Origin of the sequence: Microcoleus sp. S28C3 (assembly GCF_036700785.1) — a bacterium.
Classification (GTDB): domain Bacteria; phylum Cyanobacteriota; class Cyanobacteriia; order Cyanobacteriales; family Microcoleaceae; genus Microcoleus; species Microcoleus asticus.
In genome coordinates, this window is record NZ_JAUBPO010000046.1 from 1 (window position 1) to 57671 (window position 57671).

Annotated in this window: 52 protein-coding genes and 2 tRNA genes (1 of these 54 running past the window's edge); 20 read left to right on the top strand and 34 right to left on the bottom strand. The window is 45.6% G+C overall.

Annotated features, from left to right (window positions below):
* Positions 1 to 235 precede the first annotated feature (235 nt).
* From QUA13_RS15265 to QUA13_RS15285, 5 genes are all read right to left on the bottom strand, one after another.
* Positions 236 to 481, bottom strand: coding sequence for a hypothetical protein (locus QUA13_RS15265; protein WP_333199758.1), 246 nt, complete (start codon positions 479 to 481; stop codon positions 236 to 238).
* A 271-nt stretch (positions 482 to 752) separates the two neighbouring features.
* Positions 753 to 875, bottom strand: a complete 123-nt coding sequence (locus QUA13_RS15270) for a hypothetical protein (protein WP_333199760.1) — start codon at positions 873 to 875, stop codon at positions 753 to 755.
* A 280-nt stretch (positions 876 to 1155) separates the two neighbouring features.
* Positions 1156 to 1242: transfer RNA gene (locus QUA13_RS15275), tRNA-Ser, on the bottom strand.
* Between the two features lie 60 nt (positions 1243 to 1302).
* Complete coding sequence (locus tag QUA13_RS15280) at positions 1303 to 3915, bottom strand: ComEC/Rec2 family competence protein (protein ID WP_333199762.1); 2613 nt, start codon at positions 3913 to 3915, stop codon at positions 1303 to 1305.
* 331 nt (positions 3916 to 4246) lie between these two features.
* Positions 4247 to 4726: a DUF4079 domain-containing protein gene (locus QUA13_RS15285; RefSeq protein ID WP_333199764.1), complete on the bottom strand. Its 480-nt coding sequence runs from the start codon at positions 4724 to 4726 to the stop codon at positions 4247 to 4249.
* Positions 4727 to 4963: 237 nt separating this feature from the next.
* On the opposite strand from QUA13_RS15285, the gene QUA13_RS15290 reads away from it, so the two are divergent.
* A complete protein-coding gene (locus tag QUA13_RS15290; RefSeq protein WP_333199766.1) occupies positions 4964 to 6025 on the top strand; it encodes an endonuclease/exonuclease/phosphatase family protein in 1062 nt (353 codons plus the stop codon).
* Between the two features lie 833 nt (positions 6026 to 6858).
* Here the strand turns inward: QUA13_RS15290 and QUA13_RS15295 are convergent.
* The 4 genes from QUA13_RS15295 to QUA13_RS15310 form a co-directional block, all read right to left on the bottom strand.
* On the bottom strand, positions 6859 to 7197 hold the full coding sequence (locus tag QUA13_RS15295) for a DUF1815 family protein (RefSeq protein ID WP_015176985.1): 339 nt from the start codon (positions 7195 to 7197) through the stop codon (positions 6859 to 6861).
* A gap of 315 nt (positions 7198 to 7512) precedes the next feature.
* The gene (gene radC / locus QUA13_RS15300) at positions 7513 to 8244 is read right to left on the bottom strand and encodes a RadC family protein (protein WP_333199768.1); all 732 of its coding nucleotides are present in this window, start codon (positions 8242 to 8244) and stop codon (positions 7513 to 7515) included.
* Between the two features lie 233 nt (positions 8245 to 8477).
* A complete protein-coding gene (locus QUA13_RS15305; protein WP_333199770.1) occupies positions 8478 to 9104 on the bottom strand; it encodes an excalibur calcium-binding domain-containing protein in 627 nt (208 codons plus the stop codon).
* A gap of 447 nt (positions 9105 to 9551) precedes the next feature.
* Positions 9552 to 9794, bottom strand: a complete 243-nt coding sequence (locus tag QUA13_RS15310) for a hypothetical protein (protein ID WP_333187204.1) — start codon at positions 9792 to 9794, stop codon at positions 9552 to 9554.
* A 240-nt stretch (positions 9795 to 10034) separates the two neighbouring features.
* Here QUA13_RS15310 and QUA13_RS15315 point away from each other — a divergent pair, with 240 nt between their 5' ends.
* The gene (locus tag QUA13_RS15315) at positions 10035 to 11051 is read left to right on the top strand and encodes a succinate dehydrogenase/fumarate reductase iron-sulfur subunit (protein WP_333199772.1); all 1017 of its coding nucleotides are present in this window, start codon (positions 10035 to 10037) and stop codon (positions 11049 to 11051) included.
* 94 nt (positions 11052 to 11145) lie between these two features.
* Positions 11146 to 11337 carry a chlorophyll a/b-binding protein gene (locus QUA13_RS15320; RefSeq protein WP_172191677.1) on the top strand — a complete coding sequence of 64 codons (192 nt, stop codon included), beginning with the start codon at positions 11146 to 11148 and terminating at the stop codon, positions 11335 to 11337.
* Between the two features lie 409 nt (positions 11338 to 11746).
* Here the strand turns inward: QUA13_RS15320 and QUA13_RS15325 are convergent, their stop codons facing one another.
* The 4 genes from QUA13_RS15325 to QUA13_RS15340 all read right to left on the bottom strand — a co-directional run bounded on the left by QUA13_RS15325 (position 11747) and on the right by QUA13_RS15340 (position 16322).
* On the bottom strand, positions 11747 to 12367 hold the full coding sequence (locus QUA13_RS15325) for a pre-peptidase C-terminal domain-containing protein (RefSeq protein ID WP_333199774.1): 621 nt from the start codon (positions 12365 to 12367) through the stop codon (positions 11747 to 11749).
* A gap of 169 nt (positions 12368 to 12536) precedes the next feature.
* Entirely contained in the window at positions 12537 to 13985 is a 1449-nt protein-coding gene (locus QUA13_RS15330) for a trypsin-like peptidase domain-containing protein (protein WP_333199776.1), read from the bottom strand.
* 111 nt (positions 13986 to 14096) lie between these two features.
* On the bottom strand, positions 14097 to 15221 hold the full coding sequence (locus QUA13_RS15335; RefSeq protein ID WP_333199778.1) for a redoxin domain-containing protein: 1125 nt from the start codon (positions 15219 to 15221) through the stop codon (positions 14097 to 14099).
* 282 nt (positions 15222 to 15503) lie between these two features.
* Positions 15504 to 16322, bottom strand: coding sequence for a Ycf66 family protein (locus QUA13_RS15340; protein ID WP_333187224.1), 819 nt, complete (start codon positions 16320 to 16322; stop codon positions 15504 to 15506).
* A gap of 74 nt (positions 16323 to 16396) precedes the next feature.
* Between QUA13_RS15340 and QUA13_RS15345 the strand changes: the two genes are divergently transcribed.
* Positions 16397 to 16582, top strand: coding sequence for a hypothetical protein (locus QUA13_RS15345; RefSeq protein ID WP_333199780.1), 186 nt, complete (start codon positions 16397 to 16399; stop codon positions 16580 to 16582).
* A 20-nt stretch (positions 16583 to 16602) separates the two neighbouring features.
* Here the strand turns inward: QUA13_RS15345 and psbX are convergent, their stop codons facing one another.
* Positions 16603 to 16722 carry a photosystem II reaction center X protein gene (psbX, locus tag QUA13_RS15350; RefSeq protein WP_332985557.1) on the bottom strand — a complete coding sequence of 40 codons (120 nt, stop codon included), beginning with the start codon at positions 16720 to 16722 and terminating at the stop codon, positions 16603 to 16605.
* A gap of 124 nt (positions 16723 to 16846) precedes the next feature.
* Between psbX and QUA13_RS15355 the strand changes: the two genes are divergently transcribed.
* On the top strand, positions 16847 to 17131 hold the full coding sequence (locus tag QUA13_RS15355) for a YggT family protein (protein ID WP_006634856.1): 285 nt from the start codon (positions 16847 to 16849) through the stop codon (positions 17129 to 17131).
* Positions 17132 to 17265: 134 nt separating this feature from the next.
* On the opposite strand, the gene accC is transcribed toward QUA13_RS15355, so the two are convergent.
* Positions 17266 to 18621 carry an acetyl-CoA carboxylase biotin carboxylase subunit gene (gene accC, locus QUA13_RS15360; protein ID WP_333199782.1) on the bottom strand — a complete coding sequence of 452 codons (1356 nt, stop codon included), beginning with the start codon at positions 18619 to 18621 and terminating at the stop codon, positions 17266 to 17268.
* Between the two features lie 228 nt (positions 18622 to 18849).
* Between accC and QUA13_RS15365 the strand changes: the two genes are divergently transcribed.
* Positions 18850 to 18933, top strand: a tRNA-Leu gene (locus QUA13_RS15365).
* A gap of 127 nt (positions 18934 to 19060) precedes the next feature.
* Here QUA13_RS15365 and QUA13_RS15370 read toward each other — a convergent pair.
* The gene (locus QUA13_RS15370) at positions 19061 to 19300 is read right to left on the bottom strand and encodes a hypothetical protein (RefSeq protein ID WP_333199784.1); all 240 of its coding nucleotides are present in this window, start codon (positions 19298 to 19300) and stop codon (positions 19061 to 19063) included.
* Between the two features lie 126 nt (positions 19301 to 19426).
* Here QUA13_RS15370 and QUA13_RS15375 point away from each other — a divergent pair, with 126 nt between their 5' ends.
* From QUA13_RS15375 to QUA13_RS15385, 3 genes are read left to right on the top strand one after another with little or no spacing between them, the layout of a single operon-like run.
* Positions 19427 to 19639, top strand: a complete 213-nt coding sequence (locus QUA13_RS15375) for a helix-turn-helix domain-containing protein (protein WP_006634859.1) — start codon at positions 19427 to 19429, stop codon at positions 19637 to 19639.
* Between the two features lie 37 nt (positions 19640 to 19676).
* The gene (locus QUA13_RS15380; protein ID WP_333199786.1) at positions 19677 to 20075 is read left to right on the top strand and encodes a DUF433 domain-containing protein; all 399 of its coding nucleotides are present in this window, start codon (positions 19677 to 19679) and stop codon (positions 20073 to 20075) included.
* Positions 20068 to 20424 (top strand): DUF5615 family PIN-like protein, encoded by a 357-nt coding sequence (locus QUA13_RS15385; protein WP_333199788.1) that lies wholly within the window; start codon positions 20068 to 20070, stop codon positions 20422 to 20424. The genes QUA13_RS15380 and QUA13_RS15385 overlap by 8 nt, the downstream gene beginning before the upstream one ends.
* A gap of 20 nt (positions 20425 to 20444) precedes the next feature.
* On the opposite strand, the gene QUA13_RS15390 is transcribed toward QUA13_RS15385, so the two are convergent.
* Positions 20445 to 23279, bottom strand: a complete 2835-nt coding sequence (locus tag QUA13_RS15390) for an ATP-binding protein (protein ID WP_333199790.1) — start codon at positions 23277 to 23279, stop codon at positions 20445 to 20447.
* On the bottom strand, positions 23276 to 24361 hold the full coding sequence (locus QUA13_RS15395) for an ATP-binding protein (RefSeq protein ID WP_333199792.1): 1086 nt from the start codon (positions 24359 to 24361) through the stop codon (positions 23276 to 23278). The genes QUA13_RS15390 and QUA13_RS15395 overlap by 4 nt, the downstream gene beginning before the upstream one ends.
* Before the next feature lie 231 nt (positions 24362 to 24592).
* On the opposite strand from QUA13_RS15395, the gene QUA13_RS15400 reads away from it, so the two are divergent.
* Complete coding sequence (locus QUA13_RS15400) at positions 24593 to 24940, top strand: hypothetical protein (protein WP_333199794.1); 348 nt, start codon at positions 24593 to 24595, stop codon at positions 24938 to 24940.
* Positions 24941 to 25103: 163 nt separating this feature from the next.
* Here QUA13_RS15400 and QUA13_RS15405 read toward each other — a convergent pair whose 3' ends face one another.
* The 4 genes from QUA13_RS15405 to QUA13_RS15420 all read right to left on the bottom strand — a co-directional run bounded on the left by QUA13_RS15405 (position 25104) and on the right by QUA13_RS15420 (position 33246).
* Positions 25104 to 26375, bottom strand: coding sequence for an FAD-dependent hydroxylase (locus tag QUA13_RS15405; RefSeq protein WP_333199796.1), 1272 nt, complete (start codon positions 26373 to 26375; stop codon positions 25104 to 25106).
* 407 nt (positions 26376 to 26782) lie between these two features.
* Positions 26783 to 30292 (bottom strand): PAS domain S-box protein, encoded by a 3510-nt coding sequence (locus QUA13_RS15410; RefSeq protein ID WP_333199798.1) that lies wholly within the window; start codon positions 30290 to 30292, stop codon positions 26783 to 26785.
* A gap of 682 nt (positions 30293 to 30974) precedes the next feature.
* Positions 30975 to 32105: a serine/threonine-protein kinase gene (locus QUA13_RS15415; protein WP_333199800.1), complete on the bottom strand. Its 1131-nt coding sequence runs from the start codon at positions 32103 to 32105 to the stop codon at positions 30975 to 30977.
* Positions 32106 to 32577: 472 nt separating this feature from the next.
* Positions 32578 to 33246, bottom strand: coding sequence for a glycosyl hydrolase 108 family protein (locus QUA13_RS15420; RefSeq protein ID WP_333199836.1), 669 nt, complete (start codon positions 33244 to 33246; stop codon positions 32578 to 32580).
* A gap of 99 nt (positions 33247 to 33345) precedes the next feature.
* On the opposite strand from QUA13_RS15420, the gene QUA13_RS15425 reads away from it, so the two are divergent.
* The 3 genes from QUA13_RS15425 (at position 33346) to QUA13_RS15435 (ending at position 36926) form a co-directional block, all read left to right on the top strand.
* Entirely contained in the window at positions 33346 to 35535 is a 2190-nt protein-coding gene (locus QUA13_RS15425) for a tetratricopeptide repeat protein (RefSeq protein ID WP_333199802.1), read from the top strand.
* Between the two features lie 208 nt (positions 35536 to 35743).
* Positions 35744 to 36340, top strand: a complete 597-nt coding sequence (locus QUA13_RS15430; RefSeq protein WP_333199804.1) for a tRNA isopentenyl-2-thiomethyl-A-37 hydroxylase MiaE — start codon at positions 35744 to 35746, stop codon at positions 36338 to 36340.
* 91 nt (positions 36341 to 36431) lie between these two features.
* Complete coding sequence (locus QUA13_RS15435; protein ID WP_333199806.1) at positions 36432 to 36926, top strand: GNAT family N-acetyltransferase; 495 nt, start codon at positions 36432 to 36434, stop codon at positions 36924 to 36926.
* Between the two features lie 10 nt (positions 36927 to 36936).
* Here QUA13_RS15435 and QUA13_RS15440 read toward each other — a convergent pair whose 3' ends face one another.
* From QUA13_RS15440 to QUA13_RS15460, 5 genes are all read right to left on the bottom strand, one after another.
* Positions 36937 to 40791, bottom strand: a complete 3855-nt coding sequence (locus tag QUA13_RS15440) for a PAS domain S-box protein (protein WP_333199808.1) — start codon at positions 40789 to 40791, stop codon at positions 36937 to 36939.
* Positions 40792 to 41148: 357 nt separating this feature from the next.
* Positions 41149 to 41310 carry a hypothetical protein gene (locus QUA13_RS15445; protein ID WP_333199810.1) on the bottom strand — a complete coding sequence of 54 codons (162 nt, stop codon included), beginning with the start codon at positions 41308 to 41310 and terminating at the stop codon, positions 41149 to 41151.
* Positions 41311 to 42702: a malic enzyme-like NAD(P)-binding protein gene (locus tag QUA13_RS15450; protein WP_333199811.1), complete on the bottom strand. Its 1392-nt coding sequence runs from the start codon at positions 42700 to 42702 to the stop codon at positions 41311 to 41313. It lies immediately after the preceding gene.
* Between the two features lie 305 nt (positions 42703 to 43007).
* On the bottom strand, positions 43008 to 43259 hold the full coding sequence (locus tag QUA13_RS15455; protein WP_333199813.1) for a hypothetical protein: 252 nt from the start codon (positions 43257 to 43259) through the stop codon (positions 43008 to 43010).
* Between the two features lie 159 nt (positions 43260 to 43418).
* Positions 43419 to 43814, bottom strand: a complete 396-nt coding sequence (locus QUA13_RS15460) for a hypothetical protein (RefSeq protein ID WP_333184672.1) — start codon at positions 43812 to 43814, stop codon at positions 43419 to 43421.
* A 351-nt stretch (positions 43815 to 44165) separates the two neighbouring features.
* On the opposite strand from QUA13_RS15460, the gene argS reads away from it, so the two are divergent.
* Positions 44166 to 45923, top strand: coding sequence for an arginine--tRNA ligase (argS, locus tag QUA13_RS15465; protein WP_333199815.1), 1758 nt, complete (start codon positions 44166 to 44168; stop codon positions 45921 to 45923).
* 199 nt (positions 45924 to 46122) lie between these two features.
* On the opposite strand, the gene QUA13_RS15470 is transcribed toward argS, so the two are convergent.
* From QUA13_RS15470 to QUA13_RS15495, 6 genes are all read right to left on the bottom strand, one after another.
* On the bottom strand, positions 46123 to 46956 hold the full coding sequence (locus QUA13_RS15470; protein WP_333199817.1) for an RNA methyltransferase: 834 nt from the start codon (positions 46954 to 46956) through the stop codon (positions 46123 to 46125).
* Positions 46957 to 47357: 401 nt separating this feature from the next.
* Complete coding sequence (locus QUA13_RS15475) at positions 47358 to 48200, bottom strand: YheC/YheD family protein (RefSeq protein WP_333199819.1); 843 nt, start codon at positions 48198 to 48200, stop codon at positions 47358 to 47360.
* 43 nt (positions 48201 to 48243) lie between these two features.
* Positions 48244 to 48693: a nucleic acid-binding protein gene (locus tag QUA13_RS15480; RefSeq protein ID WP_333199821.1), complete on the bottom strand. Its 450-nt coding sequence runs from the start codon at positions 48691 to 48693 to the stop codon at positions 48244 to 48246.
* 41 nt (positions 48694 to 48734) lie between these two features.
* A complete protein-coding gene (locus tag QUA13_RS15485; RefSeq protein WP_333199823.1) occupies positions 48735 to 49205 on the bottom strand; it encodes a hypothetical protein in 471 nt (156 codons plus the stop codon).
* Positions 49206 to 49290: 85 nt separating this feature from the next.
* The gene (locus tag QUA13_RS15490) at positions 49291 to 49980 is read right to left on the bottom strand and encodes an ImmA/IrrE family metallo-endopeptidase (RefSeq protein ID WP_333199825.1); all 690 of its coding nucleotides are present in this window, start codon (positions 49978 to 49980) and stop codon (positions 49291 to 49293) included.
* Between the two features lie 15 nt (positions 49981 to 49995).
* Complete coding sequence (locus QUA13_RS15495) at positions 49996 to 50319, bottom strand: helix-turn-helix domain-containing protein (protein ID WP_172189318.1); 324 nt, start codon at positions 50317 to 50319, stop codon at positions 49996 to 49998.
* Positions 50320 to 50572: 253 nt separating this feature from the next.
* On the opposite strand from QUA13_RS15495, the gene QUA13_RS15500 reads away from it, so the two are divergent.
* The 5 genes from QUA13_RS15500 to QUA13_RS15520 all read left to right on the top strand — a co-directional run bounded on the left by QUA13_RS15500 (position 50573) and on the right by QUA13_RS15520 (position 54253).
* The gene (locus QUA13_RS15500; protein WP_006634886.1) at positions 50573 to 50839 is read left to right on the top strand and encodes a hypothetical protein; all 267 of its coding nucleotides are present in this window, start codon (positions 50573 to 50575) and stop codon (positions 50837 to 50839) included.
* Positions 50840 to 50934: 95 nt separating this feature from the next.
* A complete protein-coding gene (locus tag QUA13_RS15505) occupies positions 50935 to 51636 on the top strand; it encodes a hypothetical protein (RefSeq protein WP_333199827.1) in 702 nt (233 codons plus the stop codon).
* Positions 51637 to 51695: 59 nt separating this feature from the next.
* Positions 51696 to 52064 carry a hypothetical protein gene (locus QUA13_RS15510; RefSeq protein WP_172189322.1) on the top strand — a complete coding sequence of 123 codons (369 nt, stop codon included), beginning with the start codon at positions 51696 to 51698 and terminating at the stop codon, positions 52062 to 52064.
* Between the two features lie 55 nt (positions 52065 to 52119).
* Positions 52120 to 53097, top strand: a complete 978-nt coding sequence (locus QUA13_RS15515) for a hypothetical protein (protein ID WP_333199829.1) — start codon at positions 52120 to 52122, stop codon at positions 53095 to 53097.
* Between the two features lie 76 nt (positions 53098 to 53173).
* A complete protein-coding gene (locus tag QUA13_RS15520) occupies positions 53174 to 54253 on the top strand; it encodes a hypothetical protein (protein WP_333199831.1) in 1080 nt (359 codons plus the stop codon).
* A 189-nt stretch (positions 54254 to 54442) separates the two neighbouring features.
* Here QUA13_RS15520 and QUA13_RS15525 read toward each other — a convergent pair whose 3' ends face one another.
* Positions 54443 to 54799 carry a CU044_2847 family protein gene (locus QUA13_RS15525; protein WP_333199832.1) on the bottom strand — a complete coding sequence of 119 codons (357 nt, stop codon included), beginning with the start codon at positions 54797 to 54799 and terminating at the stop codon, positions 54443 to 54445.
* Between the two features lie 147 nt (positions 54800 to 54946).
* Between QUA13_RS15525 and QUA13_RS15530 the strand changes: the two genes are divergently transcribed.
* Positions 54947 to 57671, top strand: the 5' portion of a protein-coding gene (locus QUA13_RS15530) for an nSTAND1 domain-containing NTPase (protein ID WP_333199834.1). 293 nt of this gene lie beyond the right edge of the window; the window shows 2725 of its 3018 coding nt (coding positions 1-2725); its start codon is at positions 54947 to 54949; its stop codon lies beyond the right edge, outside the window.

Below are 57671 nucleotides of genomic sequence, written 5' to 3' on the forward strand. Positions count from 1 at the left end.
TTTATGTATGACTGTACTTTAAGCCTTGGATAGCTTTCCTCGCCACTCACCCCAAAAAACTGTCCGGACTGTTGTTTCTGCGATCGCCATAATCAGTTGGCGTGCGATAACTAATCACATTTAAACAGTATTTTTATTCTATGCAACTTCATAATATAAAATTGGTAGAGTGTGAATAATTGGGAGCGAAATATCAAATCTATTAGCCCATAAAATTGTTAATTTTGGCTCGCTTTCAAGCGGTTTCAAAATCCCTTTTGCTGATGTGATGATGATATTTGTCGCAGTGAACTTGTAGTGAGTGAACCATCCATCGAGCTAGGATCGCCGGGTCAATTCCTAGAACTGACCCGCGAACAGCAGAGGCATCACACAAATGGTAAGGCGTTAGGTTAACGCCTTGGTTGCGGATGCCGGGAGTAATTTTCTCGCCAAGTTCCTGATTGTTCTTGCCATCAGTTTTGATGTTTGGCAACTTCACGTCCTACACCTTCGACTCAGATCTGCAGATAGGTCGCAACGGCAAAATAAGGCGATCGGCAGTTTTGCTATTAGGTAGCACTAGCAGCCAGCCCGGTTAAGATTCAAGCTCATAGCAGTCGAGTTTAAAGATTTGATGCGGGCGCAGACCACAGGCAGCCAACATCCCGAAGACCGATTGCCAACCAAGATTGGCGATCGCGCATTGCGCATCGCTTCAATTTCTTAATCCGATGGCAAATCCCTGGGCATTTTAGATCTGCACCCAGCGACTAATTCAGTAAATTTAACTTCGAGGCGCGCAAATTTGGCAAGTGTTCCATTGGTTGTTGCTTGCCGTTGACCCACGGTGTCCAATCAAATATTCCACCCAATAGCTGAGCTTCAATTTTCATAGAGCCTTAGCTTTAGCAAATCTCAGCCCCTCTGAATGCGCTGCATATCCATTGCTAATCTCATACCGTTTCGGTTTATCACCATCACCGGGCTGAGGTGGGAAAGTGGCTCGCAAGTAAAACCTCTTCCCCTTGGATCTGATCTGGACTCGATCTAGGGAATCATTAATCTTCCCCAAATCTTCGGCAAAATCTCCCATAAAATATACCAAGTTATCTTATTTTGCTGGTTGTATCTTAAGCAGGGAGATGCCAGAAATATTGATTTTTAAAGGAAAAACGGAGAGGGTGGGATTTGAACCCACGTTAGAGTCACCCCTAAAGTAGATTTCGAGTCTACCGCATTCAACCGCTCTGCCACCTCTCCAATTGATTTGAGATGTGAGCTAAAAGTATTTTACCGCACAGTGCGCCACATTGTAAATCTTTACAGAAAAGAAGTTTGATTTTCTTCAGATTCCAGAGTGGTCTTAAATCCGGCTGCTGGCGTCCACTGGAGGGCTCCGTCGCGCCCTGTCCAGAATATTTGGGTTTTGTTTTGGCGCAGTTGGGCGACGGTTTCTGGGTCGATTTCGTTAGCAGATGCGATCGCCACTTGTGGTCCAACCGCGCTTAATAACTCAGCCGTCAGGGTTTTTCCCGACCACCACAGCACTTGAGCGGGCTTCAAGGTTCCCGTTGCTGCCAATTTTTTTTGCGCTTCCGGTGTCATTTCACCGACGAGCAACCAAGTTCGATTTCCCACCAGGAATTCTACCACCGGAATCTCCGCATTCACCAACTGCAACCGCGTCGAACCCAGATCAACTGTACTGTTAGTTTCTAAAGGAAAGTAAACACCTTGGTGAGATTGCACAGCAGTCATAAATTCCTGATTGTTGCCACGGTGAATTTGTTTCGGAGCAGTATTATCATAAAAAGTTTTAATTGGCAAGCGTTCTAGTAATTTTCCCCAACCGCCGCTCAAACCTAAATGACCGTGAGTGGCGATCGCAAAATTGACAGAATTAACTCCTTGCTGCTGCAAAAAAGGCAACACTGTAAACCTGACGGTATTTTCATCACCGCTATTAATTAGCGCCACTTTTCCCCTATCTTGAATTACTAAAACTGGCTCACCAGATGTCGCCAGCAAAGTAACTTGAAATAAAGATGCTTGAACGTGCCAAGCTGGCAAAACTATGATAGCAATTCCCGCCACAACGGCCAGCGGTAAAATCCAAGCAGATGAAAAACTCGGCAGCGAAATAACTCTACTTTTCCCCTTCTTTCCTCTTCCCTCTTCCTTCTTCCCTCTTCCTTCTTCCTTCTTCCTTCTTCCTTCTTCCTTCTTCCTTCTTTCTTCTTCCTTCTTCCTTCTTCCTTCTTCCTTCTTCCTTCTTCCCCCAATCCAAACCCAGCAAATTAAACTGTAAAGCGCGATTAGCTGAAACACCGATACTTGACGGACAGCTACCGAATTACCAGGCAATTGCGAGAAATATTGAGCGATGGCAATTAACCCTTTTGCCGGATAGTCCAGCAGTTGCGCTAAAACACTGCCAGCCGGCGGAAAAATCAATCCAGCTAAAGCGCTAACCATCCCCCCAATACTCAAAATCCACAGCAAAGGAGCCGCAATAATATTGACTAAAATACTGTAAGGTGATACCACGCTAAAAACGTAAAGTAGCAGCGGTAGCACCCAAATTGAAGCCGCCATCGGAACCACAATAATCGAAGCGATCGCGGGCGGCATCCAATCTAACTTTGCCATCAGCGGCGGCGTCGTCACTATTAACCCCAAAGTTGCCAAAAAACTCAGTTGAAAACCTAAATCCCAAATCCACAAAGGATTAACTAGCAGTAAAATAGTAGCAGCGATTAACAGCAATCCCAGCGGCTTAACTTGGCGGCTCAGCACCAAAGCAAATAGTGTTCCAAATCCCATCAAAGCGGCGCGGCATACTGAAGGTTCAAAGCCAGTTAATCCCACGAGCAAAAATAAAGCACCGACGCCAAAACAAAATTGTAATTGTTTGGAAAAACGCCTGGTTAAAGCTAGAACTAAGGCTAAAACCATCGAAACTTGAGTGCCGGAAGCTGCGATCGCGTGGGCCAATCCAGCCTGCACAAAATAGTCGCGGATGTTGTAAGGTAAATCTACTGCTTGTTTGCCGAGGGCGATCGCACCGATCAAGGGCCCTTCGGGAACATTTAACTGCGATAGTTGCGATCGCACGATCCGCTGCCGCATCGCTTGAATTTTCGATGGCCGCATTCCGCTTGGCTCCCAGAAAGCATCCGCTTGGCCGTTAACTCGATTTACATCCGCGATCGCATTTTCTCTCGTCCAGTCAATTTGACGCCCTTTGAGGCCTGCAAAAGCTCCTTCTCTGGCTAAATATGCTTGAAAATTAAAAGCCCCCGGATTCGACGGCGCCTGCGGTTTGTACAAAGAGCCCACAACTGCGATCGTATTGTCGGCGTACAAACCCGTTGCTTGCAGCAGGGGCACTGTAACGTAGAGTTGGCCGGATACTGGGCGGTTTACGACTGCTCCTCCCTCGCCGCCGTTGATTTCGCTAACTAAATCTGTTTCTAGCCAAAATTGCGATCGACCCGATCTAGTCAATCGGGGCGTACTGACAACTCTACCGCGAACTGTCACCGCCACTTCTTGAGTGTTGCCGCCAGCCGGAATCAGTTTGCTGATGTCATCTATTGCCGGTTGGGGCGATCGAACTCCAAAATAAACGCTAGCTAGAAATGCCACCAAACCCGCAACTGCCCACACCCATTTCGCTCTTGGCAGCATCTCCAACAAACTCAACTCTTCCCTCGCGTCTAAGGGTTCTTCAAGAGCATTTTCTTTTTGTCTGCTGCGTCTTTTCTTGGTGACTTTGACAGAATTTTTAGTAAATTTTCGCAACAATTTTGGCAGGGCGATGGCCACCGCTATTCCCAAAGCAAGTAGCCCGTATCTACCCCAAGGAACCGCTGTAGAAATCAATCCCAAAATGTAGGCAAGACAGAAAATGACACCCGTTGCTTGATTCATTAATTAGCAAGTAATTAGCAATTTTTACTGTCACAAATAGAGTTAGTTTAAGGACTTACGCAGAACCTCTATAAGTATGGTTTCATGCACACCGCACTTTACAGATATCTGTAGGGCTATGTACACCGGACTTTAGGGCTATATGTAGCGGGTAAAACCACTTTTTGGGTAAGTTTTGTGTTTAATTTCCCAAGCGGAACAACTTAAGCTTAAAACCCAGACAAATTTCGCTTTGATAGTTGGTCTATATCCCCCTAACCGAGCTTTTTAATGGGTTAGGGGGGATCGAGGAGCTAATCTGAACGATAAAAGACAAAAGACCGGTACTGCGTTAAATAGACAACCCCAATTTTAAACCGAAAGCCGCGTGTAGCACCATAAGTGCAAGAGCCGTCGTGCCTAAATAAGCGTGAACCGCGCGCAGTGCTGGCTTATTGCCCCCAAAACCCGTCAGCGAAATCAAGCTGCCAACAGCCAGCAAAACCAACACTGCCGAACCCGTCCAAAAATGCGGGCTTTCCATTACTGGCTGGTGCTGCATCACCAGCGACAGCAAGCCGCCTGTATAGCCCAAAGCTAGAAATAGAAACATCCACGGTGCCAGCTTGCGGTGATCCGAGCGACTTTTGAGTGCGACATCTTTATCGGTGGCCAAACGTCCTTGCCATCCCGTATACCCGACAAAACTGCCCATCGCCACTACCACGATCCCCATCATTACAGGGTGACCCCAATGGGTAATTGGTTCGGGAATTCCCAGACTGCGAAATTGACTGGCGATGGGTTCTAGTAGTTCGCTGAGATCGATCATTTGCTTGAGATTCCTAACTTTGCGATCGCTAATTTTGGTTTAACCAACAACTTACTATAAATAGCAATATACCTATCGTGATTTTCAATCACTGTTTCCAGCCAGAAGTCTGTATAAAATAAAAGAACCGGACACAGGAGAAGTGTATTGCCTAGCCTCAGCAGAGGATCTGCCATTTTAGTTAATTTGAGCTGAGCAGTATCCAGGTTTTTGTCCCCACACCAGTAAGAGGATGCTATGGCAGACGGCGCTATGATTAAGCCTTACCGATTTTTGCAGCGAATTGCTCAACTGTTCGCCTACGCCTACTCAGCACTGATTTTCGGCTATTTGATTCTGAGACTGATCTTTTGGGACAGGCTGTGGCCGGTTGCCTTGATGGGGGATTTTGTTCCTTGGATTTTCTTGCCAATCTTCCTGCTGCCAATTCTAGGGTTTTTTCTCATAAAGAAACGCTGGTTCGCGATTGTTTCATCTGTGGCTAGCCTCTGCCTGCTGGGTTGGCTACACGTCACCTACTTTTCTCCCCAGCCGGCGAACATCAGTGACTCCCAGCCAACCCTCAAGGTTTTTTCTCTTAACCTCGGCTGGCATCACAAATCCCCACAAACTTTGGTTAGCCTAATTCAGGAAGAAAAACCAGACCTCATTTGTTTGCAAGAAATTAAGGAGGATTACGCCAAAGAAGTATTCTCTAAATTGGCCGCATTATACCCGCACCACCTGGGGCGCGGATACCATGTGATTCTCAGCAGATATCCCATTCGCTCTTTCCAAAAGTTACGGCTAGCCGGTGGGAACGAACCACAGCAACGAGCTATTATCGAGATGAACCAGCAAGATGTAGTTCTTTATAACATTTCAACAACCCCACCGTGGTTTCGCCAGCATAAAATTTTGCCTTTCCTCAAGATCCCTGTTTACGAGTACGGCGACCGACCCGCACAAATTCAAGATTTAGTGCGACGACTCCAGAAAGAAACGCTGCCGACTATTGCCACCGGGGACTTTAATCTGACTGACCAGTCTCAAGACTACTATTATTTGAAAGCAGTTATGCAAGATGCTTTCCGAACAGCAGGAGTGGGTTTTGGCTTTACTTTTCCTCACGGGTGGGATATGAGTTTACTGGTTAAACAGTTAAACTGGAAATTAACTTTTCCCCTGGTGAGGCTTGACTATGTTTGGTATTCTCACCACTGGGGGGCAAAATCAGCCAAGGTTTTACCGGCCATCGGTTCAGAGCATCTGCCGGTGTCGGCCCAACTGCGGATGCAACCGGAAATTGGACGAGTGTAGGGGGTTGGCAACACTTTGGTGGGGCGATCGCAAGGGCATCGGTCAATTTAAGCTCCGGGCAAAGGTCATGATGCTGTTGGCGAATCCGTGAAGGGTGACACCTCACATTTGCTCCCGTCGTACCCCTCTTAGATCGTGTCCGGATAATTGCCCGCAATTAATTTTTCTATCCTTCTTCCACTTTCTTCTTCATTTTTGGCGTACTTGGCGTCTAGGCGGTTCATTATTAAACCCCCCAAAGAAACAAAGTATTGATTCGCCAACAGTCTCATGGAATTCGCGACTATACAAACAGGGAATTTTAGACAAATGAAGATGTTTTCAACCAAGCACAGACTAATGGCTCGAATTAAGGCTTACTGACTTTGCAGTTGACTGCTGAATCGCCCGTATGCCATAGCCCTCGGTCTGCGCTTCACCCAATCTTCACAGCCTCATCCTCACTCTGGATGTTAAATCCTACCTGCCTGCTCAAAGTTAATTTCAATTCCTTGACTTTTGAATGGCAAAGTGAGAAATTAACATCGCAGCCGACGAGCAGTCGCACTTCTACATTTTGCTAATCGCTCTCAAGGGAGAATCAACTGCTGAAAAAAAAACTAGAGGTTCCAAGTTTGAGACTTCTTGCATAAAGTATGCCGTCTGCCCGATGAGAGTTCGATCGACTGAGCGCTAAACAGTCTCAAGGCACCCTGAAAGCACCCTTGTCTGTTGAGCAGCCATCGCTGTGCACCTAAATGAACCCTATCAACTAACTCGCTGGGGATTCGGTTTTAGCAGACAAGCACCCACTTTCTTGCGTCGCCTTCCTCGGAACCGTGCAATCGCTACACTCACTGCGCCGTCGCTAAAGTAGCTTCCGAAGGTTGGATTTGATACTTTACGAGATTTGCCAGTTCTTGTAACTGATTAATCGCTTCTGCACCTTCTAGTTTCATGAGTTCGCGGTCGTCCCGCATCTCAGTCCAAGTGATACCGTAATCTGACACTAAAAATCGAATCAGATGGTTGTCCGTCAAACTGACCATAAATGAGGCACTGTTCATCTGACCCCCGCAAGTGTAGCAGGATGCCAGATAACCCCGATGCTCTAGCACGATCGCTAAAGCTTGCAGGTTCATTACCAAATCTTGAACGAATTTACGGTGTTGTTCTGCAAGTCTCAGAAACACGTTCTCCTCCTATCACCACACCGTGTATTTTACATCCCATTTAAGAATTTCTTAATAACTGGGTATTTAGGTGCTGGTTCAGTATACGTTTAGTATGCTAAAAAAAAATCGGATTAGCGACCTCTTCAGCCTACCTATAATAGATTAACCGAGTTGCGATCGAAACTAAGTATCAGCAGCGACATTCAGCCAAAACACGCTCTCGCCCGGGACTCCAGCCTCAAAATTTGCCTCCTGTAACAGGTGATTCAGCCGTCGGCAGCCCAAAGATACAAATAACTAATGACAGCAATCAAATTAGTTAAGTATAAGAGTTCAATCCCCCTGGGGATACTCGTCCCAAAGCGTCGTCGTCTGTCGCAAGCTCCGAAAATCGCCATTCCCCAAAATCAAGTGATCCAGTAGCGGAATAGACAAAAACTGCGCTCCCGCCAGCAACTGCCGCGTCAAAGCAATATCCTCCGGGCTTGGCTCCACTATTCCCGAGGGGTGATTGTGCGAGATAATCGCCCGCGTAGCCCCTTGGCGGATCACCTCCCGAAAAATATCCCGTGGGTGAGCCAAAGTTTCCGTAGCCGTGCCGATCGTAATTACCTGAGTACCCAGCAGCCGATTTTTCACATCCAGCAGCACCACAGCAAAACGTTCCTGAGACTGCCACATCAAATCGTGACTCAGAGCATCCGCCGCCGCTTGCGGAGAGTCAACCACAGCCATTTCCGGCGGCCGCGACTGAAACACCCGCTTTCCCAACTCCACTGCAGCCAAAATCGAAGTCGCCTTAGCAGGGCCAATCCCGTGAATCTGCGTCAACTCCTGAACGCTAATACTGCGCAGCACAGCCAGAGGATCGCGAGAATGCAAACTCAATTGATTTAAAATATACTGTCCGAGCCCGACGGCGGAAAGTTTGCCTTGTCCCTGACCGGTACCCAGCAGAATCGCAATTAATTCCGCAGTAGCCAAACTTTTCGGGCCACCCGCCATCAGCCGCTCCCGCGGCCGTTCACTCGTTGGCAAATCGACAATTCTCAAGCTGTAAGTCATAGACGCACCAGCACCGCAAGCTCAACAATCAAATCATGTTAGCCGATCGATTTCCATCTTCAAATCAGTACAAGCACCGAAAAAAGCCTTCATCATTAACCGAGGATTTTGGCAGATTCAGTTCGCGATCGCACGCTACCCAAAAAAACCCGGTTTCTTGTGTCGCGATCGAGCGTATATGACCAAATTACATGAAGAAACTGGGTTTTTGCGATCGCGAACTGAGATCGAATCTAACGCAGCGTTTCGCAAGCGATCGAGTCTTTATCTCGATCGAGCTTAAACGGATCGCCCGGATATGCCTCTAACACTTGTTGCGCTTCGGCTTGAGTCGCAAAGTCAGAACAATTGCAATCCGAGTTAACGCAACTGGGAAAATCGGCACTTTTAACATTCGGTTTAGAAGACTCGTAAATAACTTTCTTGGTATCTTCCTTTGGCTGCTGTGGTGCATCAAGAGCAATTTCTGCGGTTCGTTCAACAGATTTGACTGAAGATGGCAATTTGCGATCGGGATCTGGTTTGGCAAGTGCAGGTACCTCCGCAGAAATTGCAGGTTTCGGTGTTGGTGTCGGCGTTTTCACAGTCTCCGGCTTCTGTTTCGGGGCTGCCGAAAGCGGTGACGGCTTAGCGGTTTGAGATGATACTAGCGGATCGCTTGGGGCCGGAAGCGCCACTGAAACTTCCTGAGACGGAGGGGGTGCGGTGACGCCAAAAAGTACAAACGAAGCCGCCATCAACCCGCCATACATCGCGACCGATCGCTTGCGGGTTGGTGCGGCCACCCATTTCGGATTAATAATACCCAGAAAGAAGGCAGGTATCGACAATAAAAAGCTTAAGAGGAAAAAATTAGACATAGCGATCTTTACCAGTAAAAAATAGAAGTAGTCCAGGACGCAGAAACCGGGTTGGTTTTACCAAAATACGAGGTGAATCACGAAGGATATTTGTTTAAAAAACCCGATTTCTTTAATCCCTGTGTGTAAGTCCTGAGAAGTGAACTTCCTTCTTTATCGGTAGACCCAATCCCAAATCCCTATGATTTACAAAGTAAATAGAACGCTGGATATCCTACGCGGGTGAAACCCGGTTTATGAGTGTATTTCTTCTTACTAAATCCAAGATTTTTTCCTACAGTTCGCGATCGCACTCCGACACCGAGAAACCGGAGTTTTTAATTGCAGTAAATGAGTAGAACCAAGTATTGTTCTTAAAAAACTAGGTTTGTAGCCCCAACCGGGCGTAAGTCCTGGTAAAATTTCTGGTAACGCTGCCATAAAAGTGATATGCATACCCAGCTACGTTCAGCGCAAAGGTGCGCTGACTCTAAATTCTGGCGATTCAGTTGAGGCCAGCAGCCCCGAGGAAACTGGTTGCGGCGGCTTAGGTGCTGTAATCCCAAGTACAAGGAACGAAACTGCCATCAACCCGCCGTACAAGGCAGTCGATCGCTTGCGAGTTCCCAGTCCCACCCATTGAGGATTTAGCAGACCCAGACAAAAAGCCGGCGTTGAAAACATGAAAGTTAAGACAAACAAGCTGGACATCAGGCACCTCCGACTCGCGAACTGCAGCGCTCAATTACTTGTCTCTCCTATTAACATCTCAAAAAATCCGCTTAAAAAAGTTACAATTTAGGATTTACCACTTTGGACTTATTCCCTTTTATCAAACAATAATAAAACTGGTTAAATCTCTTACTTTAGGTAGTTGTAAAAAACAACAATAGGTTTTTAGAAAACCAGAAAATTCAGTTTAAAATAAACACTAAATTCCTCCCTCAAAATATGAAAGTCCGCTTTAACGTAGTCCGCCAAAATCAAAACGAGGCTCCCCGGGTTCACACTTACACCCTAGACGTGGAAGAGAGCAATACCATCCTCGACTGCCTCAACAGCATCAAGTGGGAACAGGACGGCACATTAGCTTTTCGCAAAAATTGTCGCAATACAATTTGCGGCAGTTGTTCTATGCGAATTAACGGTCGATCGGCATTAGCTTGCAAAGAAAATGTGGCCAGCGAACTCGCAAGACTTGACAAAATAGCCCATTCCAGTTCAGCAGAAAAGCCTGTCGATTTCATCCCAGAAATCACCGTCGCCCCAATGGGAAATATGCCGGTCATTAAAGATTTGGTTGTTGACATGACCAGTTTTTGGGACAACCTGGAAGCAGTGGAACCCTATGTCAGCACCGCCTCGCGAGCAATTCCAGAACGCGAATTTCTGCAAACTCCAGAAGAGCGATCGAAACTCGACCAAACCGGCAACTGCATCCTCTGCGGCGCGTGCTATTCTGAGTGCAACGCCCGCGAAGTCAACCCGGAATTTGTCGGCCCCCACGCCCTCGCCAAAGCTTACCGCACGATCGCCGACTCCCGCGACAGCGAAACCGAAAATCGGCTCGAAAAATACAACGAGGGTACCGCAGGCGTCTGGGGATGCACCCGCTGTTACTACTGCAACTCGGTTTGTCCGATGGAAGTCGCGCCGATGGATCAAATTGGTAAGATTAAACAAGAGATTCTCGATCGCAAAGACGACCAAGCCAGTCGATCGATCCGCCACCGCAAAGTTTTAATCGATCTGGTCAAAGAAGGCGGGTGGATAGACGAGCGCAAATTTGGCATTGAAGTAGTAGGAAACTACTTCCGCGACGTTAAAGGTTTGCTGAGTCTGGGCCCGTTGGGTTTGAGAATGATCGCTCGGGGCAAGTTCCCGCTGTTTTTTGAGCCTTCTGAAGGTACTGAAACCGTGCGAAATCTGATCGAATCGGTTCAAAGTTTAGAAAAGTCAGCAGATTAGCGATCGGTTGTCATTTTCCTGGTAAATTACAAGTTGTGCGATCGCAAACCTTCCCAAAAATCATCACTCAAAACACGAAACTCAAAACTTTTAAATGACTGCTAAAACTCCTCCATCCCCAAAACCGACAACCCCAAATACCCCAAAACAACCAGAACCAGCCTTTGGCTGGAATGCCTACGCCGAACAAATCAACGGACGATTTGCGATGGTGGGATTCGTGGGACTTTTGCTGCTAGAATTCTTCACCCGCCAGGATTTTTTCACCTGGCTGGGTCTGCGTTAAATAGAGCTATATATCAGGCACTAAAAATGCTCTAAAACCGGGTTTTTTACCGATTATATAACTGCCATAAAGTATTTTGGTAAAAAACTCGATTTCAGGACACCGATGCGTAAATTCTATTCATTTAGCAACCGCTAACACGGTTAGGACGTTCTTAATTCCTGAAACTAATGCGGTCGATTTCTTCTTCCTTCTCTCCTAAATAACTAAAACCTTCTTCATTCTTACTTTTCCTATAAAAAAGCAGGTAAAAAAATAGATTATTATCCATTTTTTTCCTGCATTCCTGCTTATAAAAAGCGGAAATCAAGTTAAGTTAGTGCAAATTTAACCTGTACTTTTAAGCTTGGTTTCCAGTCGCCTATCGAGAAATTATTCACATAGATAATGGATAGGGATTTCGTTCAAACTAATTTCCAGTTGTTTCGCGGACGGTCAAACTGTACTTGCCTCTACCTTTTGGAGGCGGCTCGTAAGCATTGACAATGACGCGGTAGCGACCGCTCGCAGACAAGGTAACACTAAGCTCAGAATTGGAATTTTGCTGCGTCACATCATCATTTTCTGCAAGTAGCTCGCCCTGGGAGTTGAAAATAGCGAGATAAGTATCAAACTCGGTACTTTCTACGGTAACAACCACTTTCTGACCCTGAGTGCCTTCAAAGGTATACTCATCGTACAAACTGCTGTCCGAGGGCAGTACAGATGACTTAGCAGGGGTGAGTTCTCCGTTTTGCTCTAAAATGACCTTAGATGAACCCGGATCGGGACTTGGCAAAGGTTGTACAGTTGGACTCTGAGTTGGCGAACTCTGCGGTGATGGCGACGGGTTGGGGCTTGCTTGAGCTAAAACAGCCTTGCCAGCAGGGTTCGCATCAGGTGAATTTTGAGGAAATTCTGCTGAAATGAGGGTAGAACTGCTGTTAGCAACTCTACCTGAATTTGAAACTGGCGAAGAGAGAGTCGGCTTGCCAGAAAAAGTAGCTACCAGAGCAATTGGCGCGATCGCCCAAAATCTAACTTGACGCATGAATTACCTCGATTTGCAAAGAAGAAAGGAGGAAGAAGGAAAAAGGAAGTAAGCAACAAGGAAGGAAGAAGAAGAAGGAAGAAGGAAGAAAAATAATTCCCCATTACTAATTCCCCATTACTAATTCCCCATTACCAATTCCCCATTACCAATTCCCCATTACCCATTTTCAACGGACAGTTAGAGTGTAACGACCCCGGCCCGAAGCATCATAAGCATTGACAATTACGCGATAGCGACCCGTAGCGGGCAAAGTAACGCTCAGAAACGCATTTTTAGTCGAATCGCTCGCATCGTCATTTTCTGCCACTAATCGGCCGTTAGGGCCAAAGATAGCCACATAGGGATCGAAATCTGTACTTTCTAGGGAAATGGCTACAGACTGACCCGATCGACCTTCAAAAGTATACTCGCGATACAGACTGTTGTCAGACGGCAATACCGGACCGCCTGCGACTAAAGCAGCTTCTTCTTGCAAAATTGCCCGAGAAGTGCCGGTAGAAGCACTCGCTTTCAGTTCTAACGTATAAGCCCCCGACTGCCTAGCTTCGTAGGAATTGGCCACTAACGTGTAAGTGCCGTCTGCTGGCAGCCTAACTGTAATTCTGGCGTCTTTACTGCCTGCTCCGTCATCGTCTTGAGCGATTTCGCGCTGGTTGGGTCCGAGCAATATTAAATAAGGGTCAATCTCTTGACTTTTCATTTCTATTGTGATTTGCTGACCCGCTTTTCCCTCAAACGAGTAGAGGTCAAAAAAGCTGTTGTCGGTGGGCAGAACGCTAGACTGGTTGGTGAGTTTGCCACTGACGGCGGGCCCGTTTAAGGCGAGTTTTTCAGGTGATTTGTTGCCAAAGGGCGATCGGGTTTGAGCGACGCGGGGAGCTCGCCCTTCTCGTACCGCTGTCAGGAAAGCAGGTACTTTGTCTGCTGAAATTGCAAAACCGATACCGATACTGCCACCGCCCCGACCGCGAGTAAAAATAGAAGTATTGACGCCTATTAATTCTCCTGAACTGTTGAGCAGCGGCCCTCCAGAATTGCCGGGATTGATGGCGGCGTCGGTTTGAATTAAGCCCCGCTCGAGGTCGATGCGGCTGACAATTCCGACTGTAAAAGTACCTTGAAATTGACCGAATGGGTTGCCGATCGCAAATGCTTGTTGCCCGACTTTCACCGAACCGGGACGGGCTAAAGGAATGGTGGGCAAATTGTTTTGACCGCGAATCTTAACCACGGCTAAGTCTAGACCTTCTTCGCCGAATCCGACGACATCGGCCACAAGCTTTCTGCCGTCTGACAGAATTATATTCACGGTACCGCCAGCCGAAACAACGTGGGCGTTCGTTAACACCATGCCGTCAGGGCTGATAATTGTACCGCTACCGTTAGATTTACCGGTATCGACGCTAACAACCGCAGGGCTGGCTTTTTCGTAGACGCGAATATTGGTTTGTTCATCGACATTTTGGGCGATCGCACCCTGGGAATGCACCGAGTTAAATTCCGTTAAATCTGTTGATTGCCGTACAGGGGATGTCGTAACAACCGCACTGGCGCTGGCTGTTACCCCAACCGTTAAAATTCCCGATACTGCTAAACTTAGAAGTGTGAAATTCATGGCGATCGATTTTAGTATTTAGCGATCGGTAGCTAGGAATTAGGTTTTGTTGCTAACTGCTAACTACCCTCTGTAATTATTTTAGGACTTGCACAACGGTAGTGACCTTCCTCACGCCGGTTCTCCAATTCGGGAATCTGAATCAGCAGCAAGATACTTGAAATTAGCTTTCCGCACCTCAGCCTCCTCATCACCGTAAAAAAATGACAGCAAAGCAAAACGCTGACCGCTAATCACGGAAGTCGCTTCATGCAGCAAAGAACACGAAAAAATAATCGCCGTGCCAGAATCGCCTTTATAACCGTGCGGCGCGTACTCTGGAAACCGTAAAAATCCCCCCGTGTACTCTCCCACATTCAAGTTTAGCGTCATCGCAAACTTGCGGTGCAGCGTAGCTTTGCTAGTGTTGTCGCGGTGCGGCAGAAAATAACCGCCACTCTGGGCATCGTAACAACCTATCAAATACCGTTCAAACCTGGTAATTGTAAACTGAAAAGCTTTCTCTATTTCCGGCCGAACCCGGCGCAAAATAATCGCATTCAATTCTCGCCGGAAATCCTCGTCTTTAATAAAGAAATCTCGGCGCTTTTTGAAAGTGTCGTCGTGCAGACCAACGGTTTTCCCCTCTATTTGCCTCATAAAGCCCGAGGGACTGCCACCATTAGCTTTATACATATCGATCAAAGTACGGCAAAACTTTTTGTCCAAAACGTTAGGAATTACTAACACCGGGGCGTGGCGAGTGGCGGCTCGGGCTTCCTCAATTGGGGGCAAAGTTTTGAAAAAATCTAATACTTGCTGGGCGTGTTGGTGCGGTCCGCCCATCGGCAATATATTAATTATCTGAAGGTTTTCGTTGATAACAAAAGTTTGGGGTGCATAGTGAACTCCGCCAACTCCATTTTGTTCAACATCTTGGGAAACACCGTACTGCTGGCTGACTGTTTTATCCAAGTCCCAGAAAAAGAGGAATGACGGAGCAATTGTTGTCGGTCTGTTTTGTTCTTGGTCTGCTGGGTCAACGCTCACTCCGAACCGCGCTACTTGCAAGCTTTGGAATTCCTCCGATCGCTCTTGAAAGCTTTTGAGGATAACTTGAATTTGTTCAAAAGCTGCGCTGCCAAAGAAAAACAGCACGACTCGCCGGCCGCCAACTGTCGAGAAATTAAATAAGGGGTTATTTGTAGAAGGAATGGAAAACCAGGGAGCCGGATCTCCTATTTCGAGTAAAGGCATCTTGCTGATTTTAGATTGAGGATTTTATATTTAGATTATTATGCTGTCGATTAGTTCCACTGGTTCGGTATGTTAAAAGGTTTTTTTAGAAAAAAATTAGCTTTTATCTGTGTATATCTGCGTTTGTCTGCGGTTTCACACTCCCTATTTACAGTTTTTTTAATAAGTCTAATATCTGATAATAAGTAGATGGGTATCAATAAACGCAACTTAGAGTTCTGCGGTGTCCCAAGCCGGAGCTGGGGGATAAATGTTTAGTTTCACCCACCTACTTATGTTTGCCTATTTGTCGAAATTGGGGGAATTATCCGGTTGGTCTTCCGGGTATTCTACAGGTCGATACTCCACGTAGTCTGACGGCGGTGCTTCCACGTCGCGGTTGCTGGGGCGAGACCTGGATGCTTCCGCAGGACGGGGTTTTTTGGTTCTCGGCGGCGTATCGGAACTGCGGTTTTCCGAAGCAGGGGGGCGACTGCTGCGGCTGCGGGTCGGTCTTTCTTCAGGGTTGTCTGAAACGTCCCAGTTGTCAGACTCTTGGGCAGGCGAGGCTTCTGCTTCTGGGCGAGAGGGACGTTTGCGCGATGCTCGTCGATCGGACGACTCGGGCTTGGAGGTGTTAACGCTGCCGTTGCGATTCGAGGGACGGCGGCGGGGTTCGTCGTCGTAGGCTTCCCGGGAGGAACGGTAGTCTTGGCTGCCTCTGATCCGGGGACGCTGCGGATAGTCTTCCTCTGGTTCTAGCTGCTCGATGTCGGAATCGTAGCTTTCGTAACCGTAGGCGTTGCTGACAGGTCGCTCTTCATCTACGTATTGAGCGCGACTTTTGGCTTGGGCGGTGGTTGCTCCCCGTAGCTTAATGCTTTCTGCTGCAAAAAATATGGCCGAACCGGTGAGCAGAAATTGACCGAAGGCCAGAATTGGGTCAAGCCGCCATCCTTGAAATAACAGAATACCGCCGCACAGCAGGCCGACTGCTGCAAAAAAAATATCGTGGTCTCGGGCTAGTTTGGGACGCCACGATCGCAGAAAGTACAGTCCTGCCCCTGCTACTGCTAGGATGATCCCTAACAGGCTGCTCCAGTTCAATCCTAAATTGACCATTAGCCTATCTCCTATGTCTTTCCTATGTTAGCGAGTTAGATTTTACATCTATCATTAAGTCTGTTATCCCGACTGTGCTTTCTGGGGCAGCGTCCGGTCAGGGTTTCAGCTTAGGAACTGAGTATAATAATGAGTTTAACGGGAAAAAACCTCAGCTTGGCAGTCAACCGAAGGTTTTGCCTTCACAGTTGCTGGTAGCCGAGGTTTCTCGGATCGGGGAAATGCCCGACGTGCAGGCGAAAATTGACTTTCACGCCTGACAGGAAGCCCCCCAGACTTTTTAGGTGCGCTTGATTTTGTCTTTTTGGCTGATGAAGATCAGGCCGATCGTTGCTGGAATCACTACCACAGCCACGCCCACCAGCAGGCTGTACAAAAAGTTCGCGAGAGAAGGAGTCATAGATTCAAAGCCTTTGTTACAACAATTTGATTTTTATTAATTTTATACTTTCGATCGCACCTGTGAAACGGTTAAAATTATGAATAGCAGACTTAACAAAACTTAAAATTTCGAGATAAGACCCATGACTGGTATTACCGTTGCAAGTTGGATTCTGGGCTCAGTCCTAGTCGTGATGACCTTGCTGTTTATTTTTCGGATCGTCCTGACTTGGTATCCCGAAGTGAACCTGAGCAAGTTGCCGTTGAGTCTGATTGCTTGGCCGACGGAACCTTTTTTAGCCGTAACTAGAAAGATTGTACCGCCGATCGGCGGGGTGGACATTACGCCGATTATTTGGGTGGGTATCTGTAGCTTGCTGCGAGAAATGATTCTCGGTCAGCAAGGGCTACTGACGATGATGATGTAGGAGTTGACTGTTGACTGTTGACTGTTGACTGAAAGCAGTCTGGGTAAAAACCCCCGGATCGATCCGTGGGGTTGCTTTCTTCAATCCAAAATCCAAAATCCAAAATCCAAAATCTAAAATCCAAAACCGATTGACTAATGACTGTTTTGGTTCATGAACTGTTCGACGAAATTGGTATAAACCTCGCCGTTGAGAAATTCAGGGCTATCGAGGATTTTTTGGTGGAAGCCCAGAGTTGTGGGGACGCCGGTGATGGCACATTCCCGCAGGGCGCGTTTCATGCGCCGGATCGCTGAAGGTCGATCGCGCCCCCAGACTATCAATTTACCGATTAAAGAATCGTAGTAAGCGGGTATTTCGTAATCGGTGTAAACGTGAGAGTCCATCCGCACACCCGGGCCGCCGGGAGGCAAATAACCGCTGATTCTGCCGGGGTGAGGTCGGAAATTGCGATCGGGATCTTCGGCATTGATGCGGCACTCGATGGCGTGGCCGTTGAGAATTACTTGGTTTTGCTTGATTTGCAGTTTTTCGCCTTGGGCGATCCGAATTTGTTCGGCTATTAAGTCGAGGCCTGTAATCATCTCCGTGACGGGATGTTCTACTTGGATGCGGGTGTTCATTTCCATGAAGTAGAACTTGCCCGATTTGTCAAGCAAAAATTCGACTGTGCCGGCACCGGTGTAGTTGATGGATTTGGCGGCGGCGACGGCTGCGTGACCCATCTGATCTCGGAGTTTCTGGGTGAGGGCTGGGCTGGGGGCTTCTTCGAGGAGTTTCTGATGTCGGCGCTGAATGGAACAATCTCTCTCGCCGAGGTGGATGACGTTACCGTAGTTGTCGGCGAGGATTTGGATTTCGATGTGCCGGGGTTTTTCGATGAATTTTTCGAGGTAGACTCCGGGATTGCCGAAGGCTGCATCGGCTTCGCCTTGGGCTGCGGAGAATAGTTTGGGGAGTTCGGATGCTTCTCTCACTAACCTCATCCCCCGGCCACCACCGCCGGCTGTGGCTTTGATCATCACAGGATAGCCGATGTCGCGGGCGATCGACAAAGCTTCGTGTTCGTCCGCCAGCAATCCGTCGCTACCGGGAACTGTGGGGACTTTCACCCGCTGCATAGTTTCTTTGGCGGTGGATTTGTCACCCATCGCCCGCATCGCGGCAGGAGAAGGGCCGATGAAGGTAATTTGATGGTCGGCGCAGATTTCGGCAAATCGGGCATTTTCCGAGAGGAAGCCGTAGCCCGGGTGAATGGCTGCGGCGTTGCGCGTCAGGGCGGCCGCGATGATGTTGGGGATGTTTAAATAGCTTTTGCTGCTGGTGGGGGGGCCGATGCAAACGGCTTCGTCTGCCAACTGGACGTGCAGGGCGTGTTTATCTACGGTGGAGTGAACGGCGACCGTGGCAATCCCCATTTCCTCGCAGGTGCGCAGTATGCGGAGAGCTATTTCTCCCCGATTAGCGATTAAAATTTTCGAGAACCCCATCTTCGCTGCTTAATTCACTCAATATTCTGTACAATAATGCCTTTCGGTATGTTCTGGATAATGGTTTTGCAGAAATTGTTCATAAAAGTTTATTTTACATTTTGCTGGTAGTGGTGCTATGATTGTAAATCGGCGGTGCAAAAGGGCAAGTCACAAGTTAAATGTCAGGAACCTCAACCTGTGAATCTTTAACTCGTAACGCAAAAATCCCGGAGATTGCCAGAAAGAGCGGATGTGGCGGAATTGGTATACGCGCACGCTTGAGGTGCGTGTGGCAATATGTCCTTGCGAGTTCGAGTCTCGCCATCCGCATTGAATATATAGAACAACTGTTGACAGTTTTTGGCTGTTGGCAGTTGTTTTATATTGAGTGGTTTTTCTAGAAACTCGATCGAGTTTTAGATCTGATTCTCGAAAACTCGATCGAACTAAGCATTCTTTAACTGTCGATCGACAATTGTGTTTGTATGGGCACGCTGAGTTCATTTACGCACAGCGCATTTACGAAAACAATTGTATGTGTGACTGCGGGCATTAAGCGACGCAGTGCATTCAAGTAAGACTCGGCATCGGGGCGACGACTAAAACGGGCGACTGTTAACCGCTGACAGTTTGGGAGTTGGCGAATTATACACCAAGGTTTAAGTCGATCGCGATAAGTGAGTTCTTTTGGTATCATAGGAAAATCCTTTCCACGAAAGTGGATGGTTAGAGAGGCGATTGCCCTTGATTTATCAGGTCTGAGGGCGATCGTCTTTGTGATTACAAATATTAAACGATAGATACTTATCGTTTGTCAAGTAGAATGGGGTTAGTTAGGTTCCGAATCCGAGAGTTGGCTGACGAAAAAGGATGGACGCTAAAGGATGTTGCCGATCGATCCGAGGTTCCGTACAGCACAGTCAGGCACTATGCTCGATCGGAAGGACTAGCAACGGTTGATATCACATCCATTCAAAAGATAGCTCGCACCCTCGATGTTTTGATTGAGGAGTTGATGGAAGTTGTTAAAGAATGAACCGATGAAATTATATTAGCAAACGGAAGTTAGATCGATGACATCCTACGCCTTAAACTTACCCGTTCAGTTACAGCAAGAAGCTGAAAAATTGGCAACACTCCAAGGCATTTCGTTCGATCAGTTTATCCTCTGGGCTGTAGCCGAAAAAGTCGCTACCCTCAACCAGCGGAATGACGATCCGGCTTTTCCTGAAATCACCTATGTGCGCGGCGCTAGCGGCGAACTCGTTCCCGTTTTGCGCGGCACTCGGTTGCGGGTGCAAACAGTAGTCATCGCAGCGCAGAAATGGGGTTTTTCTCCAAACCAAATTGCCACTGAGTATGACTTAAGTGAAGATCAAGTGAACGATGTTCTCGCTTTTTATGCGGCTCACTATCAAGAAATAGACGCATCTATTGCCGCTGAGCAAATTATCGAAGCTGCTAATGTCTAAACCGCTATTGCATCTAGATGCCGATACGTCTATTAAAGCTTTGCAAGCCGCCCTTTTATCTCGCAGTCACGATGTCACTCGGACACCGAGTGAGTGGATGGCTTTAGATGCTAGCGATGAGGCTCAATTGCTAGAAGCAACAGCGCGAGGGCGGTGTATTTTTACGTTTAATATCCGGGATTTTCAGGTTTTAGCTCAGCGTTATCCCGAACATGGTGGCATCATTTTGGCTGCTCAAAACAGTTGGACATTATCTAGTCTAATTGCTTCGCTCGATCGCCTGCTTTCAGAAACACAAGCTGCTGACTGGAAAGGGCAAGTCCGCTGGCTTAATCAGTGGCGAACCTAATCAGGACTTACGCAAGCACACTATATACATTTATCCACCCAAACGCGAAATAGTTCGACAATAATGCACCACTTGCCATGAATTTCCCAAACTACATCGTGACGTATCAAAGAGTTAAGTGCTGGCTGTAAATTTGTCTCGTTTATGCCAGTAATTTCAGCTAGCGTGTTGATATCGAGTCCTTCTCGGTGAGGTGCGATCGCTCTTAATACCTCTTGCTGTCCGGGAGCACCCCGCGCCGCCTGACCCCAAACGCCATCGAAGTAGTAACTTCCCCGCTGAAAGAATTCAGGGTCATTAATGACTGCCCTCACATCTTCTACTGTAAAGACCGGATCGCGAGAATTTCCCATGTCAAAAACTTGCTCATTGTAGCGGCGAACTAGCTGAAATCCCACTAGCTGAACTAAATAAGGCTGTCCAGTAGTCCAAGCATAGATTGCAGATAACGCTTCTGGCGCGTAGTCAAGAGGGAAATCTTCATGAGGATTAGCAAGAATCTGGCGGGTAGCTGCACTTTCCATGAAGCTAACCTTGATATTAATAAAACTAGCAAAGAAAGGGTGAGAGTAATCCCCAGTCATCTCGTCTAAAGTATGCAAACCAGCCAAGGCAAAAGCTATTTTAGGACTCATTTGTACCATCCCCCGCAGAACCTCCATAAAGTCACTGTCAATCTTTCCCTTCTCAATCAGTTTTTCAATCTTCTCAAACTCATCTAAAGCAATAATCAAACCCGTTTCACTCAGATTGGCCTCTACTTGTTTCAAATAGCGCTCAAAAGTACGGTAGGGAAGATTCAGAAAATCCGCATTGGCAGGAGGTGGAATGTTGACAGCATCAGAAATTTCATCGCTAATTGCCATCAGCACCTCTGCAACTCCTTGACGAATGTTTCCCAATCGGAATAGATTGACATAGGCTACTTTTACCTGTGACCCTAGGGACTGGGCCGCATTAAGCAGAATAGAAGTTTTGCCCATGCGTCGATGACCGTAGATAACCACAGACTGAAGTTGCTTACTCGATATCCACAGTTCTTTGAGCTGTTTGAGTACATCCTCTCGTCCAACAAACAGGTTGCCCTCAACAGGGTCGCCAACCACGTAGGGATTACGCACTCGTTCAGTAATAGAAACGTTCCCAACCTCACTAGCTACATCTAATATCGCTTGCGACCAATTCCAGGCAATTTTTCTAACTATTTCTCGCTCTGGTTGAGGTACAGCATCAGGTTGATCCCGCAACTTTTTTAGTTCTCCTAAAGCATGGCTAAGAGCGAAGGCTCTGGCAGAACGAGACGAACTATTCTGAATAATTTCAATATCCGTTATAATCTTATACAAGCTAGCTAGCGCTCTCCAAGTATCCAAACGCAGCCAAGGTTTTTTAGGGAAAGTATATAGCGATAGCGTAGCAAGATCATTCAATTTTATAGCCTTCTGATACTCATACATAATTAGACTTATCCTCCACATTTCGTCTCCATAGGGTAGAGACCGCACCTCATAAAATGCTTTCCTTGCATAGTATAGCGACTGCTCATGCAAACACAAGAAACCACGAGCAACAGCGCGAGCATGAGGCTCAAATTCAATAAAATTTGTATACATAGAACCTGAAATCAAACGTACCAATTCCCATTTGTAAGGGGGAGCTGTTAAATGTGCTATACGATAGACAAGTTGTTCTGGTTCTTCAGCAAGAACTTGGTTTAAAGCTTGAATTACAGGAATGAACTGGAGAGTATAAGTATAAATTTCATAAGCATTATGTATTCCTGTCTCCCAATCTTGTCGCAGCCATTCTTTTAATTGCTCGGTGAGATAGAGATTAGGCAGGACAGTTACACGAGGAAACACCAAGTCTAGATTGTTTCTAGAGAATTTACGCATTTCAAAGACATAATCAGAGGGCAACTCTTCAGATAGGGGAAGATGGGGAGATGAAGAAATTAGAAAATCAGAATATCGGGAACCAAACTCATTACTCAAAACCCTTGGGCTGCGGTTTTCTTTAACTCTGTGCGTCAGTCCTCTTTTAAATAATGTTTGGCTTATAGGTAATGTAACAAACCAGTTATCTGGGCGCAGCAATCCTATAAATGAACCAATTACACAACTCACAAAAAAAACTCCGCGAACTAACACGCTTTTTAGAAATACAAGAAAATCGGTGACTTTGAACTCAATTGGTAGACTTAAGCAAAGCATTAATGACATTAATAACACTCCACTAATAACTAATATAATAGCTGAGTCGTCCACCTCTAAAATGGCTAGTGTCGCAATACCTCCTACACCCAACCACATACCTGCTAATAGCCCTAACATTAAGATAACTCTCAGGTTAGTATATCCTTCTGTTAGAGCACTAACTGTGAAAATTGCCAGATTAAAATTTAAGCTTAAAAAAATGATTATAGTTAGATACTTGGCTGTTTGCGACTGAAATTTGGATGAAAATATATCATTTTCAAAGAATACCAATCCCAAGGTCATGGCACACAAAATAATAGTAAAAAAAATGCTGGATGATATATATTCCGCATCTACTACACAATTAATCGAGTTAAGAATTACTATCCAAGTCAATAGTGTAATGAATATGACTACCATTACTTGTATAAGTAACCTAGCTATTATGGGATTAAGCAATAACCCTGAATCTTTTTTAGAATTTTTGTAGCGCTCTGAAATAGATACTCTATTGTAGACATACCAGCGCAAGGCTTGGGGAAAGAAAAACACCCAGTATAATAACCGCAAGTAATCGATGGGCTTTGATAATGAAAGAGGTCGCTTTAATTTAGGAGCTAAGTTTAAACGGGGAACGTCGGTGTTGCGATCGCTCATTTTACATCCTCCACATATCGCGCATAATTTTGATAGCACAACTTCATCAGTCGTCGTGGATGACCGCCACTTTCTTTTACTAGCTGACTTGTTTCCTCTTCAGTAAAACACACCGAAGTCATCGCAAGACGAGCTTGAATAAAAGCACGGGCAGTTGCTTCATTCCAAGGTTTAATATAAAGGTCTTGAAAAATATTCTCAGGCGGAGAATTTGTTATGTCATCCTGACAGTCATTAAAGAGTCGCTTGAGGGGCTCGCTAGCAGCTACTATCATTTTAACAGACGCGTTTGACCCCTCAGCTAAAAATCGCAAGTGTTCTCTCAATTCAAGGCTAAAACCTTCCCTAGCCATCTTTCCGAAATTATCTATAGCCAGCAGCACTCTATGGTTTTTCAAAGCACGATTCAGCATAGTTGGAGAGCTTTCAAAGATGTCAACTTCTTCGCACAAAGCTGTATAGAATTCATCTTCATCTCGAATTCCATTGAGGTCTAAGTAAATTGGCTGCCGTGGCGATAATAGGAAATTTTCAGCCTGTTGACAAATAGCCCATAGCAGAGAAGACTTCCCGATGCCTTCTTCTCCTATTAAAGCTACACTGACTTTGTTGTTAAGAACCTCGAAAACATCCCTAATTTCCCCTTTTCTGCCGAAAAACAGTTGCGGGTCGTCAACTTTACCAGTCTGAGGAATAAAAGGGTTAGAGGAAATAGCAGGGGTGCGATCGCCTGTACTGAATGTACTCCTTCGACTTGACAGCCAGTCTAAATACTTCAATTTCAGCCAAGCTAGAAATGTAGCATCTTTCTCTTCACTCCTCATGTATTTATTGCCCAAAAAACCTTCCAAGTTGTCTTTTGGATAGTAATGCTTGTTGTAGATATTCCGCATTTGCCTTTCAACAGTTTCAGGGTTGATCGGAATGTCAGAATTTTTTTCTGCGCTCGCTACCTCTGCAACCTCTTTGTTACTCTTGAACGTATTTTCATCAGGAAATTTAGCCAGAAAAATAGCTCTCTCTTTGCGACTCAAGTCATAAACTTCAAATCTCTCCAATAAAAAGCTTTGCCATAGGTTCACAGTCCCAGCCACTCCAACTTATTTAATAATTTGGTATTTCTATTGTTGAGTTTAACATAACTAGCGCGAACCTAGAAATTTTTTCCGCTTTTTTGAACAACCGGAAAAATTTTTCCGGTTATTTTTGTGAGCTCGGAAAAAGTTTTCCGATTTTTTTGTGAAAGTAGCTTATAAGCTGTTATTTAGTGGTAAGCCTTCCACCGCAAACTTGGAAAAAGTCAGGAGATAAACATGACACAACTAATTGAGTACATCCAGACAGCTAAAGAATTTGCTGATGCTTATGGCATAGCACATCTAGATCGCCTGCTGGCATTAGCTGAAACTGTCCCCAATTCTCCGAAAACTCGATCATCGACTTTTACAGTTATGTCTAATACAATTTTGGAGGAAGTGGAAATGGCTGGATTTCATCTTAATCCTTGGCTAAAGACTTTGATTCTAAGTAACAATGTTGAAGTAGTTCGAGATGCGATGGCTGTAGTTGAGGAAAATCGCTGCCGGGGAATAGTGCGGAACGGCGAAGGGCTGTTAGTACAAGCTATCCGCAACCAATGGAAACCCCATATTTCAGCTTAAATAGTTGAATATTAGTCTCAATTACTGCTCAAGGAAAGAAGCAAGCTTGAAACTTAGGGGCGATCGCTATAAAGATTTATGCGAAAAAACAACGGCTATTGATTTTGAACCGCAGATGTCGGCGGATGTACGCGGATGGACGCAGATGAAAATCCGGTTTCTTCTAATTTTTGGCTAATTCTGGCGGCCGCCCCATCAAGCCTGTCATAAGCCGCAAGGCTAAAAACCTCACTGGGGGAATAGTCCGCAAACACCACAATCCGAAGCGGCGAAATGCTACAATTGGCAGCCAAGTATTAGAAAATAATCTGTCTAGAAAATCGGTAAATCCTAACACGATTAAATTCTCTTTTTTGCGCCAGTTGTGATACCGTTTCAATACTCGCAAATCGCCGATGTCTTCGCCTTTTTGGTGCGCTTGCTGCAAGATTTGGGCGATCGCCCCAGCGTCTCGAATGCCCATATTTAATCCCTGGCCGCCGACGGGATGGCAGCAGTGGGCGGCGTCGCCAATTAGTGCTAATCTGGGCAAAACGTAGCGATCGCTCTGCATTAACTGCACCGGAAACAAAAAGCGATCGCTCTCCAATTCCAAACGCCCCAAAAGCCCGCCCGTGCGCTGTTCCAACAAAGTCAAAAACTCTTTTTCATCCATTTGTTGCAAAGCTTTAGCTTCCGCGTGGGGTGCTGTCCAAACTACTTGACAGCGGTTGCCAGGTAATGGTAAAACTCCCATCGGGCCGCTCGGCCAAAAGCGCTCAAAAGCGATATCATTGTGCGGTTTTTCTGCTTTAATAGTGATAGCAACGCAGGATTGCCAGTATTTCCAGCCGCGAGTGCTGATGTTGGCTTCGGTGCGGATGCGCGATCGCGAACCGTCAGCGGCGACTAATAATTTGGTGCGAATTGTTCGAGTTTCGCCGTTTTGTTTGACTTCTATTTCGGCGCAATCGGTTAAATATTTTACCTCGACTACTTCCGCCGGGCAAACCCAACTAAAATTCGGGTTTTTTGCCAAACATTCGTGCAAAGCTGACAGCATGACTCGGTGCTCGCCGACATAACCTAAAGCTGTTTTTGGTACGGGCAATTTGCCAGTATTTCCCAAATCTGGGCGGTGGAATTCGACGACGCCGGGATAGTCGCCGTCGCAGAGGCTAATTTGCTCGAAGGTGGTAATTTGCGGCAAGATTTGCTGCCACACGCCGATACCTTCTAAAATCATTCCTGATAGTAAGGTAATTGCATAAGCTTGTTTTTTGGCTGCTGCGACTGCGGGGAGTTGGGTTTCGATTATGGCGATTTTTAAGCCGGAATCTTTTAAGGCGCTGCCTAAGGTTGCCCCAACTATGCCGCCTCCGACGATGGCTATGTCAAAGTCGAGTGTCTGTGTTTCGGTGGAGGCTGTTGTGGGAGAAAGTTCGTTTACAGGCATTTTCAAGGGAATTTGTCAAAGTTAATTGGAATGTTACTTTTTTATTGTAAAGAATTATTTCGATTTAGGGCGATCGAGAAGCGGAGAGTAACAGGATTCGTGAAAATCCAGGTTTTCAGACTACGATCTCCAAATGCAAGCCCTGGATGCACTCGCTACCTCAGAAACCCGGTTTCTCCCTATATTTCTCGTCACTAAACGCAAAACTCCTAGAAACCGGGTTTCTAGCCCCCCCGATGGGTGAACCCTGAAACTAATGACTGCTGACTCATGACTACTGACTACTGACTAATGACTGGAAGCCTCCGGCTTCATCCGTGGAGAAATAAAAAACGTGTATCCTATAAACAATCCCCCGAATTTATCCGTGGGGTCAATGCTTCAATCTAAAATCTAAAATCTAAAATCTAAAATCGATTGACCATTTCCTTTGTGTTTTCCGCAGCCAGCGCTGATACTTTTTGGGAAATGGGAATTTCTATGACAAACTCTGCACCTTCCCCGAGCGCGGAAATACACTGCAAATTGCCTCGGTGTTTTTCAACTATAATCTGATAGCTGATTGACAGTCCCAAGCCTGTGCCTTTGCCGACGGGTTTAGTAGTAAAAAATGGGTCGAATAACTTGTGAATAACTTCTTGATTGATTCCCATTCCGTTGTCGGCAATCCGAATTGTTACTGTGTCTGAATTCGCACTCGTGCTAATCCGAATTGTCTTGGGGCGAAAAGAGATTTCGATTTCGTTTGAAGCATGATTGTTGTACTCTTCGAGGGCGTCGATCGCATTTCCTAAAAGATTCATAAATACTTGATTGAGCTGACCTACATAGCACTCGACTTTTGGGAAATTGCCGTATTTTTTGATAATTTCAATAGCCGGACGAACTATATTAGCTTTGATCCGGTGCTGCAAAATTAGCAAAGTGCTTTCGATTCCTTCGTGAATGTCAACGAGCTTCATCTGCGATTCGTCGAGTCTGGAAAAGTTGCGTAAGGATACAACTAAGTCGCGGATGCGATCGGCTCCTACTTTCATTGATTCCAAAATCTTTGTAAAGTCTTCCATTAAAAAATCGATTTCAATATCTTCGGCTGCTTCTACAATTTCCGGGACGGGATTGGGGTAATTTTCCTGGTAAAGGTGGAGCAAACCGAGCAAGTCTGTGGCGTATTCGCTGGCGTGGGTGATGTTGCCGTAGATGAAGTTAATCGGATTGTTAATTTCGTGGGCGACGCCGGCGACTAGCTGCCCGAGAGAAGAGATTTTTTCGGTTTGGATTAGTTGAGTTTGAGCTTGGTGCAACTCGCGGACAGCTTTTTCGAGCTCGGCTGCTTGCGATCGATACAGTCCCTCGGACTGCTTGAGTGCTTCCAAAACTTGGACTCGATCGCTAATGTCGGTGTGAGTTCCCACCCATTCGCGAATGCTGCCGTCTTCTGCTAAAACTGGAACTCCGCGCACCCAGAAGTGTCTGTAGCTGCCGTCTGCAGCCCGCAAGCGGTGCTCGACTTCGTAGAGACTTTTGGTTTCTGCTGCGCGCTTCCAAGCTTGGGCCGTGATCGGGCGATCGTCTGGGTGAATTGCCGAAACCCAATTGTCTGTAGCTTCCTCCCAACTTTGACCTGTATATGCCATCCAGTCGATCGGTGAGATCGGCTTTCCCTGGCCGTTTGTCGTCCATACCAGTTGCGCGGTGGCCATTGCCAGCGATCGGTATCTTTCCTCGCTCAGACGCACAAATTCTTCGGCTTGCCGGCTGGCTGTCACGTCGCGCAAAATTGCTGTGAATATGATTTCCCCTGCCACTTCGAGTTTGGAAATAGAAGCTTCGGCGGGAAATTCAGTACCGTCTCGGCGGCGGGCGAAAATTTCTTTGCGGCTGCCCATTTTTCGGGCTTGTTTAACGCCTCCGCCGAAATTGCTGACGAGTTGGCTGTGAGGGGCGGCAAAAGCTTCGGGCAACAGCAGGCTCAGGGATTGCCCGATCGCCTCAGCAGCCGTCCACCCAAAAATCCGTTCTGCACCTTGGTTGAACAGGATAATTTTTTGGTCAGCATCTACGGAAATAATCGCGTCGTCGGCAATTTCTAAAATGCCGGCGAAACGAGCTTGAGACAGTTGCAGCGCTTGTTCAGCTTGGAAGCGATCGCTGATGTCGCGGGCGATCGTCGAAATGTATGCGAGTTGGCCGCCTGGTGCGGAGTGGGAGATGATAACTTGGCTGACGGGAATTTCGAGTCCCGATCCTGACACGAAGGCTGTTTCTCCGCTCCAAAAGCCCTCGGAAACAGCGGTGGCGATCGCTTGTTTCAAAGTGCTGCGGGCTGAGGCTGCCGTGAATTCTGCAACTTGTCGCTTGGATATATCTTCGTTTTCGTTTATACCCACCATTTTTCTGCCTGCTTTGTTGATGTAAACGGCGCGTCCTTCGAGGTCCCAGATACCTACAAAATCCGGTGTTGCTTCCAGAATTGCTGCCAGACTGCTGTTGGCGATTTCGGCTTGTTTGCTCTCAGTAATATCGCGCGCGATGCTAACTATACCGCTGATATTTCCTAGTCCATCCCGGTAAGCGCTTTTTGTAGAAAGAAATGTCCTCAAATTGCCTTTAACTGGCAGCTCTTCTTCGATCGCTTGCGTTTTTCCCGCTGCCATAATGGGGCGATCTGTTTTCCTAATATTGCCCGCAATTTCCGGCGGAAATAACTCGCTGTCATCTTTGCCGATAATTTCGTCTACAGACTTGCCAATTATACTGGCTCCGGCAGCGTTTAGCATCATGTAACGGCCCTGAATATCTTTGACAAATAGGGCTGTTGGTGTACTGTTGATGACTGTCAGCAATAGGTTGTAGTTATTTTGGAGTGCCTGCTTTGTTGTTTGAGATTCGATAATTTGCTGCTGCAATTGCTCGTTGGCGATTTGCAGTTGGAGAGTCCGTTTCTCAACTTTATTTTCTAAGTCTGATTTAGCTTTCCTCAGTTCCAGTTCCGCTCGATAGCGCTTCCGGTCAGCGGTGCAGAGAGTTTTTGCATTCTGCCAAATTAGAACTGTAAAAATAATCACGTTCAATACGCTTAACAGCGATATTCCTACATCAGACCTGTAGGCTTGTAAGCGCTCTCCCGAGATGATAAAATAACCCACTAAAGGCGGGATAATAATTGCCTGCGGCAACAAGCGCCTCGCCATGATGCCGCCAGCGCGATCGCTCGCAATTACTGCTATCAATCCTCGCTCTGGATTAGTAAATAAAATGCCAAAGCTCAGCAACATAAATGCTGCGGACGTGTGCAAAGCCATTCCTGTATTATCGCCAATTCTGTAAAATAAAGCTTTGCCGTAGATGTAGCCTATTAAACCCAGAAATGCAATAAAAAATGCTGAACAGCTTAATATTTGAACCCCTAGATATTTAGGGCGGCGTTCTGACAGCAGCAGCAGGGCTGTTCCCAGTAATAAAAAAGCAGTAGCAGTATTTGGTGCCATCCGTCCTGGTGTTCCGGGGCTTGTCAAGGTGTAACTTTCTTTAAATAGCAGTTGGTCGATGCCTAAGTCTAAATTAAAGCTATATTCAACTAAGGTTAAGAAGGTAATTAATATAAGAAAAAATGAGCAGCTATAAATTAAAAATTTAGTGATTATTTGATGCTTTATTGCTGTTGATTCGGCGCGCCGTCGCTGTTGGATGAACAGAGAAAACCCACTCAAAATAAAGCAGACCGCAGTATTGGCTTTCATGGTCACGAGTCCGGGCAGAATGCTCTTTAAGAGTGGCAGATCGAATATCCAACCCAAAATGACTGTACAGCCGATCGCGATGACTGCAATACTAGCTTTTTTGGAAAAAGACTGGACTGCGGCCATTGGGGTTAATGGCGTTTGCACTTGTTGTGCTCCTTCAAAAAGTTCCAATTTCTAGATCCCTCAAATTATTGGGTTTTCTACGTATCCAAGGTAACAATAAACACTGTAGTGATATTGTTGCCCGCTATACAAAGCTGCTTAAGATATTTTTCAAACTGCTAAGCATAAAATATGAATTATTTTATCTAACTTTAGATATATAGTCAAATGAAGGTTGGAGGCTCTTATGTAGAAGGCATCCGGCAGAATTCAATAATTTTTATTGGTTGTAAATTAAAAAAAATTCCTTGTTCCTTGTTCCTTGTCCCTTATATCTCTGAAATTGGCGCCCGATTCATCGGCAAGACCGAGTGTTTTTACTCAGTACATGGAGGGATAATGGTAGCGGATGAATCGATCGGCAACAATATCACTCGCATTGTAAATCGGCTGATGCGGCTGTGGGAAATGCGATCGGCAAAAAAGTTACGCTAAACTGTCCTTTAAAAAACTTGACAATATCCACGAAATCGCTTATGTTTTTTATCTTAAAAAATTTTGCTACAATCCTCAATCTTAGACCAATTATTAAAAGTCCCAAAATCCGGTAAGGACACGGCATTGCCGTGTCCCTACAGATGAGCGCGTACAATGGTTTTGGGTTTTGTTCGTCAACTAATGACGGATGACAACAGTCAACAGTCAACTGACAACAGTCAACTGACAACAGTCAACAGTCAACTGACAACAGTCAACTAACTCCCAACTTTTGAAGTGCTTGCAAAGCTTCGGTTGCTGAGGGGTAACGCTGGGGGAAAGCGTACAGCACCATCTGGTCTAAAACGCGAGCAAACTCCGGAGTGACAGTTGTATTTTTCTCCCAGATGAGATTCCCTAAATTATCAACTCTGAGTTGTTTCGGGCGCATTCCTGTCAAGGCTTGAATCCCGATAATCCCGACAGCATAGATGTCGCTGCAAAATTTCGGTGAGCCAATGGCTTGTTCGGGGGGGATGTAGTCTTGCTGAGTACCGCCGCGCGATTTCGTTTGACCGATGCTGTTTTGTGAAGTGTTGATTTCTTTAACCGCCCCAAAGTCAATTAATACAATCTTGCCATCTGATGTCCGCCTGATTAAGTTTTGAGGGTGTACATCGCGGTGAATTACATCTTGTTTGTGAACGAAAACAAGCACTTCCAAGATATCTTTCAACAAAGCGATAACCTGATGTTCTTCCCAAGGTTGACCTTCGGTTAGTTCTTGATACAAGGGTTGCCCTTCGATGAATTGATAGACTAAATAAAAATATCCATCTTCTTCAAAGCGAGCTAACAATTCTGGTATCCGATCGTGTTGGCCCAATCGATATAAAACCCGCGTTTCTCGATCGAATAACTGGCTGGTTTTTTCCGACTGACTTTTCAGGCGCTTGACAAGGCAGAAAGGGCGATCGGGCAAGTTTTCATCTTCAGCAAGATACGTATCGCTGTACTCGGTACTCACCAAATGTTCGGTGATTCGGTAACGCATCCGCATGAGTTTGCCCAACATCGGATCGGTAGGTTTACCGGGTTGTGTGCCTTTTTGTACAGATCTCATGATGCAGTCCCAAAGATTTGCTCCGACTACTTTTTCTTCTTGTCCAATAATTCCTGCTTGCTTCAGTACCTTGGTGAGATCTTTCCACAAGTTGTAGCCGACATACCGCCCCAGGTAGCCCACTGTGTACCCGCGGGCGATCGGATCGTTTTGCTGAATTTCTTGGTACGTCAAACCCCCTACAACGCCTCGAATTATCGACTGTTGCAACCGACTCAGGTGTTTTTCCGTTTGTTCGTATACCAGATTGTCTAAAAAAATTATTGCTTCTTCTACCGTCATAGTTTCATGGCTTAAGTTACTTGTGCAGCAGCTACACACTGGCTTTTTATATTTATGTTATAGACCGTTTACTTGGAAATTACTAAGTTTTTTAATATCTGAAATATATCTTGATAAATATGATTTTTATGAATCAAAATTGTGATTTTTATGATATTAATTTACTTGACAAATCGTTGATGAGTTAATTTAAATTCACTGATTTTGCTCGGAGAGGATCTGAGGGATTTAAAAAGATATCGCTCGGAGTAGTGAGGACGTGCATCGTCTGATGAGTTTTATGAGGAATCGAGTCCTCACTACAAACCTATAAGGGTTATTTGAGCAGCCGGATAAGCTGTTTTGCATTGAGATTTAAAATTTCGGGCGGGCTCTCCTGCCCACCCCACAATAGTTTCAAGAAACAAGATTCTAAAATTTAGATTCGCACCAGCTTATTAACTGTTAACAGCTAACAGTTAACAGTTAACAGTTAATTTTTAAGCTTGTTCACGTAGCCCCACAAACTGTAATCTCGGCTCAGCCAACCCCGGAAAAAAGCCATCTGAGTCGGATCTTCTTGCACCCTTTTGTAGCGGTAAATAATCCGCTCGTTAATCATTTGCAGCGCCGTATTTTTGTTGTTAGCGGCTTTCAATGCTTCCTTGGTGCGCGGATCGAAAATTCCGGTTTGCGGCAATCCTAAGGCTTGCTGGAGAAAGGTAATTGAGTTATTAATACCGAAATTAACGGCGGTGTCAAACATGACGATCGCCAAAGCCGGCTGCATCGTGCCAGAGAGGCTCGAATCCCAGTAATTTTTATAAATTTCTAGGAGCTCTGCTTCCGACATCTGCGTCACGTCGAGAGGCGGAAGCCCTCGACTGTAGCGGTAAGCGTTGTATTCCGTTTGCAAGACACCCCGATAAGTTCTGCCGCCCTTATCGGCTGGGTGATTGCTGAATCCGCCCTCAAAATAGAGGGTGAAATAAAGAGCCGTTTGAAATAATTTCTGCCTAAAGCTGGCTGTCTGCTGCTGCTGTGCGAAAGTCTTTTGGGCAAAGGGTAAGGGAATTGCTAAGGTTAACAAGAGTATCCCCAGCAGGAGGTTTGGTTTCCACTTGATGTTATGTTGGCGCTGTGTCGCTTGCTTGTCGCTCATAAATTCTCTGTGACGATCGCCCGTAGTTCCGCTAAAACTGCTACTCTGCAAAATAATATAGATTCAACCTTTAACTTGATAGCACAGATAGGCCGCCAAATGAATTCCGATTTTCGCAACCAATCCGAAACACCCCAATTTGAAGATGCTGCATCGCTGACAGTAGTTGCAGAAATGTATTACTCTCAAGGCAATTTAGCAGCAGCCGTCGCTGCTTGTCGCCGAGCTCTGGAATTGCAACCGGATTGGGCGGCGGCTTACGTGACAATGGGGAATGTGCAGCAAGCAAGCGGCTACATTGAGGAAGCGATGCGGTTTTATTCTGAGGCGATCGCCCTGAATCCCGACTTTGCTGAGGCCTATGCTAATTTGGGCAGTATGCTCTACAAACAAGGGCATTTGGTGGAGGCGATTGTCAATTACGAAAAGGCGATCGAACTTAAACCGAATTTGGCTGCTGCTTACTGGAATTTGGCAGGGGCACTGAAGCAGCAGGGGCAGCCGGATGCAGCGGTAGCATACGAGCAAAAAGCTCTCGAACTCAATCCCCATCTGGCTGAGGTAGATTTTCACTTAAATTTAGGAGAGAAATTAGCGCGGCAAGGGAAGTTAGATGAGGCGGTGGCTGCATGGCAGCAGGCGATCGCATTCAAACCCGATTTAGCCGAAGCATACTGTCAAATTGGCATAGTTTTGCGCCACCAAGGCAAATTTAAAGACGCAATACCCAACCTTCAAAAAGCCCTAGAAATTAAACCCGATTTTATTTCGGCTCACCAACATTTATGCGGCATCCTCAGAGATACTAGCGATTTAGCGGCCGCGCGGCAAGCCGTTCACAAATACAGCCAAATGTGTGCCGAAACCGATCCAATTATGACCGCGATTTACTTCGTCAGCACCTATCAAGTGTCGGGATTGAATCAAATTGCGGGCGATCGATTTTTAGAGCTAGAGTCGTACTTGCAGCAAAACTTAGAAACCGCTAGTTCGATAGAAATTAAATCGCTTTATGCAAACTTATTATTCAGCACGCCTTATTTGCGAGATGACTTGGCTGCCAACTCAAAACTTTACAGATTAATTGCCCAAAAGTATATCGACAAATGTATCAAACCTAATTTTTCTCAACCCGCAAATTACAGTTTCAAACCAAATGCCCCATCCAGCAAGTTAAAAATCGGCTTTTTGTCCAATCACTTCAGCCGCCATTCTGTAGGTTGGTGCAGCGCTGACATCATTCGCGAATTGTCGGACATCACACCCAATTTGTATTTGTACGCTTCCGAAAGAATTGTTCCTGACGATCGCACTCAGCAATTTGAAAGTTTTGGCAAACTGACTTTTCCGAAAACGTACCCTAACGGACTTGCCAATTCCGCAGAAATTATCGACCAAATTCAGCAAGATGAATTGGACGTTTTAGTCGATTTAGATTCTCTCAGCGTACCAGTTCACGCTGACATTTTATACCAAAAACCCGCACCAGTTTGTGTTTCTTGGCTCGGATTTGATGCTCCTTACATATCGCCGGAAAATTACTTTCTTACAGACTGGCACTCGCACCCAGCCGAGCGAGAAAAATATTATGACGAGCAGCTAATTAGGATGCCGGATTCCTTTGTAGCTGTGTCAGGTTTTCAGAGATATGGAGTCGATCCGGTTGCATTGAGAAAGTCGAATCGGATCGGTTTGGATCAGATAGTTTACCTGTGCGTCGCTCCCGGCAGAAAATTTAATCGCGAGTTGGTGAAAGCACAAATTGCGATTCTCAAAGAAGTGCCGAACAGTATCTTAATTCACAAAGCTTTAGGCGATGCTGCCGTGTTTGAGGGTGCGTACCACCAAGCTTGCGAAGCTGAAGGAGTCGGCCGGCACCGAATTAAGTTTTTGCCGAGGTTTGCTACTGAGGAAGAACACAGAATTATCTATTTGCTGGCCGATGTTTTGTTAGATTCTTATCCTTACAACGGAGGAACTCACACTTTAGAGGCTTTGTGGTTTAATTTGCCGGTGGTGACTCGCACAGGAGAACAGTTTTTGTCGAGAATGGGTTATTCGTTTTTGCAGGCTTTGGGAATTGAAGCTGGTGTGGCTTGGTCTTGGTCGGAGTATGTGGATTTGGGTGTAAAATTTGGTAAAGATCCTGAATTGAGAAACGCAATTAAAGCACAGTTGGTGAAATCTAAAGATGGAGCCAATTTGTCGCCGCTGTGGAATCCGAAAAAGTTTGCTGGAGATATGTATGCGGTGTTTGAAAATTTGTGTAAAATCAATTTTGAAAAGTAGGGAAACGGCATTTCCGCGTCCTAGTTCCCGCGCCGGACACGGCAATGCCGTTTCCCTACAATTAATCTGGGGATGGTTACATTTTTCATCAAGGAAGATGGATTATTTTGGGTAGGGAAACGGCATTGCCGTGTCCTCGGTTGCCTATCGTTCCGATGCCAAGGTCAACGACATCATTCCTCATCTCAAATCTCAAATTTAAAATGGTATGACTTCAACACTACCAACTATTAAGTTTTTAAAACAGCCGACTTCGGAAGCTTGGATAGAACAGGCGATCGCCAATTTGGATACAATCTTATTAGACCATTCTCATTGCGAACGGAAAGCAGCGGGAGTAGCGTTAAATTTAATGTTTCGCTACCCAGCCCGAGAAAAATTGGTAAGGATGCTAACGGCGATCGCCCGCGAAGAATTAGAGCATTTCGAGCAAGTCAACCAGCGCTTAGAACAGCGCAGTATCGCTTTGGGCCCTTTGGCTGCACCTCCCTACGGTGCTGGTTTGTCCGGTCAAATTCGCAAGCAGGAACCGGAGAGACTTTTGGATTCTTTGTTGGTTTCTGGTTTGATAGAAGCGCGCAGTCACGAACGGTTGGGGCTGCTGGGCGATCGCTGTCCAGACGCGGAATTAGCTAAGTTTTACCGCAGTTTGATGGCTTCGGAAGCGCGCCATTACGGGGTATATTGGATTTTAGCAACAACTTATTTCGATCGCGCTCTTGTAGTTGACAGGCTGGAGGAATTATCATTAGTAGAGAGCGAGTTACTGGCAATTCTTCATCCTGAACCGAGAATTCACAGTTAAAAGTTAGCTGCATTTAAAAACTGTAAAACACAAAAAATCAGTAATTTTACAGTTGCTAAAGTCAAAAAATAAATATACATTTCAACCACCAATGAAAACCCAACATCTGGATTTTTTAATTCGTTCCTGGGAAACGCGCGATCGCGCTGAGGCTTTCTATTTAATTCGGGATGTTTTAGCAGAGTACGGTTTAAAATGCGAACCTCACGGGGCAGATCGAGATGTCTATGATGTAGAACTGCACTATCAGAATAAAGGTGGCGAATTTTGGGTAGTTGAACGGCAGGATCGAATAGTGGGTACGGCGGCTTACTATCCGATTGAGCGCGGGAATAATGCTGTGGAAATTCGCAAAATGTATATTTTGCCAGCAGCAAGGGGACAGGGTTTGGGGAAATTTTTACTGAAAGAATTGGAAAGTAAAATTATCGATTGCGGATTTGATGAAATCTGGATAGAAACTGCTAGCATTCTCAAAGAAGCTGTTAAACTGTACGAAAATAGCGGATATCAACCGACAACTGGTGTGGAGACGCAAAGGTGCGATCGGGTTTACGTAAAATCTCTAGGTATAAAAAAGCTATAATTACTAAAAATTACACGCTAACTTTAATTTTTTTCTGCCGCAGAGGAATCTCGATCGCAAATTCCGAACCTTCTCCCAATACAGAATTGCAAGAAAGCTTGCCGCCGTGTTTTTCTACTACAATAGAGTGCGAAATAGCCAATCCTAAGCCAGTTCCTTTGCCAATGGGTTTAGTAGTAAAAAATGGGTCAAACAAGCGCTTTTTCACATCTTCGCTCATCCCGGAGCCGCTGTCAGCTATCCGTATCGCAACGCAGTTATTGTCGGTTACTTGGGTGCGAACCGTAATTGCGAGATTTTTGGCGGTGCGATCGGATCTATTCATCTCCATTTCCAATGCGTCTAGCGCATTGCTCAACAAATTCATAAATACTTGATTTAACTGGCCGGGATAACATTCAACTAAAGGCAAATTACCGTATTCTTTAATCACATTAATTGTCGGGCGATCGGGTTTATTTTTCAGGCGGTTTTGCAAAATCAGCAGCGTACTTTCAAGGCCTTGGTGAATGTCAACTTGTTTCATTTCAGCTTCGTCAAGTCTTGAGAAAGTCCGCAGGCTCAAAACTATGTCGCGGATGCGATCTGCTCCGACTTTCATAGATGCTAAAATTTTGGGTAAATCTTCAACAAGATAATCAATTTCAAAGTCTTCTCTTGCCTCTAAAATTCTTGCGGTTGGCTGCGGGTATTCCTTATGGTAAAGTTGCAGAATTTTTAGCAACTTTTGAGTGTATTCGCTGGTGTAGCTGAGATTGCCGTAAATAAAATTAACAGGGTTATTAATTTCGTGGGCGACGCCTGCTACTAACTGTCCCAAACTCGACATTTTTTCACTTTGAATTAATTGAGTTTGGGTGCGTTGGAGTTCGTGCAAAGTTTGTTCTAGCTGTTGAGTTTGAGCTTGAGCTAATCGGGCCGCTGTGCGGGTTTGGGTGTACAGTTCGGCGTGGTCGATCGCGATCGCAATTTGAGCGACCACCGCTTGCATCAGTTCGACTTCCGATTCGCTCCAATTTCGCACGGACATAGCCTGATAGCAGGTAATCACCCCAATATCGCCGGAAGCTGTATGAATTGGCAGCGACAGCACTGAGTTAAAATTTGAAGCCTGGAAAAGTTCGCGCAATTCTACATCTTCAAAAGTGCTGACATCATCAATTCGCAGAATTTCTCGCCGCAAAATCTGTCCCACTACGACACTAGATTTGTCGTCTACAGGATAAGTGCCAAGCATACTCGGCAAATCTGCATTCTTCGCTTCGTAAGTTACGTCCCAAACCGGAGGATTGGTGTTGGGGCGATACCAAGTGAAGATGCACCAATCTAGGTGCATCAGATTGCGAATTTCTTGAACGGCGGTTTCTAAAATCGTGTCTAAATCCAAAGAAGTGCGGATTTGATTGGCAATTTGATTGAGCAGCAGTTCTCGCTGAGCTTGCTGTATGAGCGCTTGTTCCGATCGCACTAAAGTTTCTTCTGCAAGTTTGCGATCCGTTAAATCTTGGATAACTGCTTGGATAATTTTTTCATTTCCCACCTCGATGATTGTCAGCACGACTTCTGCGGGAAAATCAGTACCGTCTAAGCGCTGGTGAACCCAATCAAAACGGTGGTTTCCCCGCTCAAAGGCGAGATCTATCACTTCGTTAACCAAGCTCAAAGAATCTCTGCCGTTAGGTTGGAAAGGAGGCGACAGTTGGCCGGGGTTTTTGCCGTACAACTGTTGCGGGGTAGTGCAGCCAAATAGTTTTAGGGTGGCTGTGTTGGCATCGGTGATGGCATTGTCACATAACATAAAAACAGGCAAACTGGTTAATTCGTATAGCGATCGAAATTTGGCTTCCGACTGCTGCAATGCGGCTTCTGTTTGCTTGCGATCGGTAATGTCGGCAACCATTGCCAAAGCACCCACATAGCATCCCTGTTTGTCTGCCAAAGATTTAGTAGAAACTATCGCCCACAAGTCGCTGCCGTCTCGGCGACGGAACTTAAAATCGTGCTGTTCGTTAATTCCTTGACGGCGGCGGTCGAGACTGATTTGTGCGATCGCCATGCCTTCTGCATCCATGAAAGCAAATAGCGACTCTCCGCTCATTTCCTCTGGGGTGCAGCCGAGCATATCGGCCATTTTTTGGTTGACAAAAGTAGTTTTTCCCTCCGCATCTACGATCCAAATTCCTTCGTCGGCTGTCTCGACAATGCACCTGTATTTTTCCTCGCTTTCCTTGAGGGCTTCTTCGGCTAATTGGCGAGCCGTAATGTTTTGAGTCATTAGCAATCCGCCGATGATTTCTTGCCGTTCGTTTCTGAGTGGCAAAGCATAACCGAGGTAAACGCGATCGCTGTAAATAATTTGTGTAACAACTGTTTTTCCTGCCAGTGCTGCCCGATAAGTTGGTTCGAGATAAGCGCAAACATCTGGATCGAATACATCCCAGATTGTCTTGCCTTCCATCAACTCTTTAGAAAGCCCCACTGCTGCTAATTCTGTACCTTCTACTAGCGTGTAGCGCAGTTCTGGATCGAACAACATCACCGCACCGTTAGGAAAGTTGCTTGCCATCGTGCGGTAAAGCTGTTCGCTTTTTTGGAGTGCAGCTTCTGCAAGTTTGCGATCGCTAATGTCAACTACGACTGCACCGATGCCGATCGCTTCGCCATCTTTGTCGAGCAGGGGAAAATAAGAGCCTGTCAGGTGTCGGACTAACCCCGGTTGTCTTGGATTTTCACAACTCATCTCGATGTTAATTAGGGGTTGTTTCGTTCTCAAAATTTGTTCGTATAAAGGCTCTACAATTGGAGCGATATTCGGCAATATTTCGCGTACAGTTTTGCCGATGTGCTCTGCTGGACTCAGGGAATTTATTTCTGCTATAAATTGATTAACTTGCACGTACCGCAGTTGGGAGTCCAAAATGCAAAGCCCCGCCGGCGCCTCCTTAAAAAAGGCATCAAATAGTGCTTGTCTCTGTGCTAATTCTTGTTCTAAAGCTTTGCGAGCGCTGAGATCTGTTAAATAGCAAATCATCCCGACAACTTCTCCCGTGCTGTCTTTCAATAGCGAAAGCATCAGGTGCGAGTAAAAATTTTCTCCCGATTTACGGCGTGTTATAACTTCTATTTCTGGCTCGCCTTTTTTTTGTAGCGGTTTGATGACTTGATCTAACAAAAATTCGTGCTGTTCTGGCGAGTAAATTAGAGAAATGTGCTGTCCGATAGCCTCAGTTTTTTGATAGCCGTATAACTTTTGGGAGGCTTGATTCCAAATGCCGATCGAGCCTTCTATATCTGTAGAAATCACCGACTCCTGAATTTGATCGATAATTTGACTTTGGAGACGCAATTTTTCTTTGGTCTGTTCCAGTTCGGCGATTTTTTCTTCGAGTAGTTTCTGAGTTTTTGCCAGTTCGGCAGTCTGCTTTGCGAGCAATTTTTCTAGATGTGAATTGCTGTGCGGGGGCGCTGATTCCAGCGGATCGCTATTTTCATGCTGAGGATTAAAAATTTCTTCAGCAGTCAACCAAATCGCGCACTCTCCCCCTGTTTCAATTACCCGCTCGCAAACTCGCACGGGTACGAGATGGTTGTTTTTATGTTTGTATGCTGCTTCGCACAGGTGCGTGTGGCTATTTTTTGCTTGACATTCTAGAGATTTTTCTGGGCGCGCGCACTGTGTTTGCTGAATTTCCCAGTAGTTGAGGTGGAGAGTTTCTGCAACTGTGTGGCCGATAATACTTGCAAAAGCTGGATTTACGTCGAGAAAAGTCCCGTCCGTCCGGCACAATGCCAACCCGATCGGGCTGAGTTCTAACAATTGGCGGCGGGAGCGATCGCGCTTGGCTTTTCTTAACTGGCTTTGCATCTGACATAGCTGGGCTTGAGTTATTTAATTATATCTTTTTATATTGTGTATTGCTGTGACTTTTATCCTTGATTAAGCAAGAGAGAAGAAGGAAGTTCGGCAACGGATTGTATAACGGATGTAACGGATGTAACGGATGGATGCTGAGGTTCGAGGGAAGAAGGAAGAGGTTCGAGGTTCGAGGTTCGAGGGTAGTTCGGCAACGATCCCTGTACTGAATTTAACGGATGGATGTTGAGGAAAAAGACAGGATGGGGAAACAAAAATGAGTAATAATCAACGGGGAGGAGGAAAGAGGGAATGAGAAGAAACCAGAAAAATTACAAAAGAAGAAGTACAAAACTGGTACAAAGACCATTAATTTATACATAGTATCTTCCCTCGCACCTTTTTCCTTCTTCCTTCTTCCCTCTTCCTTCTTCCTTCTTCCCTCTTCCTTCTTCCTTCTTCCTTCTTCCCTCTTCCTTCTTCCCTCTTCCTTCTTCCTTCTTCCCTCTTCCTTCTTCCTTCTTCCTTCAATTAATCGCGGGCAATACCTTCGGATCTGGCCGCCAACTGTACTGCACCGGCGACAGCAATGGCAACTCTTTCGTCAAAAACCGACGGTATAATGTGCTCTTTGTCAAGCTGGGAAGGGCTGACTAAAGAGGCGATCGCGTAAGCTGCTTCCAAATACATACTGGGTGTAATCGTGGCAGCTTTGCAGTCCAAAGCACCTCGAAATATTCCCGGAAATGCCAAAACATTGTTAATTTGATTCGGGTAGTCACTGCGTCCGGTGGCAATGATTACCCCATCATCCACAATTAATTCTGGCTGAATTTCGGGAATGGGATTTGCCATTGCAAAAACAATGGGATTTTCGGCCATCAAACGCACCATCGCACGGGTGAGCACGCCTGGGGCGCTGACCCCTAAAAATACATCGGCACCGGCGATCGCATCTTCCAAAGTACCGCTCGAAGCCACAGCAAATTCTAGTTTTTCTGGGTTCATATCCGTGCGGTCTTGGGAGAGGACGCCTTTGGAGTCGCACATGATGATGTTTTCCGCACCTGCTTTACGCAGCAACCGGGCGATCGCGACTCCTGCCGCACCGGCTCCGTTAATCACGATACACACTTCTGCTATGGTTTTTTTGACGATTTTCAAGGCATTAATTAATGCTGCCAAACTGACAATCGCAGTGCCGTGCTGGTCGTCGTGAAAAATCGGAATATCTAAGGTTTCCCGCAATCTTGCTTCGATTTCAAAGCAGCGGGGAGAAGAAATATCTTCGAGGTTAACGCCACCAAAAACCGGGGCGATATTCTGCACTGTGCGAATAATTTCCTCGGTATCTTGGGTATTCAAACAGATAGGAAAGGCGTCAATACCTGCAAATTCTTTAAATAGCATGGCTTTGCCTTCCATAACTGGCAGTGCGGCGGCAGGGCCGAGGTTTCCCAGTCCCAAAACTGCGCTACCGTCGGTAACAATGGCAACAGTATTTTGTTTGATTGTGAGGTTGTAAACTTGTTCGGGGTCATTGGCGATCGCAGTGCAGATGCGGCCGACTCCAGGGGTGTATGCCATTGCCAAATCAGACTGGCGTTTGAGGGAAATTTTGCTAACTACGCTGATTTTTCCGCCGCGGTGCAAGTTGAAAGTGCGATCGTACACATCGATCACTTTAATATCAGGCAGCGCTTTCACTGCTTGGAGTATTTCTTCGTTGTGCTCGATGCTGTAAGCATCGACGGTGATATCGCGAACTGTAGTGGCGCGGGTTTGCTCGATCAAGTCAATTTGGCCGAAGTTGCCGCCGACAGATGCGATCGCGCTGGTAACTTTTGCCAGCATTCCCGGCTGGTTCGGCAGAGCAACCCGAATTGTTAAACTAAAGCTGGGATTTGGTGTCAGTTTTACCATGATGCCTTGATTTCAGATTTGAGAATTTCAATCTTAGATTTTATCGCCAATGTTAGGCATAAAATTTAATAATTCAAATTTTCAACTTAAATTTTTAACAAATTCTATGAGCCTGTGATACGATCGCTCTGCACTGCCAAGGGTGTCGCTGGAAAACTCATCTTTTTTTGAGTTGAGCTTTGCTTTGTGTATAGCTTGTGACTCGCCCACAAACAGCCTATTTTCTGTCAACTTCGCCGCGAACCGCGAATAGGAAGCGCGGGGCTAGAAACCTGATTTCTGAGGTAAACGCGCGCAAGTCTTATCTATTTTTGAGAATATTTCTGCTTATTCTGAACACGAGCAGATATTGCGCAAAACTCTATTTTCCAGCGATACCGCCTAATTTCTGCTGCTGTCTTTTGAAGCGAGACACCCAGAAGAGTTGATGCGGCTTTTTGATGGCCTTTATTGGGAAGGTAAAAAGTAGATGCACGGCTGTTTGAGCCTGCAGGTAAAAATCTGAGCGACTGACAAGCGGGCATTTGATATATATATTTTGCCTGCTTGTTTAACACTTGCCAAGGATTGCGAGTGCAACCTGGCAAACGATCTAATTACCTGCACTCTTTGCCCGATAATTCCAGGGACTGTAACTAACAGACAATCTACCCCGCGCCGGCACAGGCACAGGTTCAGCCGAACCGTGTACAGTTGCTGGTTGCTAACTGTCAATTTTATCGATCGGCCGCAGCATCGGCCCATATAATTGTAAAGAATTTGCAAGCCAGACAATCTGGGGGAACTTTTTCTAAGTCTTGCAGATCTACTGGTTGCTCTGCTTCGCTACCGGGGGGAACTATGCACAGAGCAACTTGTCCGACTCCTGCCATGAGTTCGGCAACTCGCTCCAAAATACTGTCCATTTTTTCAATTAGTTGCTCTGCTGCATCCAGACTCGGCGCGATGATGAAAAAGGTTTTGACTCCATCGGGACAGGGAGCGAAGCCGAGAGTACACTCTCGTAATAGTGCTTGGGTGGAGAGACTGAAACCGTCGTAGAAGCGATCGATTACTGCTTGATAAAAGGCTTGAGTCAGAGAACGATCGCCAAAAATAGGTTGAGATAACATAACTACTTCCTTTCGTAGGATTTTTGGGAGCCTTGAAAAAATTTTAACATACCTTAATGTAAGGGATTTAACAAAATGATTTAGCGATCGAGATCATGGACTTGATGTGACATTTTTTAATTTGTGTAGCGATCGCAACTGTGATAAAATGTACTCTGTGTTACCACTGCCAGTGATTTTGATCGCATCAGCAGCTCACAGCTAACTACAAAATTTCCTAGTAACTGGGGAGAGGGGGAGAGGGGGAGAGGAGGAGAGGGAGAGAGGGAAATTACGTAAGTAGTAAGAGTATTATTGGCAAAAAGTGCTTAATTTAGAGTTTAAAATAAACATCCAATCAAAATATTAAACATGAACTCGATCGCCCAACAGTTAAAAGCAAGATTTGAAAAAGCATTCACCGCTGCATTCGGCGAAAGTTATGCAGGTGCAGATCCGATGCTAGCCGCCGCCAGCAATCCCAACTTTGGAGACTTTCAGTGCAACGCGGCGATGAGTTTGGGGAAAAAGTTAGGAAAGCCCCCACGGGCGATCGCCTCGACAATTATCGAGAACCTAGATATTGCTGACATCTGCGAAACCCCAGAAATTGCCGGGCCAGGTTTTATCAATTTGAAGCTGAAACCGGCTTATTTGGAAGCGCAAATTAGTGCGATCGCCGGCGACTCGCGTTTGGGGATTGAACCGGCGAAAACGCCTCAGACAATTGCGATCGATTTTTCGAGTCCGAATATAGCCAAAGAAATGCACGTCGGACACTTGCGATCGACAATCATCGGAGATGCGATCGCCCGCACCCTCGAATTTCAAGGCCACGACGTACTCCGAATCAACCACATCGGCGACTGGGGCACGCAATTCGGAATGCTGATCGCATATTTGCGCGAAGTTCACCCCGAAGCCCTCACAACCGCTGACGCCCTAGACTTAGGAGATTTAGTCGCATTTTACCGCCAAGCAAAACAGCGTTTTGACACAGACGAAACCTTCAAAGAAACCGCCCGCCAAGAAGTAGTAAAACTGCAAGCAGGCGCCGAAGACACCCGCCGCGCTTGGAAATTGCTGTGCGATCAATCTCGCCGCGAATTCCAAGTAATCTACGACTTGCTCGATATCAAATTAACCGAACGCGGCGAATCGTTTTACAATCCATTATTGCCCGCAGTAGTCGAAGATTTAACCAACTTAGGTTTGCTAGTAGAAAGTGACGGGGCGAAATGCGTTTTTGTAGACGGTTTCACCAACAAAGAAGGCGAACCGCTGCCGCTAATAGTCCAAAAAACCGACGGCGGCTACAATTACGCCACAACAGATTTAGCAGCCGTGCGCTACCGCATCCAAAAAGACAATGCAAAGCGCTTAATTTACGTCACAGATTCAGGACAAGCCAACCATTTTGCCCAAGTATTTGCAGTTGCGAAAAAAGCTGGTTGGATTCCTGAAGATGTCGAGATTGTCCACATTCCCTTCGGTTTGGTATTGGGAGAAGACGGCAAAAAACTCAAAACTCGTTCTGGGGAAACAGTGCGGTTGCAGGATTTGTTAGATGAGGCGATCGTCCGCGCCCGCAAAGATTTAGAAGAGAGATTAGTCACAGAAGAAAGACAGGAAACTGAAGAGTTTATAGCTAACGTAGCTCGCGTAGTTGGTTTGAGTGCAGTTAAGTATGCCGATTTAAGTCAAAACCGCGCCAGCAACTATGTATTTAGTTACGACAAAATGCTAGCATTGCAAGGAAATACCGCTCCTTATATGTTATATGTCTACGCGCGCGTGCAGGGAATTCGCCGCAACGGTGAGATTAATTTCGATAATTTAGATGCTGATGCGAAAGTAATTTTGGAGTCGGATGCGGAGTTAGTTTTAGCCAAGCATTTATTGCAGTTGAGTGAAGTGATCAATGCTGCTGGCGGCGATTTGTTGCCGAATCGGATTTGTCAGTATTTGTTTGAATTGAGTCAGAAATTAAATCAATTTTACGAGCAGTGTCCGGTGTTGAAAGCTGAGGAACCGTTGCGAACTTCACGGTTAATTTTGTGCGACTTGACAGCGAGGACTGTGAAGTTGGGGTTAGGATTGTTAGGGATTCAAGTATTAGAAAGGATGTGATATCAGGTTTGTAGTAAGGACTGTAGGATTTACGCAATTGTCACAATTAGTAAGATGCGTCAGAGCTCGAAACCCTAAATAATTGTTAGAGAAACTCACCTGACGCACCCTACAGCTCAATCTAATTTTAGATTGCCCATTTTAGATTCAAGATACTAATAAAATCTAAAATCTAAAATCTAAAATCTAAAATTACCAATTACCCATTACAAAATTGCGAAGTTTGCGATCGATATACCTCGTACATCAGCAAACTTCCCGCTACCCCGAGATTCAAAGAATCTGCCGCACCTAGCATCGGAATCCGCACTAAATGCTGGCAGAAATCCCGCTGTTGCTTAGTCAGGCCTTGACGCTCTTCGCCGAGGAACAGCACGGTCGATCGAGGATAATTGAAAGAGTGAAAATCAGCAGCGCCGTCAGGCGACGCGCCGACGCCGTGACAGCCGTGGTGACACATCCAGCGACTCAGCGCCCGGAAGTCCGTGCGGACGAACTTTTGGGCGAACAGCCCGCCCATCGAGGCCCGCACGGCGTCTGCATCAAACGGATCTGCACGCCCTCCGACGAAAATGAACCCAGCGCCGCCGACAGCTTCCGACGTGCGGATCAAAGTCCCCAAATTCCCTGGCGATCGCACGTTTTCCAACACTACCCAGCACAAGTCAGCTTGGGGGGATATATCGTCCAATTTAAACCATCGCTGGCGGACGATCGCGCCCACACCAGAAGCGCGTTCGGTTTTGCAAACGCGCCGGAATTGTTCAGGTGTGACAGAAATAGTGGGAATTCCGGAACGGCGGGCGCTGCGAACCATTTTTCGGGCAAGTGGCGCGATGAGCAATTTTTCGCTGAACATGATTGCTGAAATCTGGAAACGGCGATCGATTACCTGCACGAAATTGCGAACGCCTTCAATGTAAAACAGGCTGTGGGTATCGCGGTAGGCGCGATCGAACTGAAGTCTTTCGATTCTCACCAGAGTAGCCTCAACCTCTGGTCGATCGAGGCTGGAACTTTTAGTACCAGCCATCCTCCTTCTGCGGAGCCATGAGGCTCCCTACAAGCGAGATTTGAAATAACATAAATTGTTACAGAAATATCTCTGTAGAACTCAACTTTAATTATTTATAACACGCTGTGACTGCAGCGCAACAGATTCATCGAAATAAATTCCATCCCACAGTTCAAAAAGCGGTAAAGTCGGCCCTGTTCTTGCTTCGTGCCATCCTTGACGAAAACACTCTTCGGCTGACTTCAGCGGTTCCTCATCAGCAAGAACAATAATGCGAACTCGGCGATCGGCAAATTTTGCCGATTGGGCGAGAAATCCTTCCCAAATTCCCTATAATTCTAACTCTTCTGCTGTCATTGCTTTGATTCTTTTTAAAATTAGAATTTAGTTAATTGTAGCGCATTTCTCAAATCGAGTATTTACGGCTTTTTGTTAACAATCAAGCTCTCCAGGAGGCATTTAAACATTGTTACCACAATTTGGCGATCGTTATCTCTGACAAAAATATCGTAATTGGGACTTGAGTTAATTTCAATCAACCAATATGCTCCCTTTTTATCGAGTGCTATATCAAGCCCAGCATAATTAATCGCAATTTCAGCAAAAACAGGTTTAACAATATCTTCAATCTCAGACATGAGAGTGGGGTTAATTATATGTTTGGCTTTTGCACCTTCCCAGTGCAGCGGGCTTAAATTTCCCGCAAATTTAGCCTGAGATTTGTCTTTATCGTACAGCAAAACTAGCTTTTCTTTGCAGAATACAGCCCGATATTCGTGGGCAATTTCGATATATTCTTGAGCTAGGGCCACATAGTCATAATCTTTGCTGTTGACGTTAAATATAATTTCTAGGGCTTCTTTGATTTGCACTCTAGTTTTACATAAAAAAACATTGTTGCCACCAGCACCGCGATTTCTTTTGAGAATCACCGGGAAAGCGAACTTTTTGTTTACTTCTAAAACTATTGATTCAATATCTGGGAAACTCAAATACTTTTTATACTTCTCCTCGCAGTGAGGCGAGACAAAACCGAGAGTTCTGGGAGTATTTATTTTGCCGTTTAATAGTTGATAGGTATATTCTTTGTCTTTAAAAATCTCTGCTACTGACGCGCTGTTAAATGGCGTCATGTAATTGACAAAATAATATTCTTCGCCGCCCTGTTTCAGTCTAATCAAGTTTTGGGAAGGATGCAGGATTTCGTAAGGGATATTTAATTCCTCACAAGCTGCCACCAGGATTTGAATATTGGTTAGCATAAAATGCAATTTCAATTGTGAATTTTAACTTTAGTATCCACCATTACTCAATATTCTGCCACTCGCGAGCATCCACAAATCTCGACAAATGCTTCACATTTGTTGTAGCAATAACAACCGCTTCTCCACCTTCACCAACCAGCAAACCTTGAGCCGCTAAAATCACATCTCCATCAAGTTCTTTCGGGTCTGCAGTCGGGATTCCTGCTTGACGGGATTCGGCCCACAACTGAGCCGCCTTGAGAATTACTGGCGTTGTTATCGGCAAGTATTCAAGCAAGTGTGATTTGCAGTCATCAAGGCGCCTGATACCTGCCAGCTTATTTGCCCGCAATAACTCGCGCCGCACTTCATAATCTGCTATTTCGGGTAAAATCATCCTGTAACCTTTTAATAGCAAAGATTCTACCCAATTTTGGCACTCTAAAGTCACAGGCGACCCCTTGGGATTCGTTAATATTCCCAGAGGCCCCGAATCAAATAAAACTATCATTTTTATTGCCCAAATATCGACCTGTTAGAAGAAAGTCGATCTTAATCTAATACTTTTTGCAAATATTCAAAAGTCTCTGTTTGTTCCTCAGGGTCTCCTTCTTCTCGCCATTTTCTCAACCACTCTATCGCTGCTGAATTTCTCTGCATTTGTTCTTCCTTCGTTCTGGCAGGAAGCACGGCAGATGATTTTATCTGCATTTGTTCTTCCTCCGTTCTGGGAGGAAGCAAGGCAGATGATTTTATAGGAGCATTATATAATAATGCTTTAAGAACTTCACTTGAAATTGTCTTTATTCGTTCCTCGCCATTTCCTTTTTTTCGCCGCTTCGACAACGGCTCTCTTTCTGCTAAATTTCCCTGCGTTTGTTCTTCCTTCGTTCTAGCAGAAAACACGGTATATGATTTTTGATTCGCGGTGTTTAGCCAATTAATCAGCCGTCGATCTACTACTTCCGCAATAATCGCTTTCAATTCTTCAACTGTTAAATCTGCTACTCGTTTGGCTTTCATTTTGTTGCCTCCTGGCGTACAAATAATGTTAACAATTTGAGATTCGAGAACTTGCAATTCTCAAATCTCAAATTCGAGTTCCCTCTCAACCGAACAACCGCTGCTGTCCGTTGGCGGCATCTTTCCCGGCATAAATCTCGCGCGTTCCCTTGGGAATGTAAATCCAATCGAATTCTTGCAAGCGGTTTGTCAAATTGGAAATGCTCACTCCCAATTCATCTCTCATTTTGTATAAATGCGACCACTTAGTTAAATCGCGTCCCTGTCTTTTTTCCTCCAAAATACACCGAGGCATCAACAAACAGCTTGCAAAATATTGCGCTTGCCATTCGATCGACAAAACCTTATTATCAGCACTCGCACCCCGACAAACAAACGGTTCCTCGACATCCAGGGCGGTTTTTCCTTCATTGCCCAAGTTTAATTCCAACTGTTCGACAGTGCCGTCTGCTTCGTCTTGATTGACGTGTAGCACCCAGTGTCCGATTTCGTGGGCGATCGTCGATTCGATGAAGCCCGGCGGTTTTTCGAGAATCTGTTCGTTGATTTCGATTAACCGCTGCTGCGGCAAAATCCTCGCGGCGATCGCACCTTCTTCATCCGGCTCAATGCACTCCCAAACTACCCCCAAATCCAGAAAATCAGCAACCGTTGTCGCATCAAAAGGCCATCTCGGAGCAAAATTTTGCGTTTTCTGCATCTGCATTAAGATGTCATTTGCCAAACGCTCGATCGTTTCTTTGGGATAGAAGCAATACGGCTTAAAAATACTCACTATGAGGGGCCTCTCTTACGCTTCAAAAGACTGTTTGAGCCAATCTGGATTTTCTTGCATCCGGCGGAAAAGAGCCTGCATTTCCTTCGGATTCTGCTTCAGCAGCGCTTCGTACTGCTGCGGCAGTCTCCCCGCCAAGAAAATCAATTCCTCTTCGTTTATGTCTAGATTCCGCGCTAATGCTCGGATTACGTCCTCTTTTGGCGCATAATCGGCTCGATCGTTCTCCAACTTCGACAAATAAGTAAAGTCCACACTTAGCATAGCTGCAAGCTCACGTTGTGAGTAAGCTTTGTCCTTGCGAGCTTGACGGATCAGTCTTCCAAATGTTTGTTCCACGGTTTTTTGCCTCCTGACAAGCATTCTAGCCTGTTTTGATGAAAAGTTCAACAAAACACTTGACGGGAAAATCAACCCGCGCTACCATGAGGTTAGTTGACGGTTTAATCAACTAAATTAACCGCCCTGGTAGGGTCAAAAGGGTAAATTATCCCAGGAAACAGCTACATATAGCGCCTTTAAATTCAGAGGAGTGAGAAGCGCTGGGCGTCAAAACGCTTGTACGCAGCAAATAAGGAGGAGCAGATCGCAAATGCTGAGAACCTGGACAGACACGCATTACAAGCTCGAAGACGATGACTGGCTATACATCGCCACCCACGAAGAACAAAGCTCAGCCTCACTGGTTTGTCCCGGCTACGCGCGGGATGGCGAAGGCTTCAGCATCCACTTCACCCCAGCGCACTTAGAAACGTTAGAGCATTTGCTCGCCGCGCTGCGGATTATCAAAGCTCAACAAGAGGCGATGCTTGAGTATACCTATCCAGAACCAAAAGCGACAACACATCTGATTAGGTAATCGAAGTTCGGCCACGAGCAATGTACGAGATTTAACGGATTACCAATTACCAATTCCCGGTAAAGCAGCAATAAATAAATAAGGAAAAACGAACCATGACTAAAACACAAGAAAGACCTACATTTTCAGTATTTGGTGCCAAACCGAGCAATGCTTTGCTAGTACCGGAAATACCGATCGCCGTCCGCAATAACTGCCAAAGCGGCCAGTGGGCGATCGGCGACACCGACTACGGTTCCAAGTGTTCCATGACAATCCTCAAATTCTCCAAATTCTTCGGTTCCCTCGGTCAAACTTCCCACACACTGTGGGGTCAACTGTGGTTTGTCGCAGAAAGTGGCGAATTGCCGCAAGGAGTTGTCATGGTGACCTACATCAAAAACCGCAGCTTGAACGATTTTAACCGCTTGGTAGCATCAGTTCAATCTCGCGGCGTAGAGCCTGCAACCGGGATTTTTATTCCCGAATTTGTCAAGCATTCCGGTCAGAAACCAGACGACAGCGGAGTAGTAAAACCGATTAACTACTACAGCTTGAAATGGTCTTGGAACGAGCGAAAAGATTGGGCGGTTATCGACCAAGCCGCAGCAGTTTTGTCAGATTCTAGCAATCAATCGCGGATGATTGACTTAGAAGGAACAAAAGCTATGGTGTGTTTAGATAACCTGCCGGCGCAGCAAATTGCCTGCTTGATGGCTGCTCACGCTAGCGGTGAAAGCGATGCTATGGCTTTGAATTCCAACGGCAGTATGTCGCTACCGCCAGCCGAAGACCAATTAACTGCTGACTTGTTCTAATTTTGTTGTAAAGGCGCGATTTAATCGCGCCTTTACCATAACTGTTACCACAGACTGAAATGAAGAAATTAACCAACCTGAAAACCAAACCAAACCTGCAAGAAAGCCGTTTGAAAGAGAATCTTGAGCTGCTAGACCAAATTCGGACAGACGCAGTTAACGACATCGAAAGTCTCACCGAAGACTTCCAACACATGACTTTAGTTGCCGAATCAGTCCAGCGGAATTACCGAGCTTTGTTAGCCGAAAATCAATTGCTAAAAGGTACACTTTTGAGTATAATTGATGAGTGCGATTGCAGGGAAGGAAATCGGTGCGATCGCTGCTGGAAAATTCTCAAAACTCTAGCCAGCGCCAATCCAGAAGAAAAATCAGATGCCGCCAGAAAATACCAAGCCATTCTCAGCCAACTCCGCAACTCACAATAACTGAAAACGTCTCACTCAAAAGTCTCGAAAAGTTAGAATCAGGAGAAAAAGCATTATGACACTAGCACCTGCCAAAGATAGCAAAGCCCAAATTTTGCAAAACTTTCTGCAGATTTTAGCCGACAAAAAAAAGATCGAATCCAAAGTCGAAACCAAAGAACAGTCAGCCGAAAAAGCCAAAAACAAACAAGTCCTAGAAGTCGCTTCCACCTACACAATTGACAGCATCGTCAAAGGCTTAGCAGACTTGCAATTAGATTTCGGCAGCATCACCAGCGGACTTTCCGAAAAACTGAAGGCGGAATCTTCAAAATTAGACGAATTAAAACGCGCGATCGAAATAGAAGCCGAACAATTGCAAGAGTTGCAGCAAATCAGAGTTGTAGCAGACGCCCTCCACATTTTAACTCAAGAGCACCGAGAAAAATTGACTCTGCTCGAACAAAACAGCGCCAACCAGCGCGAAATTATCGAAAAAGACACGACCCAAAAACGCAAGGTTTGGGAAAAAGAACAGCAAGAATTTGATGCAGCAGTTCAAGAAGAAACTGCACTCATAACTAAAGACCGTCAGGAAGAAACAGCCGATTACCAATACGAATTACAGCGCACCCGCAAAATCGAAACCGACGAATACGAAGAAACTAAGCGCAAACTAGAACGGCATTTGCAAGAATCTACCCGCGAAAAAGAAAAAAATTGGGTGGAACGAGAAAAAGTCCTCAGCGACAATCAAGCGGAGTTTGAAGAGAATCAAAGAAAAGCCGCCGGATTTGAAGAAGAGCTCAAACAGGCTTATGTCAAAGCCAAAGAAGAAGCAATTCAAGAAGTTTCCCGCGAAGCTAAAGTCAAGGCAGATTTAGTGGATAAAGAATGGGAAGGAAGCAAGCAGGGATATGAATTGAAAGTGCAATCTCTACAGCAGACAATTGGGCGACAAACCGAACAAATTGCCGAAATTTCCGCGCAACTGCAAGCCACGATGAAGCAAGCGCAAGATTTGGCAATGAAAGCTTTTGCCAGCAAAGCTTAAAACCCAGTAGGGTGTGCAATGCCCATCTTACGCAAAAATGACAGAAATTTTCCCAACTATTAAGGAATGAAAAGTCATGAACAAAAGAGTTAGCGACAAAAGCACCAAGGCTGAAATTTTAGAAGCGTACAAGGAAGCAGCGCAAGAAAAAGCGCAGCTAGAATCGCAAATCCAACAGCTAAACGCTTCCCAAAAGCAAACAGCAGCCCCAGAAAAACCTATTGTGGAGGCACAAAAACCAATGGCTTTAACTCAAAATCCACAAAAAATGCAGTCCACAATCGACAATTTAATCTTACTGCAATTTAGCTTTGGTGGCGCTGTCAGCGAGTTGTCGGAGAAATTAACTTCGGAAGCTGCTAAAGTCGAAGAATTGCGGCGCACTGTGGGCGAGGAAATTCAACAACTGCAAGAGTTGCACAGTTTAGAAGATGTTGCAGAAGATACGCTGGACAATTTAATTCAACAGTACGAAGAAAGCGCCAAAACTTTTGCTGGCGAACTCAGCGAACAGCGCGAAACTGTTGAACAGGAATTGTTGGAACGTCGGCAAGCTTGGGAAAAAGAGCAGGAACTCCACAAGTTGGCTATTAAAGAACGCAATGAAAATCACCAAAAAGCTCGCGAGCGTGATGAAGAGTTGTATAATTATGATTTGAATCTTCAGCGAAATCTGGACATCGAAGAATACCAACAGCGCCAGAAAAGGCTGTATCAAGAAATCGAAGAGTTTCAGCAAGAACAGGAAAAACTGTGGGCGGAACGCGAAAAATCTATTTCGGAACGGGAAAAAGTTTATGCTGAGGTGAAAGCTAAGGTAGAAGCTTTCCCGAAAGAATTGGAAGCGAATATCAAGAACGGGAAAGATAACGGTCGCAATATTGGCAATTACCAAGCTAAAGTTAAGGCTGATTTGTCTGCTAAAGATATCGAAGGGCAAAAGCAAAATTATGAACTGCAAATTCAAGGGATGTTGCAGACAATTCAAAATCAAGATGCGCGCCTTGCTAGCTTGTCGAAACAACTCGATTCTGCTTTGAAACAGGTTCAAGATTTGGCGGTGAAGGCGATTGAGGGTTCATCGAATTTGAGTTCTTTCCAAGCAGTGAGGGAAATTGCGATCGAACAAGCGAAGACTCAGCAAAAAAATAAGTAATCCGTAGTCGCTTTAGATACCCGATTTGTTGAAGAAGTCGGGTATCTGGGTATTGAAGGAACACATCACTCGGCGGTTGAAACCGCTACTATACAAACGAAGTCCGCATCGGCGGACTAAGAGAAAGTGCGTATTCTGTGTTGTTAGGTGGGTTTACTTAATTAGCTGGGATTAAGCATTAAGAACGGTTTAAGACTTTTCGCTTGCAGCAGATTTAGGAAACTTGCACTTTACCTCAACTTCTAAGTTGCTTTCTGCTGAACCTTCCGTAATGTAGGGGATGCCGGCTTTTCCACCCATTTTGATGGCAAATTTAAGTGTTACCTCTTCAACCTCAGCCGCACCGAAATCTTTAAAAGCCGTCACAGCATACATAGCATAATTGCGAATTAGCAGGCGAGCTTGGTGCATCCGATTAATTGCATCGCTTCGCACGTCTCTCACCTCATCAAAAGGACTATCGTCCTCTGAGGTTGCGGCTTCGTCAATTGTGACTTCGTACACTTCACCATCTTCTTTAAAAGCAAAACGCTGTAATTCTGACATAATGTTACCTTTTGTTAAGTTTGTGTAGAGTTTGCTTAAAGATCGAGCTTGTTTCCGGAAACTTGAGTTATTCTAACGAGAGAATTAAAACAGCAATTCAGGGTGCGTGTCAACTAAGCCAGTATTTTTAAATTTAGGTTGAACTAAATGGCTCGTTACGCGCTTGTTATCGGCATTACTCAATATCAAAGCTCCAACCTCAAACCCCTCCCGAAAGTGGCTGCTGATGCTGAAGTTGTTGCACGGGTATTAGAGGAATATGGCAAGTATACTGTTACTCGACTGCCACATCGCTGGAACGCTGAGATCCAACGTTTTGAAGTAGCACAGCAAAAAAGTGTTTCTGCTGATGAGGTATGTGAAGCTCTGCAAACTTTGCTCTTGAAACAAGGTACGAAAAGTGATGTACTGATTTATTTTGCCGGTCACGGTCTGACTTTTTTTGATAACTTGGGGGAGCAAAAAGGAGCATTGGCTACTTCCGACTGTCAGGTAGAAATGGTGGGAAGACAGGTGGTCAATTATAAATACGGGATTGATTTGTCAAGCCTCAATCGGCTAATTAAAAAGTCGGATTTGAGCAGTTTGGTAATGTTGTTGGACTGCTGTCATAGTGGATATTTTCTTGAAAGTCAGCTAGTGCAACAAACTTTAACCGCTTTCAGTACACAAAAGGATTATTATTTAATTACGGCTTGCCGGAGTTTTGAGACTGTAAAAGCTTTGGCTGGGGAAGCGCACGCCATTTTTACAGGAGCTTTGCTGAAGGGTTTGGCATCGGAAAATGCTAGTAGAAATGGGCAGGTCAGCGGCGATCGCCTATTTGATTATATCAGCAATGAACTTAAGGGCACTCAGTGGGGGCAAGAAGCGATTCGTATGGGCTGGGGCCGCTGTATTACTCTGGTAACGTATCCCCAACTAGAGACTTCGGCTACTGAAATTAATTTCGATCGCGAAAATCCCTATCTGGGACTCTATGCTTTTGAAGCTGAACAAGAGAAGTATTTTTGCGGCCGGGAGGAAGCAGTTCGGATGCTGATTACTCACTTAACAAATAGCCGTTTTCTATCTGTTATCGGCTACTCGGGTTCGGGCAAATCTTCTTTAATAAAAGCGAGATTGCTGCCAGAGTTAAGTCGGGATATAATTCCTGGCAGCAGTCAGTGGTCAGTTGAATCTTTTACTCCTGGGAAGCACCCCTTGGGAAAACTGGTAGATATTTTAGCTCGGTATCGAGAGCAGAATCAGCCTTTTGTAATTTTTATCGATCAGTTTGAGGAGGTATTTACTCTTTGTGAAGATGAATCTGAGCGACAGAGTTTTATCCGCTTGATTGCAAAGGAGATGAATGATGCAGAGCGAAAGAGCCGGATGATTATTGCAATTCGTGGAGATTTTTTAATTCGCTGCGCTGATTATTCAGACGTTTTAAATTTGATAAATCGCATTCCGCCTAGGACTTATATTGTCAAGTCGCTAGGGATTGAAGAGTTGCCAGAGGCGATCGAGAAACCGGCAGAACTGCACGGGGTAAAATTTGAGCGTGGGTTAGTATCGCATATTGCTCAGGATGTGGCGGGTCAACCGGGAGCATTACCGTTGTTACAATATGCTTTGAAAGAGTTGTGGCGAGTTTGTATTGAAAAACCAGAATTACCAGAGCCGTTACTGACGAGAAAGGGCTATGAAGAAATTGGCGGTGTTCAAGGGGCTTTGGAAAATCGAGCTAATGCGATCTACCAAAGTCTTAGTGATGGCGATCGCATTTTTGTACGCAAGCTGTTTATGGAATTGGTGCAGTTGGGTGAAGGTAAGGAGGTAACGCGCCGGCGGGTTGATTGGGATAGACTAAGGGCGATCGCGGATTCTCCAGAGCAGTTAGAGCAGGTAATTGGGTTGTTGGCTGGGGCGCAGCAGCGTTTAATTATTGTGGATGAAAACACGGTGGAAGTGGCTCACGAAGCTCTGTTGTGCCGGTGGAAGTTACTGAGTAATTGGATTGAAGAGGATCAGGAGAATATTCGGATTAGTCGGCGCTTAGAGATAGCTTGTCGGGAGTGGGAAGAAACTTATGGTAAGTCAGATGATGCGCTGTTGACGGGTGCGCGATTGGCGGAGGTTGAGGAGTGGGAGAAGAGGGTGCAGCGGAATTTGACTGGGGATGAGAGGGAGTTTTTGCAGAAGAGTGTGGGTAGGCGCGATCTGCAAATTCAAGAGCAACTTGACCAAGAACGCCAACTGCGAGAGCTTGCCGAAGCCAAAGCTAAAGCTGAAGCAGAAAAAGCTGAAGAGGAAAGAGCTAAAACTATAGCTCAGATGGAAAGAGCGATCGCGGCAGAAGACAAAGTGAATGCAGAAGCGGCAAGAGCGAGAGAGGCAGAAGCTAGAGTAAGAGTTCAAAAGCAAAGAACGAAATGGGCGATCGCTTCTGGTATCCTTTTAACATTTACTCTTGGCTTGGGACTACTGACTAATGTGCTTGCAAGTCAGAAAAAACAACGGGAGGCGCTCGCTGTAGGAACTTTAATAGGTAAAGCTGAACAACTATTAGATAGCCACAACCAACTTGAAGCAATGGTAGCAAGTCTGGAAGCTCTTAAGCAAATAAAAGCTATAGGAATAGAAGATCATAATGACTTAGTAAGAATTCAAACCTTAGTCTCTAAAGTACGAGAGCGTAATCGTTTACAAGGGCATAGACTGAGTGTAAGCAGTGTCAGCTTTAGCCCAAATGCTAAAGACAACCTGATTGCTTCTAGTGGGCCGGATAAAACAGTAAGGCTTTGGAAAACAGATGGTACTCAAGGGAAGATTCTTAAAGATCATAATGATAAAGTCTGGACTGTAAGTTTTAGTCCTGATGGCCAGT

What these genes read in the sequence shown, in the direction of transcription:
- QUA13_RS15290 (WP_333199766.1), top strand. Translation starts at nt 4,964, where the DNA reads ATGGCAGACGGCGCTATGATTAAGCCTTACCGATTTTTGCAGCGAATT.
- QUA13_RS15440 (WP_333199808.1), bottom strand. Translation starts at nt 40,791, where the DNA reads ATGCAAAGCCAGTTAAGAAAAGCCAAGCGCGATCGCTCCCGCCGCCAA.
- QUA13_RS15415 (WP_333199800.1), bottom strand. Translation starts at nt 32,105, where the DNA reads ATGACGGTAGAAGAAGCAATAATTTTTTTAGACAATCTGGTATACGAA.
- QUA13_RS15470 (WP_333199817.1), bottom strand. Translation starts at nt 46,956, where the DNA reads ATGGCTGGTACTAAAAGTTCCAGCCTCGATCGACCAGAGGTTGAGGCT.
- radC (WP_333199768.1), bottom strand. Translation starts at nt 8,244, where the DNA reads ATGACTTACAGCTTGAGAATTGTCGATTTGCCAACGAGTGAACGGCCG.
- QUA13_RS15280 (WP_333199762.1), bottom strand. Translation starts at nt 3,915, where the DNA reads ATGAATCAAGCAACGGGTGTCATTTTCTGTCTTGCCTACATTTTGGGA.
- QUA13_RS15375 (WP_006634859.1), top strand. Translation starts at nt 19,427, where the DNA reads ATGGGGTTAGTTAGGTTCCGAATCCGAGAGTTGGCTGACGAAAAAGGA.
- QUA13_RS15525 (WP_333199832.1), bottom strand. Translation starts at nt 54,799, where the DNA reads ATGTCAGAATTACAGCGTTTTGCTTTTAAAGAAGATGGTGAAGTGTAC.
- QUA13_RS15475 (WP_333199819.1), bottom strand. Translation starts at nt 48,200, where the DNA reads ATGCTAACCAATATTCAAATCCTGGTGGCAGCTTGTGAGGAATTAAAT.
- QUA13_RS15500 (WP_006634886.1), top strand. Translation starts at nt 50,573, where the DNA reads ATGCTGAGAACCTGGACAGACACGCATTACAAGCTCGAAGACGATGAC.
- QUA13_RS15305 (WP_333199770.1), bottom strand. Translation starts at nt 9,104, where the DNA reads ATGTCTAATTTTTTCCTCTTAAGCTTTTTATTGTCGATACCTGCCTTC.
- QUA13_RS15425 (WP_333199802.1), top strand. Translation starts at nt 33,346, where the DNA reads ATGAATTCCGATTTTCGCAACCAATCCGAAACACCCCAATTTGAAGAT.
- QUA13_RS15515 (WP_333199829.1), top strand. Translation starts at nt 52,120, where the DNA reads ATGACACTAGCACCTGCCAAAGATAGCAAAGCCCAAATTTTGCAAAAC.
- QUA13_RS15505 (WP_333199827.1), top strand. Translation starts at nt 50,935, where the DNA reads ATGACTAAAACACAAGAAAGACCTACATTTTCAGTATTTGGTGCCAAA.
- QUA13_RS15385 (WP_333199788.1), top strand. Translation starts at nt 20,068, where the DNA reads ATGTCTAAACCGCTATTGCATCTAGATGCCGATACGTCTATTAAAGCT.
- QUA13_RS15340 (WP_333187224.1), bottom strand. Translation starts at nt 16,322, where the DNA reads ATGGTCAATTTAGGATTGAACTGGAGCAGCCTGTTAGGGATCATCCTA.
- QUA13_RS15330 (WP_333199776.1), bottom strand. Translation starts at nt 13,985, where the DNA reads ATGAATTTCACACTTCTAAGTTTAGCAGTATCGGGAATTTTAACGGTT.
- QUA13_RS15480 (WP_333199821.1), bottom strand. Translation starts at nt 48,693, where the DNA reads ATGATAGTTTTATTTGATTCGGGGCCTCTGGGAATATTAACGAATCCC.
- QUA13_RS15460 (WP_333184672.1), bottom strand. Translation starts at nt 43,814, where the DNA reads ATGTTATCTCAACCTATTTTTGGCGATCGTTCTCTGACTCAAGCCTTT.
- QUA13_RS15270 (WP_333199760.1), bottom strand. Translation starts at nt 875, where the DNA reads ATGAAAATTGAAGCTCAGCTATTGGGTGGAATATTTGATTGGACACCG.
- QUA13_RS15335 (WP_333199778.1), bottom strand. Translation starts at nt 15,221, where the DNA reads ATGCCTTTACTCGAAATAGGAGATCCGGCTCCCTGGTTTTCCATTCCT.
- QUA13_RS15285 (WP_333199764.1), bottom strand. Translation starts at nt 4,726, where the DNA reads ATGATCGATCTCAGCGAACTACTAGAACCCATCGCCAGTCAATTTCGC.
- QUA13_RS15510 (WP_172189322.1), top strand. Translation starts at nt 51,696, where the DNA reads ATGAAGAAATTAACCAACCTGAAAACCAAACCAAACCTGCAAGAAAGC.
- argS (WP_333199815.1), top strand. Translation starts at nt 44,166, where the DNA reads ATGAACTCGATCGCCCAACAGTTAAAAGCAAGATTTGAAAAAGCATTC.
- QUA13_RS15320 (WP_172191677.1), top strand. Translation starts at nt 11,146, where the DNA reads ATGACTGCTAAAACTCCTCCATCCCCAAAACCGACAACCCCAAATACC.
- QUA13_RS15310 (WP_333187204.1), bottom strand. Translation starts at nt 9,794, where the DNA reads ATGTCCAGCTTGTTTGTCTTAACTTTCATGTTTTCAACGCCGGCTTTT.
- QUA13_RS15435 (WP_333199806.1), top strand. Translation starts at nt 36,432, where the DNA reads ATGAAAACCCAACATCTGGATTTTTTAATTCGTTCCTGGGAAACGCGC.
- QUA13_RS15315 (WP_333199772.1), top strand. Translation starts at nt 10,035, where the DNA reads ATGAAAGTCCGCTTTAACGTAGTCCGCCAAAATCAAAACGAGGCTCCC.
- QUA13_RS15430 (WP_333199804.1), top strand. Translation starts at nt 35,744, where the DNA reads ATGACTTCAACACTACCAACTATTAAGTTTTTAAAACAGCCGACTTCG.
- QUA13_RS15485 (WP_333199823.1), bottom strand. Translation starts at nt 49,205, where the DNA reads ATGAAAGCCAAACGAGTAGCAGATTTAACAGTTGAAGAATTGAAAGCG.
- QUA13_RS15325 (WP_333199774.1), bottom strand. Translation starts at nt 12,367, where the DNA reads ATGCGTCAAGTTAGATTTTGGGCGATCGCGCCAATTGCTCTGGTAGCT.
- QUA13_RS15370 (WP_333199784.1), bottom strand. Translation starts at nt 19,300, where the DNA reads ATGATACCAAAAGAACTCACTTATCGCGATCGACTTAAACCTTGGTGT.
- psbX (WP_332985557.1), bottom strand. Translation starts at nt 16,722, where the DNA reads ATGACTCCTTCTCTCGCGAACTTTTTGTACAGCCTGCTGGTGGGCGTG.
- QUA13_RS15520 (WP_333199831.1), top strand. Translation starts at nt 53,174, where the DNA reads ATGAACAAAAGAGTTAGCGACAAAAGCACCAAGGCTGAAATTTTAGAA.
- QUA13_RS15420 (WP_333199836.1), bottom strand. Translation starts at nt 33,246, where the DNA reads ATGAGCGACAAGCAAGCGACACAGCGCCAACATAACATCAAGTGGAAA.
- QUA13_RS15355 (WP_006634856.1), top strand. Translation starts at nt 16,847, where the DNA reads ATGACTGGTATTACCGTTGCAAGTTGGATTCTGGGCTCAGTCCTAGTC.
- QUA13_RS15400 (WP_333199794.1), top strand. Translation starts at nt 24,593, where the DNA reads ATGACACAACTAATTGAGTACATCCAGACAGCTAAAGAATTTGCTGAT.
- QUA13_RS15450 (WP_333199811.1), bottom strand. Translation starts at nt 42,702, where the DNA reads ATGGTAAAACTGACACCAAATCCCAGCTTTAGTTTAACAATTCGGGTT.
- QUA13_RS15405 (WP_333199796.1), bottom strand. Translation starts at nt 26,375, where the DNA reads ATGCCTGTAAACGAACTTTCTCCCACAACAGCCTCCACCGAAACACAG.
- QUA13_RS15390 (WP_333199790.1), bottom strand. Translation starts at nt 23,279, where the DNA reads ATGAGCGATCGCAACACCGACGTTCCCCGTTTAAACTTAGCTCCTAAA.
- QUA13_RS15380 (WP_333199786.1), top strand. Translation starts at nt 19,677, where the DNA reads ATGACATCCTACGCCTTAAACTTACCCGTTCAGTTACAGCAAGAAGCT.
- accC (WP_333199782.1), bottom strand. Translation starts at nt 18,621, where the DNA reads ATGGGGTTCTCGAAAATTTTAATCGCTAATCGGGGAGAAATAGCTCTC.